At 72.4% G+C, this 57,255-nt stretch carries 52 protein-coding genes and 1 pseudogene (1 of these 53 only partly in view); 27 read left to right on the forward strand and 26 right to left on the reverse strand.

Annotated features, from left to right (window positions below; genetic code table 11):
- Positions 1-1,861: glycoside hydrolase family 127 protein (locus tag D8M35_RS03095; protein WP_126890512.1), on the reverse strand; the 1,861-nt coding region annotated here is incomplete at its 3' end.
- Positions 1,862-2,000: 139 nt separating this feature from the next.
- On the opposite strand from D8M35_RS03095, the gene D8M35_RS03100 reads away from it, so the two are divergent.
- The 8 genes and pseudogenes from D8M35_RS03100 to D8M35_RS03130 all read left to right on the forward strand — a co-directional run bounded on the left by D8M35_RS03100 (position 2,001) and on the right by D8M35_RS03130 (position 10,468).
- Positions 2,001-3,005 carry a LacI family DNA-binding transcriptional regulator gene (locus D8M35_RS03100; RefSeq protein ID WP_126890513.1) on the forward strand — a complete coding sequence of 335 codons (1,005 nt, stop codon included), beginning with the start codon at positions 2,001-2,003 and terminating at the stop codon, positions 3,003-3,005.
- Positions 3,006-3,275: 270 nt separating this feature from the next.
- Complete coding sequence (locus D8M35_RS03105; RefSeq protein ID WP_126890514.1) at positions 3,276-5,018, forward strand: xylulokinase; 1,743 nt, start codon at positions 3,276-3,278, stop codon at positions 5,016-5,018.
- The gene (locus tag D8M35_RS03110; RefSeq protein WP_126890515.1) at positions 5,015-5,725 is read left to right on the forward strand and encodes an L-ribulose-5-phosphate 4-epimerase; all 711 of its coding nucleotides are present in this window, start codon (positions 5,015-5,017) and stop codon (positions 5,723-5,725) included. The genes D8M35_RS03105 and D8M35_RS03110 overlap by 4 nt, the downstream gene beginning before the upstream one ends.
- Complete coding sequence (gene araA, locus D8M35_RS03115) at positions 5,722-7,248, forward strand: L-arabinose isomerase (RefSeq protein WP_126890516.1); 1,527 nt, start codon at positions 5,722-5,724, stop codon at positions 7,246-7,248. Before D8M35_RS03110 ends, araA begins: the two co-directional genes overlap by 4 nt.
- Before the next feature lie 10 nt (positions 7,249-7,258).
- A complete protein-coding gene (locus D8M35_RS03120) occupies positions 7,259-8,518 on the forward strand; it encodes a D-arabinono-1,4-lactone oxidase (RefSeq protein WP_126890517.1) in 1,260 nt (419 codons plus the stop codon).
- A gap of 506 nt (positions 8,519-9,024) precedes the next feature.
- A pseudogene (locus tag D8M35_RS16980) lies at positions 9,025-9,102 on the forward strand (DUF2510 domain-containing protein); the annotation flags it as partial.
- A 183-nt stretch (positions 9,103-9,285) separates the two neighbouring features.
- Positions 9,286-9,489: a hypothetical protein gene (locus tag D8M35_RS16985; RefSeq protein ID WP_238638074.1), complete on the forward strand. Its 204-nt coding sequence runs from the start codon at positions 9,286-9,288 to the stop codon at positions 9,487-9,489.
- A gap of 91 nt (positions 9,490-9,580) precedes the next feature.
- Complete coding sequence (locus D8M35_RS03130; RefSeq protein ID WP_126890519.1) at positions 9,581-10,468, forward strand: hypothetical protein; 888 nt, start codon at positions 9,581-9,583, stop codon at positions 10,466-10,468.
- Between the two features lie 18 nt (positions 10,469-10,486).
- On the opposite strand, the gene D8M35_RS03135 is transcribed toward D8M35_RS03130, so the two are convergent.
- Complete coding sequence (locus D8M35_RS03135; RefSeq protein WP_126890520.1) at positions 10,487-11,443, reverse strand: DUF5937 family protein; 957 nt, start codon at positions 11,441-11,443, stop codon at positions 10,487-10,489.
- A gap of 56 nt (positions 11,444-11,499) precedes the next feature.
- Between D8M35_RS03135 and D8M35_RS03140 the strand changes: the two genes are divergently transcribed.
- From D8M35_RS03140 to D8M35_RS03160, 5 genes are all read left to right on the forward strand, one after another.
- Positions 11,500-12,780 carry an MFS transporter gene (locus tag D8M35_RS03140; RefSeq protein ID WP_161972585.1) on the forward strand — a complete coding sequence of 427 codons (1,281 nt, stop codon included), beginning with the start codon at positions 11,500-11,502 and terminating at the stop codon, positions 12,778-12,780.
- A 357-nt stretch (positions 12,781-13,137) separates the two neighbouring features.
- Entirely contained in the window at positions 13,138-14,805 is a 1,668-nt protein-coding gene (locus D8M35_RS03145) for an ABC transporter substrate-binding protein (RefSeq protein ID WP_126890522.1), read from the forward strand.
- Positions 14,802-16,505, forward strand: a complete 1,704-nt coding sequence (locus tag D8M35_RS03150) for an ABC transporter ATP-binding protein (RefSeq protein WP_126890523.1) — start codon at positions 14,802-14,804, stop codon at positions 16,503-16,505. Before D8M35_RS03145 ends, D8M35_RS03150 begins: the two co-directional genes overlap by 4 nt.
- Entirely contained in the window at positions 16,502-17,440 is a 939-nt protein-coding gene (locus D8M35_RS03155) for an ABC transporter permease (protein ID WP_126890524.1), read from the forward strand. The genes D8M35_RS03150 and D8M35_RS03155 overlap by 4 nt, the downstream gene beginning before the upstream one ends.
- A complete protein-coding gene (locus tag D8M35_RS03160) occupies positions 17,437-18,435 on the forward strand; it encodes an ABC transporter permease (RefSeq protein WP_126890525.1) in 999 nt (332 codons plus the stop codon). The genes D8M35_RS03155 and D8M35_RS03160 overlap by 4 nt, the downstream gene beginning before the upstream one ends.
- Before the next feature lie 122 nt (positions 18,436-18,557).
- Here the strand turns inward: D8M35_RS03160 and D8M35_RS03165 are convergent, their stop codons facing one another.
- The 4 genes from D8M35_RS03165 to D8M35_RS03180 all read right to left on the reverse strand — a co-directional run bounded on the left by D8M35_RS03165 (position 18,558) and on the right by D8M35_RS03180 (position 23,923).
- Positions 18,558-19,022, reverse strand: a complete 465-nt coding sequence (locus D8M35_RS03165; RefSeq protein WP_126890526.1) for a DUF2087 domain-containing protein — start codon at positions 19,020-19,022, stop codon at positions 18,558-18,560.
- The gene (locus D8M35_RS03170; RefSeq protein ID WP_126890527.1) at positions 19,022-20,350 is read right to left on the reverse strand and encodes a GNAT family N-acetyltransferase; all 1,329 of its coding nucleotides are present in this window, start codon (positions 20,348-20,350) and stop codon (positions 19,022-19,024) included. Before D8M35_RS03170 ends, D8M35_RS03165 begins: the two co-directional genes overlap by 1 nt.
- Positions 20,351-20,561: 211 nt before the next feature.
- Positions 20,562-22,037, reverse strand: a complete 1,476-nt coding sequence (locus tag D8M35_RS03175; protein ID WP_126890528.1) for a cryptochrome/photolyase family protein — start codon at positions 22,035-22,037, stop codon at positions 20,562-20,564.
- Positions 22,038-22,153: 116 nt separating this feature from the next.
- Positions 22,154-23,923: a hypothetical protein gene (locus D8M35_RS03180; RefSeq protein WP_126890529.1), complete on the reverse strand. Its 1,770-nt coding sequence runs from the start codon at positions 23,921-23,923 to the stop codon at positions 22,154-22,156.
- A 191-nt stretch (positions 23,924-24,114) separates the two neighbouring features.
- On the opposite strand from D8M35_RS03180, the gene D8M35_RS03185 reads away from it, so the two are divergent.
- Entirely contained in the window at positions 24,115-24,990 is an 876-nt protein-coding gene (locus D8M35_RS03185; RefSeq protein WP_126890530.1) for an aminoglycoside phosphotransferase family protein, read from the forward strand.
- Between the two features lie 12 nt (positions 24,991-25,002).
- On the opposite strand, the gene D8M35_RS03190 is transcribed toward D8M35_RS03185, so the two are convergent.
- Both D8M35_RS03190 and D8M35_RS03195 read right to left on the reverse strand, forming a co-directional pair.
- Entirely contained in the window at positions 25,003-25,575 is a 573-nt protein-coding gene (locus tag D8M35_RS03190; RefSeq protein WP_126890531.1) for a TetR/AcrR family transcriptional regulator, read from the reverse strand.
- Between the two features lie 280 nt (positions 25,576-25,855).
- The gene (locus D8M35_RS03195; protein ID WP_126890532.1) at positions 25,856-26,410 is read right to left on the reverse strand and encodes a hypothetical protein; all 555 of its coding nucleotides are present in this window, start codon (positions 26,408-26,410) and stop codon (positions 25,856-25,858) included.
- A 120-nt stretch (positions 26,411-26,530) separates the two neighbouring features.
- On the opposite strand from D8M35_RS03195, the gene D8M35_RS03200 reads away from it, so the two are divergent.
- Complete coding sequence (locus tag D8M35_RS03200) at positions 26,531-27,028, forward strand: hypothetical protein (RefSeq protein ID WP_126890533.1); 498 nt, start codon at positions 26,531-26,533, stop codon at positions 27,026-27,028.
- Positions 27,029-27,067: 39 nt separating this feature from the next.
- Here the strand turns inward: D8M35_RS03200 and D8M35_RS03205 are convergent, their stop codons facing one another.
- Positions 27,068-27,370: a hypothetical protein gene (locus D8M35_RS03205; RefSeq protein ID WP_126890534.1), complete on the reverse strand. Its 303-nt coding sequence runs from the start codon at positions 27,368-27,370 to the stop codon at positions 27,068-27,070.
- Positions 27,371-27,498: 128 nt separating this feature from the next.
- On the opposite strand from D8M35_RS03205, the gene D8M35_RS03210 reads away from it, so the two are divergent.
- Together D8M35_RS03210 and D8M35_RS16325 are read left to right on the forward strand one after the other, a co-directional pair.
- Positions 27,499-28,029, forward strand: coding sequence for a hypothetical protein (locus D8M35_RS03210; RefSeq protein WP_126890535.1), 531 nt, complete (start codon positions 27,499-27,501; stop codon positions 28,027-28,029).
- Between the two features lie 596 nt (positions 28,030-28,625).
- Positions 28,626-28,787 carry a hypothetical protein gene (locus tag D8M35_RS16325; RefSeq protein WP_153257425.1) on the forward strand — a complete coding sequence of 54 codons (162 nt, stop codon included), beginning with the start codon at positions 28,626-28,628 and terminating at the stop codon, positions 28,785-28,787.
- Positions 28,788-28,877: 90 nt separating this feature from the next.
- Here the strand turns inward: D8M35_RS16325 and D8M35_RS03215 are convergent, their stop codons facing one another.
- Positions 28,878-29,744, reverse strand: a complete 867-nt coding sequence (locus D8M35_RS03215; RefSeq protein ID WP_126890536.1) for an NAD(P)H-binding protein — start codon at positions 29,742-29,744, stop codon at positions 28,878-28,880.
- Positions 29,745-29,829: 85 nt separating this feature from the next.
- Between D8M35_RS03215 and D8M35_RS03220 the strand changes: the two genes are divergently transcribed.
- A complete protein-coding gene (locus tag D8M35_RS03220; RefSeq protein ID WP_126890537.1) occupies positions 29,830-30,588 on the forward strand; it encodes a TetR/AcrR family transcriptional regulator in 759 nt (252 codons plus the stop codon).
- A 32-nt stretch (positions 30,589-30,620) separates the two neighbouring features.
- Here the strand turns inward: D8M35_RS03220 and D8M35_RS03225 are convergent, their stop codons facing one another.
- Positions 30,621-31,163, reverse strand: a complete 543-nt coding sequence (locus tag D8M35_RS03225) for a hypothetical protein (RefSeq protein ID WP_126890538.1) — start codon at positions 31,161-31,163, stop codon at positions 30,621-30,623.
- Positions 31,164-31,262: 99 nt separating this feature from the next.
- Between D8M35_RS03225 and pnuC the strand changes: the two genes are divergently transcribed.
- Both pnuC and D8M35_RS03235 read left to right on the forward strand, forming a co-directional pair.
- Positions 31,263-31,928, forward strand: a complete 666-nt coding sequence (pnuC, locus tag D8M35_RS03230; protein ID WP_126890539.1) for a nicotinamide riboside transporter PnuC — start codon at positions 31,263-31,265, stop codon at positions 31,926-31,928.
- Positions 31,929-32,010: 82 nt separating this feature from the next.
- Entirely contained in the window at positions 32,011-32,643 is a 633-nt protein-coding gene (locus D8M35_RS03235) for a TetR/AcrR family transcriptional regulator (protein WP_126890540.1), read from the forward strand.
- A gap of 63 nt (positions 32,644-32,706) precedes the next feature.
- Here D8M35_RS03235 and D8M35_RS03240 read toward each other — a convergent pair whose 3' ends face one another.
- The 6 genes from D8M35_RS03240 to D8M35_RS03270 form a co-directional block, all read right to left on the reverse strand.
- Positions 32,707-33,933, reverse strand: a complete 1,227-nt coding sequence (locus D8M35_RS03240) for an ABC transporter permease (protein WP_126890541.1) — start codon at positions 33,931-33,933, stop codon at positions 32,707-32,709.
- Positions 33,930-34,895: an ABC transporter ATP-binding protein gene (locus D8M35_RS03245; RefSeq protein WP_126890542.1), complete on the reverse strand. Its 966-nt coding sequence runs from the start codon at positions 34,893-34,895 to the stop codon at positions 33,930-33,932. Before D8M35_RS03245 ends, D8M35_RS03240 begins: the two co-directional genes overlap by 4 nt.
- A gap of 224 nt (positions 34,896-35,119) precedes the next feature.
- Positions 35,120-36,781, reverse strand: coding sequence for a glycoside hydrolase family 13 protein (locus D8M35_RS03250; RefSeq protein WP_126890543.1), 1,662 nt, complete (start codon positions 36,779-36,781; stop codon positions 35,120-35,122).
- A 77-nt stretch (positions 36,782-36,858) separates the two neighbouring features.
- The gene (locus tag D8M35_RS03260; RefSeq protein ID WP_174234680.1) at positions 36,859-37,764 is read right to left on the reverse strand and encodes a carbohydrate ABC transporter permease; all 906 of its coding nucleotides are present in this window, start codon (positions 37,762-37,764) and stop codon (positions 36,859-36,861) included.
- Positions 37,764-38,714: a carbohydrate ABC transporter permease gene (locus D8M35_RS03265; protein WP_238638070.1), complete on the reverse strand. Its 951-nt coding sequence runs from the start codon at positions 38,712-38,714 to the stop codon at positions 37,764-37,766. The genes D8M35_RS03260 and D8M35_RS03265 overlap by 1 nt, the downstream gene beginning before the upstream one ends.
- A 10-nt stretch (positions 38,715-38,724) precedes the next feature.
- Positions 38,725-40,023 carry an ABC transporter substrate-binding protein gene (locus D8M35_RS03270; RefSeq protein ID WP_126890544.1) on the reverse strand — a complete coding sequence of 433 codons (1,299 nt, stop codon included), beginning with the start codon at positions 40,021-40,023 and terminating at the stop codon, positions 38,725-38,727.
- 134 nt (positions 40,024-40,157) lie between these two features.
- Between D8M35_RS03270 and D8M35_RS03275 the strand changes: the two genes are divergently transcribed.
- Together D8M35_RS03275 and D8M35_RS03280 are read left to right on the forward strand one after the other, a co-directional pair.
- Positions 40,158-41,357 (forward strand): ROK family protein, encoded by a 1,200-nt coding sequence (locus tag D8M35_RS03275; RefSeq protein WP_126890545.1) that lies wholly within the window; start codon positions 40,158-40,160, stop codon positions 41,355-41,357.
- Between the two features lie 39 nt (positions 41,358-41,396).
- Positions 41,397-41,831 (forward strand): hypothetical protein, encoded by a 435-nt coding sequence (locus D8M35_RS03280; RefSeq protein ID WP_126890546.1) that lies wholly within the window; start codon positions 41,397-41,399, stop codon positions 41,829-41,831.
- A 24-nt stretch (positions 41,832-41,855) separates the two neighbouring features.
- Here the strand turns inward: D8M35_RS03280 and D8M35_RS03285 are convergent, their stop codons facing one another.
- On the reverse strand, positions 41,856-42,866 hold the full coding sequence (locus D8M35_RS03285; RefSeq protein WP_238638071.1) for a low specificity L-threonine aldolase: 1,011 nt from the start codon (positions 42,864-42,866) through the stop codon (positions 41,856-41,858).
- A gap of 59 nt (positions 42,867-42,925) precedes the next feature.
- On the opposite strand from D8M35_RS03285, the gene D8M35_RS03290 reads away from it, so the two are divergent.
- Both D8M35_RS03290 and D8M35_RS03295 read left to right on the forward strand, forming a co-directional pair.
- Positions 42,926-43,846, forward strand: coding sequence for a metallophosphoesterase (locus D8M35_RS03290; RefSeq protein WP_126890547.1), 921 nt, complete (start codon positions 42,926-42,928; stop codon positions 43,844-43,846).
- Between the two features lie 127 nt (positions 43,847-43,973).
- Positions 43,974-45,035: an NADP-dependent oxidoreductase gene (locus D8M35_RS03295; RefSeq protein ID WP_126890548.1), complete on the forward strand. Its 1,062-nt coding sequence runs from the start codon at positions 43,974-43,976 to the stop codon at positions 45,033-45,035.
- 119 nt (positions 45,036-45,154) lie between these two features.
- Here the strand turns inward: D8M35_RS03295 and D8M35_RS03300 are convergent, their stop codons facing one another.
- The 7 genes from D8M35_RS03300 to D8M35_RS03330 form a co-directional block, all read right to left on the reverse strand.
- Positions 45,155-45,997 carry an ABC transporter permease gene (locus tag D8M35_RS03300; RefSeq protein ID WP_126890549.1) on the reverse strand — a complete coding sequence of 281 codons (843 nt, stop codon included), beginning with the start codon at positions 45,995-45,997 and terminating at the stop codon, positions 45,155-45,157.
- Complete coding sequence (locus tag D8M35_RS03305) at positions 45,984-46,883, reverse strand: ABC transporter ATP-binding protein (protein ID WP_238638073.1); 900 nt, start codon at positions 46,881-46,883, stop codon at positions 45,984-45,986. The genes D8M35_RS03300 and D8M35_RS03305 overlap by 14 nt, the downstream gene beginning before the upstream one ends.
- Positions 46,884-46,990: 107 nt before the next feature.
- Positions 46,991-48,061, reverse strand: coding sequence for a sigma-E factor regulatory protein RseB domain-containing protein (locus tag D8M35_RS03310; protein WP_126890551.1), 1,071 nt, complete (start codon positions 48,059-48,061; stop codon positions 46,991-46,993).
- A gap of 107 nt (positions 48,062-48,168) precedes the next feature.
- On the reverse strand, positions 48,169-48,663 hold the full coding sequence (locus D8M35_RS03315; protein ID WP_126890552.1) for a ribose-5-phosphate isomerase: 495 nt from the start codon (positions 48,661-48,663) through the stop codon (positions 48,169-48,171).
- A complete protein-coding gene (locus tag D8M35_RS03320; RefSeq protein ID WP_126890553.1) occupies positions 48,660-50,402 on the reverse strand; it encodes a dihydroxyacetone kinase family protein in 1,743 nt (580 codons plus the stop codon). Before D8M35_RS03320 ends, D8M35_RS03315 begins: the two co-directional genes overlap by 4 nt.
- Before the next feature lie 65 nt (positions 50,403-50,467).
- Entirely contained in the window at positions 50,468-51,796 is a 1,329-nt protein-coding gene (locus tag D8M35_RS03325) for an MFS transporter (protein ID WP_238638072.1), read from the reverse strand.
- Between the two features lie 18 nt (positions 51,797-51,814).
- Positions 51,815-52,990, reverse strand: a complete 1,176-nt coding sequence (locus tag D8M35_RS03330) for a zinc-binding dehydrogenase (RefSeq protein WP_126890554.1) — start codon at positions 52,988-52,990, stop codon at positions 51,815-51,817.
- A 142-nt stretch (positions 52,991-53,132) separates the two neighbouring features.
- On the opposite strand from D8M35_RS03330, the gene D8M35_RS03335 reads away from it, so the two are divergent.
- Entirely contained in the window at positions 53,133-54,020 is an 888-nt protein-coding gene (locus D8M35_RS03335) for a GolD/DthD family dehydrogenase (protein ID WP_126890555.1), read from the forward strand.
- A gap of 53 nt (positions 54,021-54,073) precedes the next feature.
- Positions 54,074-55,039 carry a sugar-binding transcriptional regulator gene (locus tag D8M35_RS03340; protein ID WP_126890556.1) on the forward strand — a complete coding sequence of 322 codons (966 nt, stop codon included), beginning with the start codon at positions 54,074-54,076 and terminating at the stop codon, positions 55,037-55,039.
- Positions 55,040-55,102: 63 nt separating this feature from the next.
- Here D8M35_RS03340 and D8M35_RS03345 read toward each other — a convergent pair whose 3' ends face one another.
- The gene (locus tag D8M35_RS03345; RefSeq protein WP_126890557.1) at positions 55,103-55,639 is read right to left on the reverse strand and encodes a DinB family protein; all 537 of its coding nucleotides are present in this window, start codon (positions 55,637-55,639) and stop codon (positions 55,103-55,105) included.
- A gap of 189 nt (positions 55,640-55,828) precedes the next feature.
- Between D8M35_RS03345 and D8M35_RS03350 the strand changes: the two genes are divergently transcribed.
- A protein-coding gene (locus tag D8M35_RS03350; RefSeq protein ID WP_126890558.1) for an MFS transporter crosses the window boundary here: on the forward strand, positions 55,829-57,255 show its 5' portion. It continues 73 nt past the right edge of the window; the window shows 1,427 of its 1,500 coding nt (coding positions 1-1,427); it begins with the start codon at positions 55,829-55,831; its stop codon lies beyond the right edge, outside the window.

Below are 57,255 nucleotides of genomic sequence, written 5' to 3' on the forward strand. Positions count from 1 at the left end.
CCGCGTCGGCGGGGTGGGTCGCGCCTCCCGGCCGGTCGATCCGTCGGTACGGCCACGCCGCCTGCTCGTGCCGCCCCGGTGCGTACCCGGGCACGCGCAGCGTGACGACCCCGTCGAGCAGGTCGACGCGGCGCTCCTCGGTGATCGGCGCCGTGGCGTCGACCGTCAGGTCGTCGACCGTGAAGCCCTGCTGGCCGGCCTGCTCGACGGCGTACACGAGCGGGCCGCGCTCGATCGCGAGCTGACCGCGCGCCGCGTCGATGCGGGAGTCTGCGACGTACCGGTGCGGTGTCGTGTCGAAGGCGAGCTCGACGGTCTCGCCGACCGACCAGTCGCGCTCGACCACGTGCAGGGTGCCGGGCTCCGGCGAGGCGGTGCCGTCGGGGGTCGTCACGGTGGTGGTGTCCGACCACGCGGGGATGCGCAGCCCGAGTGCCAGGGGGCCGCCCTCGGTGACCGTCACCACCACGCGGCCGTCGTGCGGGTACCCGGTCGCGACCCGCACGGGACCGAGGTCGGCGTCCGCGTACTGGTGGACCTGCAGGCCCCCGTCGGTCGCGGTCGCCAGGTAGCCGTCGAGGCTCGCGAACGTGCGCATGATGTTCGGCGGGCAGCAGGCGCAGTCGAACCAGCCGCGGCGGCCGTGGGCGGGGGAGCGGTTCTCGTCCCGGTGGGCGCCGTCGCGGTGCTGCAGCGGGTTGACGTAGAAGTACTCCGTGCCCGCCAGGCTGACCCCGGGCAGGAACGCGTTGTAGAGCAGGCGCTCGATCGCGTCGGCGTAGACCGGCTTCCCGGTCGCGAGCAGCAGGCGCCACGCCCACTGGACGCCGCCGATCGCCGCGCAGGTCTCGGCGTAGCCGCGGTCCGTCGGGAGCTCGTACGGGTCGCCGAACGCCTCCCAGTCCCAGCGGGCGCCGAGGCCGCCGGTGATGAACGCCTTGGTCGCCTGCATGTCCGCGAACTGCCGCTCGCTCGCCGCCAGGAGCTCGGCGTCACCGGTCTCGATCGCGACGTCCACGGCACCCGCGGCCAGGTACACGGCGCGGACCGCGTGGCCCTCGACGGTGGTGGCCTCGCGGACCGGGACCCGGTCGGAGAAGTACGTCGGCTCGCCGCCGGCGCGCTCGATGATGCCGTGCCCCCGGGCGTCGACGAACCAGTGCGCCAGGTCGAGGTAGGCGCGGTCCCCGGTCTCGCGGTACAGCTCGACGAGGCCCGTCTCGACGACCGGGTGCCCGTCGACGTCCTGGGTGTGGTCGTCGCCGGGCCCGAACGTGGCGACGAGGTGGTCGGCGTTCTTCGTCGCGACGTCGAGCAGCGCGGTGTCGCCCGTCGCACGGTGCTGCGCGACGGCGGCCTGGTACAGGTGCCCGGCGCAGTAGAGCTCGTGGCTCCACTTCAGGTCGACGTAGCGCTCGCCGTTCCCGCGCACCTGCTGGACGGAGTCGACGTAGCCGTCCGCGGCCTGTGCCCGGGCGTACAGGGCCGTGACCTCGCGCTGCAGGTCGAGCAGGTCCTGGGCGGGGGCGCGGCCGTACTCCCACGCGACGGCCTCGAGCCACTTCGTCACGTCGGAGTCCATGAAGACCGGCCCGACGACCTCGCCCTGCTCGTCGCCGGCGGCGATCCGGAGGTTCCGGAAGTTCCCGGCGTCGCGGAGGCGCTCGTACCCGCTGCGGACGGCGTCGCGACCGTTGCGGTCCTGGCGCTGGGCCCAGAAGCCCCCGGTGATGCGGGCGGCTCCGGCCGGGAGCGGACGACACGACAGGTGCGCCGCCGCGGTCGGGAGGGCCGGGGTCGCGGTCCGCACGCGGCGCCCGGTCGCGGGGGTGTCGGTCCTGGTGCCGGTCGTGGTGGTCATGGCGCCTCCTTGCGTCTGACTGGCGGCCGTCCGTTCGGAAAGCGCTTTCCGTTCTTGACGCTACGGCACCGTCAGGGCATGCACAAGAGCCTTCCGCGCTAGCATCGGGCCAGCCCTCCGAGTCGGAAAGGACCTTGCCGTGGCCGTCGATCACCCGAACCGGTCCGTCCGCATCACCGACGTCGCAGCGCTCGCCGGGGTGTCGATCGGGACCGCCTCGAAGGCACTCAACGACACCGGGCAGCTGCGCGACGAGACCCGTCGTCGCGTGAAGGACGCCGCCGACAAGCTCGGCTTCGTCGGTGACGCACGGGCGCGGGCGCTGTCGTCCGGCCGCACGTTCATGGTGGGCATGATCACGACGGACTCGTTCGGACGGTTCACCATGCCGGTGCTGCTCGGCGCCGAGGACGCCCTGTCCGCCGGCGAGATGATGGTGCTCGTCTGCGACACCCGCGACGACCACGTCCGCGAGGCCCACTACCTCCGCTCGCTCGTCGCCCGGGGTGTCGACGGCATCGTCGTCACCGGTCGGTCCGCCGACGCCCGTCCGCCGATCGACGTCCCGGTGCCGGTCCCCGTCGTCTACGCGCTGACGCCCTCGACCGACCCGTCCGACGTGTCGGTCACCCTCGACGACGCCGCCGGTGCTGCTGCTGCGGCCGCGCACCTGCTCGGACTCGGGAAGCAGCGGGTCGCCGTCGTCACCGGGCCCGAGGACGCGCGGTCCGCGGTGGACCGGGCACGCGGCGCCGCTCCGGTGCTCGGGGAGCGCATGGTGGGTGCTCCGATGCACGGCGAGTGGTCCGAGCGCTGGGGGCGGCAGGCCGTGGACCTCCTCGACCGGAGCCCGGCCGCGGTGGACGCGGTGCTGTGCGGGAACGACCAGATCGCCCGGGGCGTGTGCGACCGGCTGCGTGAGACCGGTCGGACGGTGCCGGGCGACGTCGCGGTGACCGGGTACGACGACTGGGGCGTGGTGGCGCTGGCCTCGAGGCCGCCGTTGACCACCGTCGACCTGCGGCTCGACGAGCTCGGTCGCATCGCGGGGCGGGCGCTGCTCGACCTCGTGGCGGGTGGGCGTCCGGCGTCGACGGCCGTCACCCCGGCGCTCGTCGTCCGCGAGAGCACCCTCGGCGCGTAGCCCGGCGGGTGTCCGGGGCCGGCGGACCGGGGCGCCGAGTGGGCAGGACGTGCCGCGTGCGCGTCGCCGAGCGGGTGAGATGTGTCGGCGAGGGGTGCTGAGCGTGACAGATCGTGCCCGCTCGGGGCGACCCGAGCGGGGTACGGGCGGAGGGTGGCGGAGGGAGCGGCGAGCGGCGGGGACCGCGGCGCGCCGTCGCGTTGCACGCGTGAGCGCTCACGTGCCAGGATGTGAGCGCTCACGCAGGACGACGAGGTCTCGGGAGGACACATGAGCGACGACCGCCGGCAACAGGTCGAGGACGGCCGCACGACCCTCGGTGTCGAGCTCGGCTCCACCCGGATCAAGGCCGTGCTCGTCGACGAGCAGCTGCGACCGATCGCGAGCGGCTCCCACGAGTGGGAGAACGAGTACGTCGACGGCCGCTGGACCTACCCGCTGGTCGCCGTCGAGGCCGGGGTCCGCGCGGCCTACGCCGACCTGGTCGCCGACGTCGAGCGGCAGTTCGGCGTCCGTCCGACGGCCTTCCGCGCCGCGGGCGTCTCCGCGATGATGCACGGGTACCTGGCGTTCGACGAGGACGGCGAGCTCCTCGTCCCGTTCCGTACCTGGCGCAACACCTCGACCGGCCCCGCCGCCGAGCGCCTGAGCGCCGCGCTCGACTTCAACGTGCCGCAACGCTGGTCGGTCGCGCACCTGTACCAGGCCGTGCTCGACGAGGAACCGCACGTGGCGCAGCTCGCGGGCATCACGACTCTCGCCGGGTACGTGCACCGCATGCTCACGGGCCGCGACGTCCTCGGTGTCGGCGACGCCAGCGGCATGTTGCCGATCGAGTCCGGCCCGGTCGAGAGCGCCCCGGGGGAGCCCGGCCGCCGTGACTACGACGCCGCGATGCTCGCGACCACGCAGACCCTGCTCGGCGACCACGTCCCCGACCTCCGCGCCCTGCTGCCCGAGGTGCTCGTGGCGGGCGAGGACGCCGGCGTGCTCACCCCCGAGGGTGCCGCGTGGCTCGACCCGACCGGCACGCTGCAGCCCGGCATCCCGTTCTGCCCGCCCGAGGGCGACGCGGGCACGGGCATGGTCGCGACGAACGCCGTCGCCCCGCGCACCGGCAACGTCAGCGTCGGCACGAGCATCTTCGCGATGGTCGTGCTCGAACGGGCGCTCCGGACCCCGCACGAGGAACTCGACGTCGTCACGACCCCGGCCGGCGACGCCGTCGCGATGGTGCACTGCAACAACGGCGCGAGCGAGATCGCCGCCTGGGCACGCGTGTTCGGTCGCTTCGCCGACGCCACGAGCGAGCGGACCGGCAGCCCGTCGGTCGCGGTCGACGACGTCTACGCGACCCTGCTGGCCGAGGCCGCCGACGCCGACCCCGACGCCGGCGGGCTGCTCTCCTTCAACTACCTGGCGGGCGAACCCGTCACGGGCGTCGAGGACGGCCGTCCGCTGCTCCTCCGCACCCCCGACGCCCGGTTCACCCTGGGCAACCTGGTCCGCTCCGAGGTCCACGGCGCCTTCGCCACCCTCGCGATCGGCATGGAGGTCCTGCACGGCGAACACGTCGCCGTCGACCGGATGACCGCGCACGGCGGACTCTTCCGCACGCCGGGTGCCCCGCAGCGCCTGCTCGCCGCGGCGCTCCGCGTGCCGGTCGCCCTCGAGGAGACCGCGGGCGAGGGCGGCGCCTGGGGCATCGCCGTGCTCGCGGCGTACCTGGAGCACACCGACCGGCCGCTCGAGGACTTCCTCGCCGACACGGTGTTCCGCGGCGACGCGGTGCACGTCGCCGAGCCCGAGGAGCGCGACGCCCGGGGCTTCCAGGACTACCTGGCCCGGTACCGCGCGGCCCTCCCCGTGCAGGACGTGGCAGCCGCGGCGACCCGCACCAGCCCGACGACCGATCAGGGCGAGCCGGCGGGGCAGCCCGCACCGACCGACCAGGGCGAGCCGATCGACGTGGTCGAGGCGCGCCTCCAGACCGAACAGGAGCCGACCCGATGACCGAAGCGCCCACCGACGAGACGAGGCAGGCCGTCGCCGCCGCGCGCGAGCGCGTCGCCGCCCTGCACGGTGAGCTCGTCCGCTACGGCCTGGTGATCTGGACGGGCGGCAACGTGTCGCAGCGCGTCCCCGGCACCGACCTGTTCGTCATCAAGCCGAGCGGGGTCGCCAGCGACGACCTGACCCCCGAGAACCAGGTGGTCTGCACCCTCGACGGCGTCCTCGCCGACGGGTGGGGCAACGCGCACGGCCCGTCGTCCGACACCGCAGCGCACGCCTTCGTCTACCGGAACATGCCCGAGGTCGGCGGCGTCGTGCACACCCACTCGACGTACGCGACCGCGTGGGCGGCGCGCGCCGAGGAGATCCCGTGCGTGATCACGGCGATGGCCGACGAGTTCGGCGGACCGATCCCGGTCGGCCCGTTCGCGATCATCGGCGACGACTCGATCGGCCGCGGCATCGTCGACACCCTCGCGGGCCACCGGAGCCGCGCCGTGCTCATGCAGAACCACGGGGTCTTCACGATCGGCAAGGACGCGAAGGACGCCGTGAAGGCCGCGGTGATGTGCGAGGACGTCGCCCGCACCGTGCACATCGCGAAGCAGGGCGGCGAGCTCGTGCCCATCGCCCCCGACGACATCGATCGACTCTTCGATCGCTACCAGAACGTCTACGGACAGAACCCCGAAGGAGCCATGCGATGACGCAGGTGAACCCCCAGGCCACCCTCGACAGCTACGAGGTCTGGTTCCTCACCGGGTCGCAGGGCCTGTACGGCGAGGAGACCCTGCGCCAGGTCGAGGAGCAGAGCCGCGCCGTGCACGCCGAGCTGGCGCCGCACGTGCCGGTGAAGCTCGTGTGGAAGCCGGTCCTCAAGGACGCCGACGGCATCCGCCGCGCGCTGATCGAGGCCAGCGCCGACGACAAGGTCATCGGTGTGACGACCTGGATGCACACGTTCAGCCCGGCGAAGATGTGGATCGGCGGCCTGCAGGCGCTCACGAAGCCGCTGCTGCACCTGCACACGCAGGCGAACGTCGCGCTGCCGTGGGGCGACATCGACTTCGACTTCATGAACCTCAACCAGGCCGCGCACGGCGACCGCGAGTTCGGCTACGCCCTCGCCCGTCTCGGCGTCCGGCACGCGACAGCGGTCGGGCACGTGTCCGACCCGCGCGTGGTCTCGCGAGTGGAGAACTGGACGCGCGCGGCGGCCGGTGCCGCCGCCGTCCGTGAGCTCAAGCTCACGCGCTTCGGCGACAACATGCGCTACGTCGCCGTCACCGAGGGCGACAAGACCGAGGCCGAGATCGAGCTCGGCGTGCAGGTGAACACCTGGGCGGTCAACGAGCTGGCCGCAGCGGTGGCCGAGGCCGAAGCGGACACGGCAGCGGTCGACGAGCTCGTCGCCGTCTACGAGCGCGACTACGACGTCGACGCATCGCTGCGGCGTGACGGCGGTGACCGTCACCAGGCGCTCCGCGACGGCGCCGCGATCGAGCTCGGCCTCCGTGCACTCCTGGAGCAGAACGGCTCCGCGGCGTTCACCACGAACTTCGAGGACCTCGGCACGCTCAAGCAGCTGCCCGGCCTGGCGGTGCAGCGGCTCATGGCCGACGGCTACGGGTTCGGCGCCGAGGGCGACTGGAAGACCGCCGTGCTCGTCCGTGCGATGAACGTCGCGGGCGCGGGCCTCCCGGGTGGTGCCTCGCTGATGGAGGACTACACGTACGACCTCACCCCGGGTGCGGAGAAGATCCTCGGCGCCCACATGCTCGAGGTCTCGCCGACGCTCACCACGACGAAGCCGACGCTCGAGATCCACCCGCTCGGCATCGGCGGCAAGGACGACCCGGTCCGCCTGGTCTTCACCGCGGACGCCGGCGAGGCGGTCGTCGTCGCCCTGTCGGACACCCGTGACGGCTTCCGCCTCACCGCGAACGTCGTCGACGTGGTGCCCCCGACCGAGGCGCTGCCGAAGCTCCCCGTCGGCCGCGCCGTCTGGGAGCCGCGCCCGTCCTTCCCGGTCGCCGCGGAGGCCTGGCTCACCGCCGGCGCCGCGCACCACACCGTGATGACGACCGCCGTCGGCCTGCAGGTCGTCGAGGACCTCGCGACCATGGTCGGCACCGAGTTCCTCGTCATCGACGAGCACACCACGGCCCGCGCGTTCAAGGACGAGCTCCGCCTGCAGCAGGCGTGGCACCGTCTGGACCGCGGGTTCTAGGGCCGTGACCGTGGCCGCGACGACACGCACCAACTGGGCGGGGAACGTCACCTACCATGCCTCCGCGCTGGAACGCCCCACCTCGGTGGCGGCCCTGCAGCAGCTCGTCGCGGCCACGCCGCGCCTGACGGCGCTCGGCTCGACGCACTCGTTCAACGAGATCGCCGACACCGACGCCGTGCAGGTCACGCTCGCCGGCCTGCCTCCGGTGCTCGAGATCGACGCCGACCGGCGCGTGGTGCGGGTCGCGGCCGGCATGACGCACGCGCAGGTGGCGGCCGGCCTGGAGGCTCGTGGCTGGGCCCTCGCGAACCTCGCCTCCCTGCCGCACATCTCGGTCGCCGGCGCGGTCGCCACCGGCACGCACGGCTCCGGCGTCCGTAACCCGTCGCTCGCGCAGGCGGTCGTCGGTCTCGAGGTCGTCCGGGCCTCCGGCGACGTCGTCGGGGTCGACGCGTCGTCGCCGGACGGCGCCCTCGACGCGCACCGGGTGGCACTCGGCGCGCTCGGCGTCGTCACCGCGGTCGAGCTCGCGATCGAGCCGACGTTCCAGGTGGCCACGACCGTGCACCTCGACTTGCCGTGGGACGCCGTGACGGCACACTTCGACGCGGTGATGTCGGACGCGTACTCGGTGTCGATGTTCACGTCGTTCGACGACCGCGGCGCCCGCCAGGTGTGGACGAAGCACCGCGTGGACGAACCCGCACCGTCGGTCGACCTCGTCGCAGTCGGTGCACGCCGAGCCGACGGTCCGGTGCACCCGGGGGAGAACGACGCCGCGAGCGTGACCGAGCAGGGCGGTGTCCCCGGGCCGTGGGCCGAACGGTTGCCGCACTTCCGGTCGACCTTCGAGCCGTCCACCGGCGCCGAGATCCAGGCGGAGTACCTGATCCCCGCCGAGCACGCCGTCGCCGCGCTCGAGGCCCTGCGTCCGCTCGAACCGCTCTTCGCGCCGCTGCTCATCGCGGCCGAGGTCCGCACGGTCGCTGCCGACACGGCCTGGCTGGCGCCCTCGTCGGGACGGCAGTCGGTCGGCCTGCACTTCACGTTCCGACGGGATGCCGCCGCCGTCGCGGAGACGGTCGAGCGGATCGAGGAGCTCCTCGCGCCGTTCGACCCCCGGCCGCACTGGGGCAAGGTCTCGGCCGCGAGCGTCGAGCGCCTGCACGAGGCGTACCCGCGGCTGGACGACTTCTCGGCGCTGGCGCGGGACCTCGACCCGACCGGGCGGTTCCGCAACGCGTTCCTGGCGCGCCTGCTGTCCTGACGCGCCTGCTGTCCTGACCGACGGGGTGCCCCTCGCCGCTGGTGGCGGCGAGGGGCACCCGCATCCTCAGCCCTTGCGGAGCAGGTCGACCAGCAGCCTGGTGGTGTTCACGAGCAAGCTCGCGATCCCCAGCCAGAGCGCGTGACGCCTGTTCCGGCCGTCGTCGTCTCGCGACATCGAGGACCTCCTGGTGTCGTCGCCGGCGGACACGAAGAGCTTCGAGCCAGGGATGCGAAGCCGAGCGGGCTCGGCTACCATCGGTCCGAGCGCTGAGCTCGGGGATGGGTTTGCATCCCTGGCTTTCCACTCGGAAGGCGAACTGAGGCCCGGATCTGTTCCAGCAGATCCGGGCCTCGCACGTTCACCTGGCCGCGCTCCGGCGGGTGCGCGGGCGAGGACACCCTACCGAACCGTCCGGTGATGTACTAGTGATCGGTCCCGAACAGGGGCTGCCCCGAGCGTGACCGATCTGGTTACGCTCCGAGCATGCCTCAGAGAGATGACCTGTGACTCTCCCCCTTGCGGGCTGGTACCCGGACCCGCAAGACCAGGCCCGGCTTCGTTGGTGGGACGGCCAACGGTGGGGCGATCCCGCTCCACAGCCAGTGGTGCCCTCGTTCGGGAGGTTCGTGGAGGCCTCGCCGCGCCCACCCGCTCCATCCGAGTACCGAGGGATCGCAATGCCCGGGCGTGCGACCGGACGCGGGGCGAGGATCGCCCGTGATCGTGCCACGCGGGCAGCGAATCCCTACGGGTACGCCGGTCTCGTGCTGTCCCTGATCGCCTTCATCGTGAACCTGTTGGCGATCCCCAGCCTGCTCGGGATCGTCTTCGGCGCGATCGGCCTCGTGCGAGCTGGGCAGTTGGTCGGGGAGCGGGTCACTGGCTTCGGCGTCTCGCTCGCCGCCGTCATCCTCGGCCTCGTCAGTGGTGCGCTCTTCTTCGTCCGGCTGGCAGAGGTGTTCGGCTGAACAAGCGTTCACAGCGCTCTCGGACCTGATCGGCGGGTGGCGCACTGCTCCGTCGCTGAGTGCTCACATGTGTGATCACAAAGGTTGGGGCATGGCGAACCTCAACCGGATCCTCGGCATGGCCTCGAAGGTCATCGACAAGCAGATGCAGAAGCAGCGCGCGCAGGGGAACGCCGCCGCCGGCGACCAGCAGAACGCGCGCGGCACCGGGGGTGGGGCCGACTGGCGCGACATCGTCCGCGGCGCGGCGGACAAGCTGACGGGCGACGACCGCTCACGGCAGCAGCAGCCGGGCCAGCAGCAGTACGGACAGCCGCAGCAGTACCGCCAGCCGCAGCGACACCAGGGACAGGCAGACCCCGACAAGGTCGCCCTCGCGAAGTACGACTACCTGCTCCGCACGGCGAACCCCGACCAGATCGAGCAGGTGCACCACGACGCCTTCGCCCGGCTCACCCCGGCGCAGCGCCAGCAGGTGCGGGACCGGCTCAACTCCGAGCTGCCGCCGCACGAGCACCTGCGCGACGACTCGTCCGGCGGCATGGCCCGTGCGATGACCCGTGGTGAGATGTCGCGGCCCGGGCTCATCCGTCGGGTGCTCGGTGGTTCGGGTCGTCCGGGCGGCGGCAGTGGGCGCGGCGGCGCGTTCGCCGGCGGCGCGGCCGTCGGTGCCGGTGCGATGGCCCTGGGCGGTCTCGCGGTGGCCGTCGCCGGTGGAGCGGTGGTCAGCGCAGCAGCCGCGCCGGTCCTGGCCGGCGCGGCCGACCTCGGCGTCGACTTCGAGGGCATCGCCTCCGGCATGGGTGACCTCGGACTCGCGGACCTGGGCGGCGGGGTCGAGGGCTTCGCCGCCGAGGGCGAGCAGTTCCTGGGCGGACTGGGCGAGCAGGCCTCCGGGCTCGGCGAGCAGGCCTCCGGGCTGGGCGAGCAGGCGTCGAACCTGGGCAACGACTTCCTCGGCGGACTCTTCGACCGCTGACACGCCACGGCGGCGCGCTCACTCCCGGCGGACGAGCGCGTCGCCGACCGCGCTGCGGTAGTACAGGACCGCTCGGCCGTACCGGGTGCGGTTCAGCAGTCCTCCGCGCTCCATCACCCGCAGGTGCTGGTTCACGGCAGAGGTCGAGACGCCGAACCGCATGGCGAGGTCGGTCGACGACGCCGGCTCGCCGAGCGCGTCGAGGAGCGCCGCCCGGGTGGCACCGAGCAGGTCCCGGACGGCCCCGACGTCGGGGTGCGACGCGGTCGACCACATCGCTCCCTGGCCCCGGGCCGGGTACATCACGGTCGGAGGCAGGTCGTCGTCGATCGGCGTCGACGCACGGACGACGAAGACTGACGGGACGAGCGTCAAGCCCTCGCCCTGCACCGGACGGTCGCGGGCGATCGGGCTGTTCAGACGGACGTCGACGTGCCGACCGTCGAACCGCACCGACTCGGACAGGCCGCCGAGCGCCGCGCCGACACCCTCGTGCGCGGCGATCCGTCCGCGGTGCGTGACGTCGGCCTGCAGCACGCGGCGCATCCGTGGCCAGTACGGTGCGAAGCAGAGCTCCCACGTCGTCGCGAGCGCGCGCACGAGCCGGTCGACGACGTCCTCGTGCCGTCCGACGAACACGTCCGGCACGGAGCCGTGCACCCGCTCGAGGTCGGTGCGGAGCCGTGCGGGGGAGATCCGGCCGAGGGCTCGGAGCTCGTCGTCGATCGACCCGAGGGGCGAGTCCGGTCGGGGGTTGACGAAGTCCGCGACCCACCGGCGCTCGTCGACCAGACCGGCGAGGACGGGGCGGTCGAGGACGGGGAGCACGCCGGCGATGCGCTCGAGCCACGGGCGCTGCAGCGGGTACCGCTCCGGCGCTCGGAAGGCACGCAGCCCGAGGCCCAGCTCCGACAGCGGCGAGATGCCGAACCGCACCGCCGAGACGTCCGACGGGTCGAGGCGGTACCGGATCATGAAGCCCGACGCTACATCTGTTCGGCGGAGCACCGCGACGGTGCGAGAACTGGAGCGTGAGCACCACGGCGCAACCGGTCCCGATCCGCACCCTCGTCCGGCAGGACCCGACCCTCCGACGCCTGCTCACGGTCACGCTGGTGGACACCCTCGGTCGCGGCGCCTTCTTCACGCTCACGTCGCTGTACCTCATCACGATCGTCGGGATCCCGGCGGTCGCGGTCGGTCTCGGGCTCACCGTCGCCGGAGCGGTCGGTGTGGCCTCGTCGCTGGTCTTCGGGCACCTCGCGGACCGCTTCAGCGCGCGACGGATGCTCGTCTGGCTGCACCTCGTGCAGGGTCTCGCGCTCGTCAGCTACGTGCTCGTCCACGACCTGCCGACCCTGATCGCGACGGCGTCCGTCGTGACGCTCGCGCAGCAGGGCGGCGGCTCCGTCCGGGGTGCCGCGGTCGGACGGGCGTTCCCCGGTGCCGAGCGCGTCCGCGTCCGGGCGACCATGCGCACGGTCACGAACGTCGGCATCGGCGTGGGCACCGCACTGGCCGCGGTCCCGCTCGCGATCGGCACCGGCGAGGCCTACCGCGTGACGATGGTCCTCTCGGGCGCCCTGTTCCTGGCGTCGGCGGTCCTCGTCGCCGGTCTCCCCGCGGTGCGGGTCGACGCGGCACCGGCCGACCGGACCGACACCGGCACGATCGTTCGGCAGGAGCCCGCCGGCCGCAGCCCCTACCGTGACGTCCGGTTCCTCGCGGTCACCGCCCTGACCGGACTGTTCGGCATGCAGTTCGGCCTGTTCGAGGTCGGCGTGCCGATCTGGGTCGTGCAGCACACCGTCGCGCCGGACGTGCTCGTCTCCCCCCTGCTGCTCGTGAACACCGTGATCGTCGTGCTGCTGCAGGTCCGGCTGAGCCGCGGGACCGACACCGTCGCGGGTGCGGCGCGGGTCATGCGGCACGCGGGGTGGGTCATGGCGGTGGCGTGCGGGCTGTGGGCGGCTGCCGGATGGGTACGCGGGGACGACTGGGTGCCGGCGGCGATCGCGACCGCCGTGCTCGTCCTCGCGGCGGTCGCCCACTCGCTCGCGGAGATCACGTCGAGCGCCGCCGGGTGGGCGCTGAGCTTCGAGCTCGCACCGGCGGACCGCGTCGGCGCCTACCAGGGCATCTACGGCACCGGGTACGCGGTGGCGGCGATGATCGCCCCGACCGTGGTGACCCTGACCGCCGTCGACCTCGGGACGGTCGGGTGGGGGATCCTCGCCGTCGTGTTCCTCGGCGCGGCGCTCGGCGTCGGTGCGATCGCCGGGCGGGCCGCGCGCACGACGGTCGCGGCGTGACGGGGCAGCGGTCGTCCGGACGGGCCGCGCGCACGATGATTGCGGCCTGACGGGGCCGCACCGTGCCTCCCGGCCGGTCCGACCTGGCCCGGCGCCGGGCGCGATCCGGACGACCCGCGCGCCCCGGGAATACGCTCGGGGCGCAGACGTTGGGACGTTGCGTCATGCAATGTTGCGTTGCATGTCGTCCGGACCCCGCGGGCGTTCGGATCCGCGCACCGACCGGTGCGACCATGGACCGCCCGGCCACCCGAACCGGGCCGGACGCCCCGTCCACCACGACGACGAGGGCCGCAGCCGACCGGGCCACCCGGTCGTCCGCGCCCGACACCCCCACCCCACGAGGAGCAGCACACCATGCACCGCCCCAAGCGCTTGACGATCACCGCGGCCGTCGCCGCCGCCGCAGCCCTCGTGCTGACCGGCTGCTCGGGTGGCGGCGCGTCGGACGACGCGTCCACCGGCACGAGCAAGGGCGGCACGCTCGACATCCTGACGGCGCAGACCGCGCTGCACTGGGACCCGGCGACGAGCCAGAGCCTCGGCATCACCTCGATGGGCCTGGTCGCCCGCCGCCTGACCACGTGGGACGTCCAGCCCGGCAAGACCGCGAAGGTGGTGCCGGACCTCGCGACCACCACGGGTGAGTCGAGCGACGGCGGCAAGACTTGGACGTACACGCTGAAGGGCGGCCTGAAGTTCCAGGACGGCACGCCGATCACCACGAAGGACGTCAAGTGGGGCATCGAGCGGTCGTTCGCCCCGAACCTCACCGGTGGCCTGAGCTACCACAAGTCCCTGCTGGTCGGCGGCTCGGACTACCAGGGCCCCTTCGAGGGGAAGACGCTCGACAGCATCGAGACCCCGGACGACAAGACCATCGTCTTCAAGCTCGACGCCCCGTACGGCGACTGGCCGTGGCTCGCCTCGATGCCGGCGTTCGCACCCGTGCCCGAGGGCGCGGGCAAGGACACCGGCGCCTACGACGCGAAGCCCGTGTCGAGCGGTCCGTACCAGATCGAGTCGAACACGCAGGGCTCGCAGGTCACGCTCGTCCGCAACAAGGAGTGGAGCGCGAAGACCGACGCGATCCGCACCGCCGGTCCGTCGAAGATCGTGTTCAAGGAGAGCCAGGACGCCTCGACCACGACGCAGAGCCTGATCGCCGACAACGGTGACGCGAAGAACGCCTTCGGCGCGCAGTTCCTCGGTGCCGCCGAGCTCAACCAGGTGCGCGCCAACCCCGCTGCACAGGACCGCCTCGCGACGAGCAAGGCCGGCCCCATCACCTACATGGCGATCAACACCCAGCGTGGGGCGCTGAAGGACCTCAAGGTCCGCCAGGCGCTGCAGTACGCGGTCGACCGCAAGTCCTTCCGCATCGCGGCCGGTGGTGCGCTCGCCGGCGAGTACGCGACGACCCTCGTGACGCCGGGCATCGCCGGACGCCAGGACTACGACCTGTACGAGACCGGCGCGACGGGCGACGTCGACAAGGCGAAGGCGCTCCTGGAGGAGGCCGGGGCCGAGGACCTGTCGCTCACCCTCGTGACGCAGAACGACCCGACGTACCTCGCGCAGGCGCAGGCGCTGCAGGCCGGTCTGAAGCGCGCCGGCATCGCCGTGACGCTCAAGCCGCTCGACTACGACTCCTTCACGCAGGCCACCACGAACGGCACCGACTTCGACCTGTCGCTGTCGAGCTGGCAGCCGGACTTCCCGAGCGCGAACGCCAACATCCAGCCGCTCTACGACTCGTCGCAGATCGGTGGGGGCGGCTACAACGTCTCGAAGTACAGCAACCCCGAGGTCGACGCCCTCATCGCGAAGGCGACCGGCACCGTCGACCAGTCCGATGCGCAGGAGCTGTGGGCGCAGGCGGACCGCCGCATCATGGAGGACGCCCCCGTCGTCCCGCTGATCTACGCGAAGCAGTCCTTCCTGGCCGGGTCGAACGTCGAGAACTTCCGCATCGCGGACTTCCCGGCCTACCCGAACTACCTCAAGGTCTCGCTCGCCCAGTGAGTGCACCGCTGCTCGAGGTCGAGGGGCTCCGCGTCGCGTTCGGCGACGCGGAGCCCGTCGTCCGTGACGTCTCCTTCACCCTGACGCCCGGTCGGGTGCTCGCACTCGTCGGCGAGTCCGGTTCCGGCAAGTCGGTCAGTGCCATGAGCGTGCTCGGACTCCTGCCGGCCGCCGCCCGGGTGTCGGGCAGCGCCCGCTTCCGCGGGACCGAGCTGATCGGCGCCTCCGCGGAGGCGCTGCGTGCCGTGCGGGGTGCGGGCATCGGGGTCGTGTTCCAGGAACCGATGAACTCGTTCACCCCGGTGCTGTCGATCGGCACGCAGATCGCCGAGGCCGTGCGGGCACACCCGACCGACCTCGACCGCGCGGGCGTCTCGGCCCGCGTGGACGAGCTGCTCCGCGCCGCCGGGCTCCCGGACCCCACCCGGATCCGGAAGGCGTACCCGCACGAGCTGTCCGGCGGGCAGCTCCAGCGGGCGATGATCGCGATGGCGCTCGCGGGCGACCCCGTCGCGCTGTTCGCCGACGAGCCGACGACCGCGCTGGACGTCACCGTGCAGGCCGGGATCCTCGACCTGCTGCGTCGGCTCGGTCGCGAGCGCGACCTCGCCGTCCTGCTCATCACCCACGACATGGGTGTGGTGGCCGACGTCGCCGACGAGGTCCTGGTGATGCGCCGCGGCGACCCCGTCGAGCACGGCACGGTCGCCGACGTCTTCGCGCACCCGACGGCCGACTACACGCGCGAGTTGCTCGCCGCGGTCCCCGCCCTGGAGGCACGACCCGCGTCCGGCGACGAGGTCGAGTCTCGGGCCCAGCGACCGTCCTCGGGCTCCGCGGCGCGAGGAACGTCGCCCAGCGCGAGTCTCGCGTCGGCAGCCGAGCACGTGGTCGCGCGCCTGCGTGACGTCGCCGTGCGTTACGCACGCCGCGGTGAACCCACCGTGCGCGGGATCGACCTCGAGCTCACGGCCGGGTGGACGCTCGGCCTGGTGGGGGAGTCGGGGTCCGGCAAGTCGACCATCGGCCGTGCGCTCGCCGGACTCGTCCCCGTCGTGGACGGCTCGGTCGAGGTCGACGGGAACGACCTGCGCACCGCACGCGGGAAGCGCCTGCGCGAGCTCCGCAGCCGCGTGGGCATCGTCTTCCAGGACCCGGCGTCGTCGCTGAACCCGCGACAGACCATCGGCTGGAGCATCGCCGAACCGCTGCTCGTGCACGGCGAGGGCACACCGGCATCGCGCGCCGACCGCGCCCGCGACCTCCTGTCCGCGGTGCAGCTCGATCCGTCGTGGACCGAACGGTTCCCGCACCAGCTGTCCGGCGGCCAGCGGCAGCGCGTCGCCGTCGCCCGGGCACTGGCGCTCCGACCGGCCCTGGTGATCGCCGACGAGCCGACCAGCGCCCTCGACGTCACCGTGCAGGCCGCCGTGCTCGACCTGCTCGCGGACCTGCAGGACGAGTTCGGCTTCGGCATGCTGCTCATCAGCCACGACCTGGCGGTGGTGCGCCAGCTCGCCGACGACGTCGTCGTGCTGCACGACGGCCGCATCGTCGAGCGCGGCGCGACCTCCGCCGTGCTCGACCACCCGCAGCAGGACTACACGCGCATGCTGCTCGCGGCGGCCCCGGTCGCCGACCCCGAGCGCCAGGCCGCCCGCCGCGAGGCCTGGCGGGCCTGGGAAGGAGTGGTCTCGTGACCGCGAACGTCGTCGACCGGCCCGTCTCCGCGTCGGCCGGTCGGACCACCGGGTTCCGGGCCGTCGTGCGCCGGGTCCGTCAGGACCGCTGGGCCGTGGCCGCCGCGGTCGTCATCGCGGTGTTCGTCGTCGTGGCGATCGCCGCACCGCTCATCGCAGCCGTGACGGGGCAGAACCCGTACAGCTACAACGTCGACGCGCTGAACGACTTCGGGGCGCCCCGCGGCGCTGCCGGCGGTGTGAGCGGCGAGCACTGGTTCGGCGTCGAGCCGCTGACCGGGCGGGACCTCTTCGCCATCGTGACGTACGGCGCGCGGACCTCGCTGGGCATCGGGCTCGCCGCGACCGCGATGTCGATCGTGATCGGGGTGCTCGTCGGTGTCACCACGGGGTTCCTCGGCGGCTGGTACGACCGGGTGCTGTCGCGCGTGGTCGACGTGATCTTCGGCTTCCCGTCCCTGGTCTTCATGATCGCGCTCACCGCGGTCGTACCGACCTCGTTCCCGAAGCCGCTGCTCGTCGTGCTCGTCATCGGGTTCTTCGGCTGGCCTTCCGTCGCCCGCGTCGTGCGCGGGCAGACGCTCTCGCTCGTGAGCCGGAACTACGTCGTCGCGTCGACCGCGATGGGTGCGGGGCGCTGGCACGTCATCCGCAAGCAGCTCCTGCCGAACCTCGCCGCGACGATCACCGTCTACGCGACCATCTCGATCCCGTCGATGATCGGCGCCGAGGCCGCGCTGTCCTTCCTGGCCGTCGGCGTCAACCCGCCGACGCCGTCGTGGGGCCGCAGCATCGGCGACGCGATCGGCTGGGTGCAGACCGACCCGATGTACCTCGTCTTCCCCGGAGCCGCACTGTTCCTCATCACCCTGGCCTTCAACGTGCTCGGTGACGCCCTGCGCGACGCCCTCGACCCGCGAGGGGGCGACCGATGAACACCTTCCGCTTCCTGGCCGTCCGGATCCTCGGTGCGGTCGTCGTGCTGTTCGTCGTCGCGGCGATCACCTACGCGCTGTTCATGCTGCTGCCGACGAACCCGGCCCGGGCGATCTGCGACAAGCCGTGCACGCCCGAGCGGCTCGCTGACGTGCAGGCGTTCCTCGGCACCGACAAGCCGTGGTTCGCGCAGTTCGGGGCGTACCTCGCCGGCATCTTCGCGGGTCGCACGTTCGGTTCCGGCGCGTCCACGATCACGTGCGCGGCGCCGTGCTTCGGGTACTCGTTCCAGCTGCACGACAGCGTCACGAACCTCATCGCGTCGCGCCTGCCCGTGACCGCGTCGATCGCCGTCGGGGCCGCCGTGCTGTGGCTCGTCGCCGGTGTCGCAGGCGGCACGGTGTCCGCGCTCAAGCGGGGGACGATCGCCGACCGCGCGGTCATGACGGTCGCCGTCGCCGGGGTGTCCTCGCCCGCGTACCTGATCGGGCTGCTCGCGATCCTGCTGTTCGGGTTCACCCTCGGGTGGCTGCCCACGAGCGGCTACGTGCCGTTCGTCGAGGACCCGGTCGGCTGGGTGACGCACCTGGTGCTGCCGTGGTGCGTGCTCGCGTTCATCAGCGCCGCCATCTACGCCCGGCTGACCCGCGGCGAGATGCTCGAGTCGATGTCGCAGGACTTCGTCCGGACCGCCCGCGCGAAGGGCCTGCGGGAGCGCCAGGTCGTCGTGCGGCACGGACTCCGGACGGCGATCCTGCCCGTGGTGACGCTGTTCGGGCTCGACCTCGGGTCGCTGCTCGGCGGTGCGGTCATCACCGAGAAGGTGTTCTCGATGCAGGGCCTCGGAGCGTTGCTCATCGACGCGGTGCACACCCTCGACCTGCAGGTGGTCGTCGGCTTCACGGTGTTCTCGGCGCTGCTCATCGTCACCGCGAACGTGATCGTGGACGTCGTCTACGCGTTCGTCGACCCACGGGTGCGCCGCCGCGCCTAGGGCGAGGCCCGCTCAGCCGGCAGTCCGGGACCGCAACGCGCAACGTCGGCGACCGCTCGCAGCGGTACAGCGCTGCGAGGAGTCGCCGACGTCGCGTTCTGCGGAAGGGGCCCCGCCGGTCGTCAGCGGGTGAAGCGGTAGGCCGCGCCGTCGTCCGTCCGCTCGAGCACACCGAGGTCGACCGCGTCGCGCCGGACGATCGCGACGTCGGCGCAGAACATCGCGATCGCCGCGTTGAGCTCGCGCTCCGACACCGGCCGCGCTCGACCGAGGCGATCCCCGACGATGCCGATGATGCGCACCGAGACCGGGTGCCGCTGGTCCTCCGGCACGGGCATGCGCTCGATCCGCCCGAACTCGAGCAGCGCAGCCGGGCCCTGCAACCGCTGCAGGTCCTTCGTCGTCCGTCCGAGGACGGCGCTGTCCGGTCCGCCGTCGCCCAGCCAGTCGAACGCCGCCACGGACGCCGCGGTCCGGTCGTCGAGCGTCCCGCCACCGACCACCGCGGCGCGGAGCGTCGGGGAGGCCAGCACGGCCACGGCCTGCCGCGCACGTCCGATCGACGTGGTGAGCTCGCCGTCCGGCATCAGAAGTACGTGATCCCGTGCGGCGTGCGGGTCGGCGTGAGCATCGCCCGGAGCAGCGCCGGTGCCGCCGGGTCCGCCGCCCGCACGAGTCCGGCCGCGGCGAGGGTGACCGGGGACACCGAACCGATGAGCACCGCGCCGAGGTCCGCCACGTCGAGCCGCAGGTCGGCCTCGCCGTCGTCGCCGTCGGACAGGCGCGTCACCGTGCCCTGCCCGTCGACGACGTCGAGCCGGTAGGTGCCCGCCGCGAAGCCCATCGCGTCCGCGACCGCGAGCGTCACCGACCCGTCGACGGCGTACGGGCGGCTGGTGAGCACCGCCGGCACGTCGAGCACCCGGAGCCACACGTGGTCCTCCTCGTGCTCGACGTCGTACGCACGGTTGTCGCCGAGCGCCGCGACGATCGGGTCGTCGAGCCGCGAGCGGTTGTACTTCACCACGTCGTTCAGGTCGATCGACAGCAGGAACTCCCACAGCGACAGGTACGCGGCATCGGTCGCGTAGACCAGGTCGACGACCTCGAGCACGGTGTCGCCCGTGCCCTCCTTCACGCGCCAGGTCACGTAGCCGTCGATCTCGGCCGGGTCGGACCCTGCGCCCTCCGGGCGGTGCACCGCGGCGCGGACGTCCTTCGCCGGGGAGCCGTCGCCGTTCCGCTGCCCGAGGACGATCGGCCACGTGCCGGCGTTCCGGACCATCGAGCCGGGGGTGCGCGCGTCGAACCGGTCGAACACGGCGCGGCCGGTGCCCTCGGCGAGCCACTCCGGCGTCACGACCGTCACGGTGCCGGTCGTCGGTGCGAGCAGCGGCAGGGCACGCTCGCGGCGGACGGTGACCGCTCGCTCGCGGATGGCGCAGCCGAAGCCGAAGCGTCGGTAGATCGTGCCCTCGGACGCGGTGAGCGACGCGACGGCGTAGCCCTCGGCGACACCGCCCTCGAGCGCGTGCGTCATCATCCGTCGGAGGATCCCTCGACGGCGCTCGGTCGGCCGGACCGTGACGGCGGAGATCGCCTGGGTGTCGATCGCGGCGCCCTCGTCCCAGGTCAGGCGCTTGCGGAACCACGTGAAGGTCCCCGCCGGCCAGGTCTCGTCGACCGATCCGGGGAGCGGCTCGCGCACGTACACACCGAGGAACGTCTCCTGGTCCTCGAGGAAGTGCGACGCCATCCGCGCGGCGCCCTCGGCATCGGGGTGCGGCTCGTGGAAGCCGAGCCCCACGGCGTGCATCCACGCCTCCGTCTCCGGTGTCGGAGCGCCCTGGTCGTCGGTCGTCGGCGCGAACTCGCGCAGGTCGTAGCGGTCGTCGAATGCGTCGTTGCTGGCCACGAGCCGACCCTACCGGGGCGCTCCTCACGGGCGCCTCCCTCGCTCGGTGGAGCAGGAACCGTCGGGTGGACTGGGGCGACCCGACGTCTGCTGCTCCATGAACGCACGCCGGTTGCGTGCGCGGTGGTGACGGACGTCGGACGGGAGGCTCGTGGCGGCGTCGCACCGAGCCTCCCGTCCGCCCCGTGGCCACCCGGCCTGCCGCGGCCGGTCAGGGCGTGCCGCGTCGCGCCTCCTGCGCCACCACCTCGTCGAGGTCCGCCAGCTTCCGCATCTGCTGCAGCGGCCGCGCCATCCGGTTGTTGTCCCGCAGGGCGGGCTCGGTGCGCGACAGGAACGCCCAGTACCCCGCCGTGAAGGGGCAGGCGTCCTCGCCGAGCCGCTTCGTCGGGTCGTAGCGGCACCCGCCGCAGTGGTCGGACATCCGGTCGATGTACCGCCCGCCGGACGCGTACGGCTTCGTCGCCACCATGCCGCCGTCGGCGTGCTGCGACATCCCGATGATGTTCGCCGGCATCACCCAGTCGGTGCCGTCGACGAACACGTCGGTGAACCACTCGGTCAGGTGCACCGGGTCGTACCCGCGCTGCAGCGCCCAGTTGCCGAGCACCATGAGTCGCTGGATGTGGTGCAGCCAGCCGTGGTCGTGCAGCCCCTCGATCGCGGTGGACAGGCAGACCGCGTCGATCTCCGACGCGTCGAGCTCCTGCCACCAGCGGGGCAGCCGCTCGTGGGCGCCGAGGGCGTTCTCGTCGGCGCCGTAGTCGTCGCCGAACCACCAGTAGAGGTGCCAGACGTAGTCGCGCCAGCCGGCGACCTGGCGGACGAAGCCCTCGACGCTCGCGAGCGGGGCGTCGTGGTCGCGGTGCGCGGTGAGGGCCGCCTCGACGACCTCGAACGGGTCGAGCACGCCGAGGTTCATCGGCACGCTGAGCAGCGAGTGCGCCATCGTCCAGTCGTTCGTCAGCGTGGCGTCCTCGAACGGCCCGAAGTCCCCGAGCCGGACCTGCACGAAGTCGTCGAGGGCCTGTCGGGCCTCGTCGGCGGTGACCGCGAAGCGGCGGGTGTCGTCCCTGCCGACGAACCGGACGTCGCCGTCGCGTTCCCAGCGGTCGAGGTCGTGGCGGACCTCGTCGTCGATGCCGTCCTCGGTCGGCCACCAGGGGTCCGGCAGCCCGAGCGTCGTCGCACCCCTGGGCGGGGGTTCGCGGTTCTGGTCGTCGAGGCTGAACTTCCCGCCGACGGGCTGGTCCGAGTACATCAGCCAGCCCTCGCGGCGGCGGACCCGCTCGTAGTGGGTCTCCATCCGGAAGCGCCCCGTGCGCTCGGCGGCCCACTCGGCGAACTCGGCTTCGTCGGTGATGAACCCGCGGCTCGGCAGGACCTCGGTGCGGCGGCCCCAGTGCCGGACCTGCGCGCGGAGGGTGCGGGACGGCGGGTCGACCACGTCGAGGTCGTCGCGTCCGACCAGGGCGTCCTTCAAGGTCTCGACCTGCACGTGCTCGGCCCGGTCGCCGAGCTCGCGCACGCGGTGCCGGAGGGCGCTCAGCCAGAGGTGCGCCTTCGCGCGGTGCACCGGTCGGGCGGTGAAGAACTCGCGGGCCTCGACCACGAGCGCGGGGCCGCCGTCGTCGAACAGCGGTCCGTACTGTCCGGGGAGGACGAGCCTGGTGCGGTCGGGTGCCATGCCCGGACGGTACCGACGGCGTGTGACGACGGGCTGACGGGACTTGTGCCCCGGTCGTGGTCGGGGCCGCCGACGAGCAGTGTCGTCGACGGCCCCGGTGCCGCTGGACAGCCGCGTCAGTTGTACGACGCGAGCCGGTTCGGCGCCGTGTTGCCCGCCGGCGTCGGCACCGCCCCGCCGACCCCGTTGATGACGCTCGAGATCGTGCCCGTGTCCCCGAGCGACACCGTCACGAGCCCGTGCGCCCTGATGCCCGAGCCGGTCGGGGTCTCGAACGCCCGGTCGGCGTGGACGGCCGGGTTCGTGTTGAAGAAGCAGTACACGCCACCGCCCCAGATCTCGTGGTTCGTCACCCCCGACGCGACCTTGTACGCCGCGTAGCCGGCCCCGGTCGGGCTCTGCCACGAGGCGTTGTCCGGCACGTCGTACGGCATCTCGTTCTGGAAGAAGATCGTCCGACCCCGGTTGCCGTTCCACAGCACCTCGTACTGCTGGTAGTGCTCGACGAACAGCCCCGTGGCGAGCACGTCGTCCCCGTTCACCTCGACGCCCCGGGCGCCGGTGTTGACGTTCCACCCCGTCGCTGCTCCGCCGTGGTCGGCCCGCCACGCCCAGATGTGGTCGACCAGCGTGTCGTCCGCGTTGACCTGCAGCGTCGTCGACGCCTTGCCCTGGATGCTCGACCCGACGCGGAAGAACACGTCCTGGATGCTCTGCGGGTCGGCCGCGTGGTCGGCGTGCGAGCCGCTGGTGCCGAGTCGGACGAGCTGCGCGCTGTTCTGCGTCCCCGCGTCCACCACGAGGTTCGACACGTTCACCCCGGAGACGTCGGCGGTGGTGAGCACGGCGTTGCCGGCGGTCGGCACGAGCGTCGGGAAGCCGATGCCCGTGACGACGGTGTCCGGACGCGTGACGTTCAGCGCGGCGTCCAGCTGGTAGGTGCCCGGAGTGAAGAACAGGTTCAGCCCCTGCGCGAGTGCGCTGTTGATCGTCGCCGCGCTGTCACCGGGGTGCGCGACGTAGAAGTTGCGCATCGGGATGTCCGTCCCCGGCGTGTTCGGCCACGTCACCCCTGCGGAGTTCGTCCGCAGCGACGGCACGAACACGTGGTACCGGTTCGACGAGTCGACGTACAAGTACGGCTTCTCCCGCGTCACCGGGGTGGTCGACAGCGTCGTGAAGCTCTTCGAGAAGTCGTTCGCCGGCGCGCCCTGCACGCCCGAGAACACCATGTTCCAGTTGCCGCCTTGCCAGCTGCCGAGCGTCGAGTTCCGCGTGTACCACTGCTGCTGCGACCCGCTCGTGACCGTGCCGTCGACCTTCGAGTCGGCGATGTAGCCGCCGGACGAGTACCCCTGCCCGCCGTCCTGGTTCGACGGCCCCATGGTCAGGTTCCCCTTGACGTGGACCCGCCGCATCGGTGCGGCCTGCGACACCGCCCACCGGTCGGTCCCGCCCTCGGGCACCACCGACAGGTTCTCCGCCGACCGCCAGAAGTTCTGCGTCGCGTTCTTCTCGTCGCCGGCGTTCCAGCCGGAGTCGACGTTGAGCGCGCCGGAGATCGTCACGTCGTCGGGGTTCTTCCCGAGACCGGCCACCGAGGTGTAGAAGCCGAGGTTCGCCCAGACCCGACCGTAGCTGCCCGGCTTGAACAGGAAGGCGTACCGCTGCGAGCCGAACTGCGCGCTGGTGCTGCGGAGCTGCGAGTTGAACGCTGCGTCGACGTCGGCCTGGATCGTCGACGTCGGGGTGGACGGGTCGTAGACCTTGACGTTGCTCCCGAAGTCCGGGGTGTCGCTGGTCGGGACGGCTGCCTGTGCCTGCAGGGCAGGGGTCAGGGCGCCGACCAGGCCGACCGCCGTCATCGTCGCGAGGAGCGTGCTCATCCGTCGTTGCATGATGCTCGATTCGTCGTCGGGCGGCCCCGTTGCCGCCCGCAACAGACGGTAGACCCACCCGGGTGCCGCGGCAGTCGGTGCTGCGGCGGACAAGTGCGTACCCCGTTCGGGGGCCGGTCGGGAGGCCCGGACCGCGCCCGCCCCGCAGCTCCCGGTCCGGCGGTCGGTACGCTGCGCGCATGTGGCCGACCGAGCAGGACTGGCGTGCGTCCGTCCCGCGTCTGCTCGCCCGCGCGGTCGAGCGCTGGGACCTGCGCCCCGGCGAGCCGTACGCCGGCGGCAGCGTCTCGCACGTCGTGCCCGTGCGGCTGCCCGACGGTGGCGATGCCGTCCTCAAGCTGTCCCTCCCGCACCGTGAGGCCGAGCACGAGGCCGCAGCGCTCGCGTGGTGGGACGGCACCGGTGCGGTCCGCCTGCTCGCCGTCGACCCCTTCGTGCTCCTGCTCGAGCACTGCGACCCCGGCACCCGACTCGTGGAGCGCGACGACCTGCCGGCCGCGGACCGCCTCCGCACCGCGGCCGGCCTCCTCACCCGGCTCTGGGCGACCGGGGTCCCGGACGACCACCCGTTCGAGTGCGTCGCCGACGTCGCCGCGGAGTGGGCGGCGCTCGCGGATGCCCGGATGCGCGAGCTCGCGCCACCGTTCGACCCCGGGCTCGTGCGCCGCGGCACCGACCTGCTCCGCACCCTTCCCCGCAGTGCCGCACGGTCGGTGGTCGTGCACGGCGACGCGAACCCGGGCAACGTCCTCGCGGCCCGGCGGGAGCCGTGGCTCGTCATCGACCCGAAGCCGATGGTCGGCGATCCTGCCTACGACCTGTGCCCGTTGCTCGTGCAGGTCGACGACCCCTTCCGCGCGGACGACCCCCTGCGTGCTGTCCGACACCGGGTCGCCGTGCTCGCGGACGCGACCGGTGAGCCCGAGGACCGGATCGCCGCCTGGTGCACGGCGCGGCTGGTCGAGTCGGCGCTGTGGTCGGTCAGCCGTGGGGCGCTCGATGACGGCCTGGACGCGATGCGGCGCGCAGCGGTGACGGACCGACTCGCGACCTGACCGTCGTGGGGATCAGCGTCGCTCGAGTCCGACGACGTAGGCCGTGAGCACCGCGGTGGAGTCGACCGTGGCGACCGTGGCGACCGTGGCGACCGTGCCGACGCGGTAGAGCAGCAGGGCGTCGACGACCCCCACGAGGTCCGGTGCAGTCGCATCCGGATCGACGACGCCGATGCCGTCGAGGAGGGATCGAGCTGCACGGACGAGCTCGTCGCGCACCGGGTCGGCTCCGGTCAGGGGAGCGCGGAGCTCGGTGTCGTCCCGCAGCTCGACGAGGAGTGCCAGCCGCGCGGCCTGTGCGTCGCTGCGGGCGGCCAATGCGTCGAGGAACCCCGTCGCCACGGCCACGACCGCGGCGTCGTCCGGGTCCTCCGGCAGTCGGAGCCCGGCGACGTCCGCCGCCAGCTGCTCGGTGATCCGTGCCGCGACCAGTGCGAGCAGGGCGCGGCGTGTGGACGCGTAGTACGTCGTCGACCCGGGTGGGACGCCTGCCTCGGTGTCGACACCACGGTGCGTGAGCGACCGCGCGCCCCCGCGCGCCACGAGGCGGACCGCTGCGTCGGCGAGGTCCTCGCGTCGTCCCATGGTGCACGGTCCGCGCGGCGAGAGCACCGAACAGGTTCGGGTTCTGCAGCGGCTCGATGATGTTGCGTTCGATCGTCTGCAGCGTCCTGCCGATGATGGCCAGCAGGCCGATGTCGCGGGCGGCGGGGACGGCGAACAGGAACGCGAAAAGAGAAGCGATCATCTTCCCGCCGGACACGGCGCCAACCCAGAGGGCCAGCTTCCGGGTCGTGGAAGCGGTGATCGATCAGACCTGCTTCGGGAAGAGCGCCGGGGCGGAAACGCCACCTCCTCGGAGAGTTCAGAGCGGGATGTGCATCGGGCTCCGCTTGCCGGCCTCCTTGGTCGTGACCCATCGCCCGTTCGCCTTGCGGGGCCAGTGGCGCCACCGGAAGATGCGCCACCGCTCGTACTCGGCCTCGGCGTCCAGCGTCGTGCGTGCGCCGGCTGCGTAGGGCCCGAAGCGTCGAGGCACGACCCAGAGCACGCCGACGTGTACCTCCGCGAGATCCACATCGTGGGGGAAGTAGAGCGTGATGCTGGCAGGATCAGAGCGGACGTCGAGGACCGGTGCGATCTCAGGAGTTGTGACGGCGTCATAGCCCCACACACGCCACTCCGGTTCGTAAAGCACGTGAGCGCCCATCGGCCGAGCAGTGACGGTCACAGTCACGTACGGATGCCGCTCGTCCCGCACATGCTCACCGTCGCGCTTCAGCCCGAACGCCATGGCGATCGGCGGTTCGTGATTGATGCGGATGAGGAAGTCGGCGACGGCGATCGTGATCGCGAGGACCCCGATCACGGAGCAAACGCCCTGCACGCCAGCCCACCAGGGCTCTGTCCACCAGGTCATGTGGCGACGGTACACAGCGCGGCAGACACGTCGTGCGGTGCACCGACCTGGCAGCGATACGAAGCGCTCCGGGACCGGGCGTCCGTGGCATCACTGCCCGAGATCGGGGAGGATGCGGGGATGGACTGGTTCGCTCCCGTGCTTACAGCGATCAGCGCCGTGGTCGTCGCGCTGATCGCTGCCCTCATCGCCGACCGGACGACGTTGCGCCGACTTGAGCGAGTCGACGGCCTGCTTCGTGAGTCAGGACTCACCGGTGAGCACCGGAAGGTACTCGAGGACGTCCGCGCTCGGCTGGTCGAGCGCATCGCGTACCGCGAGCTTCGTCCTGTGTTGCGCCGGTTCAGCTCCCTTGCCTGGCTACTGACCGTCTCCGGCCCAGTGCTGGTGGCGAGCTGGGGGATCGACCTGGCGCGTGCGACCGACGGTAAAGAGCCGGAGTTCCCGGGGTTCCTGTCGGGCCTCGTCCTCGCCATGGGTGTCGGGATGATCGTGGGTGCCTTCTACCTGTTCGTGTCCCTCAGCGCCGAGCGACAGGTGTGGGCGATGCAGACACTCCCATCGCGGCGGGACGAGCTCGCCGAGTTAGATCTTGAGTCGACGGACGAGGGCGCATAGTAGGAGTCCGCGGCGGCCTTGAACCCGGCGGCGAGCGTGTCAAGCAGCGAGCTGGTCGAGGGTTTCTTCGTTGAACGTGTTCTCCTCCCCGCCGAACGAGTACACGAGGTTTGGCTTCCGGGCGCGATCGAGCTGCCCGCCGGCGATGGCCGCGATCTTCTCGGCGAGGCGAGTGTGCATTTCCGCGAGCCTTGTCAACCGGGCGTGGACCGCGACCGCGTCCTGCGCCCGGGAGAAGTCCAACACAAGCGCCTTCGTGATCCGAGCGACCGTCGAGTTCCCGAGGCCGAGCTCCGCGGCGATCGCGTTCCGACCCCTGCCCTCAGCGTGCAGCGCAGCCACACGCGCACGCACGGCGGGGTCCTGGACCGGACCAGGCGTGGTCATGTCGTCGATCATGGTTCTCGGCTCCGTGCTCGCCTGGGTGCTCATCGAAGGTGTGCGTGCGTTGGTGTCAGTAGGCTCAGCGCGTGAGCGCGTTGGGTCTGATTCTGAGTGCTGTCGCAGTCCTAGTGGCGATCATCAGCGCGAGTATCGCGTACAGGGCGTACAAGCTGACGCAGCACTACAGAGATCCGATTTGGGTGCTGCGTGTTGACCGGCAGGTTCCCCCGGGGTGGGACATCACTAAGGAATGGGAAAACGCACAGCCTGGGATGCAGCTGCGGCTTGAGAACCACGGCACCGACACGGTGAAGCAGGTAACAGTGCGAGCAATTTTCGACCCGACTGACATCAAGGGTTTTGCCGCCAAGTGGCCCTTGATTGAGGCTGGTGAGTTCCGGCGCTGGCAGGTCACCGGTCTGCCCTTGTCGAAGGATTACCAGTACGAGCGTCAGGCCGTTGACAGCTTCACCCAGGCAGAGGGGCGTCGAGTGCTACGCGTCGAGTGGAAGGGGCCGCAGCGACGTCGCCGTCGGGAAGACATCCCGATCCCGACTCTAGAGGACACGATTGACCGGCTGCGGTGGCAGGCCGATCCGGACGAGCCGACGCGATGAGTTCAGGAGGCGTTCCCTCACAGAGGAACGTCAACAAATCAGGTCGGAGGTTGCTCCTCGTGCGGTACGCGGTGAGGGCGGGGTCGTCCGCGCGCCCTGGTTCACGAACGCGATCGACAGGGTCGACGCGTCGACAGCGTTCTGGTCCCATCCCGCGAGGGCATCGAGGGCGTCGAGGGCGTCGAGGGACGAGGGTGGCGTTGAAGTCGGCGCTGAGGTTGATGCCGCCGATCGGGGCTACCGCTCGGGGCAGTCGTTCGCCTGGTGGAAGGCGACCGCGGGTGCCGGGTCGGCGGTGGGCTCGGAGGTCCAGTCGCAGCGGGGCATGTGGCGACGGTGTCGTGCACGTGTGTCTCCTCGAGGTCAGGGTGTCAGGGGTGAGCGCAGGTCGCCTCGGCCGGGAGAATCAGCGGCCGTACTGCGGCGGGCCTTCGCGTGCATGATGGGGCACGCGTTGACGCCCACCCTTTGAGGGGTTCCCGTGCTCGCGCCGCCTGCGTGGAGTCGCTGGGCGGCCGGCGTTCCACCCGAGGGCGGTGCCGGCGGCCGATGCGGTAGCGGTGGTCGCCGGTCCGGAGCGCACGACACTCCTCGAGATGACCAGGGCGTTGCCCGGTCCCGGGGTCCGCGCGCTGTCGCTCCGCCTCCCCGGGCGTCTCGGGCGCGCGTTCCGGGACGGTGCGCTCCTGCCGGGTGCGGGCACGGAGGTGGTCGGGCCGTCGTTCGACGAGTGGGTCGCCGCTCCGTCACGACGCTGATACCGGCCGGCCGGCCGGCCGCGAGCTCGTGCTCGTCGGCCGACCGGTTCGGCGTGGACCACGCGCTCGGGTCCACGCAGCGGCGTGCGTTCAGCGAGCGGCGGCAGCCACGATGTCGCCGAGCGCGTCGTCCGCCGACCGCGGCTCGCGTCCGAGCAGCGTCCGGAGCGTCGGGTCCGTGCCGGCGAACCACCCTGCGCCCGCGGCCTGGTACATCCCGAGCAGGAACCGGACCATGCGCTCGTCCTGCCCGGCACCGACCGCCCCCTCGACCCAGCGATCCGGGTCGACGAGCGTGAAGCGGACGTCGCGTCCGACCCGCTCGGCCAGCCGGTCCGTCAGCTCGGCGAAGGTCGGCGCGGCGGGCGCTGTGACGGTCACCGGCCCCTCGGGAGGGGTGTCCTGCAGCAGCAGGGCGGCGGCGGCCTCGGCGGCGTCCTCGCGAGCGGTCCACGAGACCGGGCCGTCCGCCGGCAGGGCGACCGTCCCCGTCTCCGCCCACGGCCCGAGCAGCCACTGCAGGCTGTGCGCGTAGAACCCGTTCCGGAGCGCGGTCCACCGGAGGCCTGCGTCGGCGAGCAGGTCCTCGGTGGCCGCGTGGTGCTGTGCGGGGACGAAGGGCGATCCGGCCCCTGCGCCCTGGTGGCTCGTGTAGAACACGTGTCCGACGCCGGCAGCGGTCGCCGCCTGCACGGCGTTCCGGTGCTGCCGGACGGTGTCCCCGGTGGGGTCGTTCGATGAGACGAGCAACAGGCGGTCGGTGTCGGCGAAGGCGGCGGTGAGAGCAGCCCGGTCGTCGTAGTCACCCTGCCGGACCGTCACGCCGCGCTCGGCGAACCGCGCTGCGCGGGCGGGGTCCCGGGTCACGACGACGAGCTCGGAGGCCGGTACCTGTCGGAGGAGGTGGTCGGCGGTGGCGCCGTTGAGGGCGCCGGTCGCCCCGGTGATCGTGATCATGGTGCGCTCATTCCTGTTATCGGTGGAAACACCAGAACGGTAGCGCTGGTTTCCGCTGGAAGCAAGCACCTGTTAGCGTTGCTCCGTGAGCAGCACCACGCCGGAGACCGACGCCCGCCGAGACGTCCGCGACCGCATCGTGCTCGCCGCTGCCGACCTGCTGCACGACGACGGCGTCGACGCGGTGACGACCCGAGCAGTTGCTGCGCGGGCAGGTGTGCAGGCGCCCACCATCTATCGGCTCTTCGGCGACAAGGACGGGCTGCTCGACGCGGTCGCCGAGCACACCATGACGGTGTTCAGCGCCGAGAAGGCAGCGGTGGCCGACGCCGCTGGTGGGGACGGGGCCGACCCGGTCGAGGCGCTCCGGGCGGGGTGGGACGCGACCGTCGCCTTCGGCCTCGCGAACCCCGACCTGTTCGTCATCATGAGCGACCCGCGCCGCGGGCGGGGCTCACCTGCGGTGGCCGCCGGGCTGCGTGTGCTCGAAGAACGACTGCGACGGGTCGCTGCGGCCGGACGCCTGCTCGTCCGCGAGTCGGAGGCGGTCCGGCTGGTGCACGCCGCCGGCACCGGGGCCGTGCTCGCGATCCTGGCGGAACCGGAGGGTGCGCGTGACCCGGCCCTGGCGGACGCGATGTGGGCCGCACTCGAGACACAGGTCGTGGTCCCGGAGCGCGACGTCGTCCCCGGTGCCGCCCGGCCGCTCCGCACGGCGGCGTTGACCCTGCGGGCCGGCGTCGACGAACTCGACCGACTGTCGGCGGGCGAGCGTGCCGTCCTCGCGGAGTGGCTCGACCGCGTGGTGGCGGAACGCGAGGGATCCGGGTCCGACGCCGTCTGACCCCCTGCCCGTCGTCGCACCGGGCCCGCGGCTCAGTCGGTCGCGCCCCTCGGCGGGTCCACGAGCAGGGCGACCCGGTCGCGCAGGTAGTCCTCGAGCGGCACGGCGGTCCCGGCGGTGGGGGACCAGCGGACGACCGGTTCGCCGTCGACCACGGCGAGCACGCCGTCGGCGCCGACGAGCGAGTCGTCGAGCGGGACGGGTACCGCGCCGTGGTTGACCGTGTCGCCCGCGGCGAATTGCCCCTTCGCCGCGGCGGCCCGGTACGCGCGACGCACCTCGGCGGAGACCGAGACGAACTGCTGACGACCCGGATCGGTCACCCGGGTGATCCGGCCGGTCGCCCAGACCCGACCCGCCGTCTCGGGGGAGGACCCGAGCAGCAGCGCACCGACGCGCCACACCCGGCCGAGGGAGCGGATCGTCGGCTCCCGCCGGATGCCGAGGACGGCGCGCGGCTCGACGTACTCGCCGAGGGCCTCGTCGCGGACGCCGGCTCCCCGGAGGCGGGCCGCGGCCTCGTCGAGGGCAGCGCGGGTGCGCTGCACCGCGTCCTGCACGACCCCGTCCGTCACGGTGCCCGAGCCTAGCCCGGCGCGTCACGCGGGGTCTCGTGGCCGGTGGAATGCGTCTGCTGCCCGTACGGTTGCACGGTCTCGGAACGAGGAGGGCCCATGGGCATCGTGCGGTGGTTGTTCGACGCGCAGCTCGTCATCGGTGACCAGACGGTGCTCTGGCGCGAGGTGATCGGCAACGTGTTCGGGTTGCTCAGCGCGCTCGGCGGGATGCGCCGCAAGGTCTGGGCCTGGCCGGTGGGGATCCTCGGCAACGCCCTGCTCTTCACGGTCTTCATGGGTGCGCTCTTCGACACCCCGAACCCGGTGAACCTGCTCGGCCAGGCCGGCCGACAGGTCATGTTCATCGCGGTCAGCGTCTACGGGTGGTACCGGTGGACGCACCGCGCGGACGAGGCGACGACCGTCGTGGAGCCGCGGTGGGCCTCCTGGTCGACCCGCGGTCTGCTGGTGCTGGCGCTGGTGGGCGGCACCGCCGTCCTGACCCCGGTGTTCCGCGCCCTCGGTTCGTACGAGCCGGTGTGGAGCGACGCCTGGATCTTCGTCGGGTCCGTGCTGGCGACCTACGGCATGGCGAAGGGGTGGGTCGAGTTCTGGCTCGTCTGGGTCGCGGTCGACCTGGTCGGTGTGCCGCTGCTCTTCTCGGCCGGGTACTACGCGTCCGGCCTCATGTACGTGTTCTACGGGGTGTTCACCCTGACCGGGTTCTTCGTCTGGATGCAGCAGGGGCGGAAGCCCTCGGCCGCGCCGGTGACGGTGGGCTGACGCACTCGACCGGTGCGACACCTGTCGACTGGCCCCCGCACTGGGTGGGGACACCGCGGCACCGGTGCGATGGAATGTCGGGATGGCAGACATGCACGGCGGGCGCGTCGAGGACGACGCGTCATCGGCCGAGCGGATCGTGCGCGGCGCGATCCGGGCCTTCCGGCTGCACCCGTTCCACGAGGTCGACGCCGGCACGGTCGCCGAGACGTGCGGCGTGGACCGCGCGGTCGTCGATCGGCTCTTCCCGACCTGGGACGGACTGCTCCTGGTCGCCTACGACCGCTGGCTCCAGCTCCGCGGCTCCCGACGCTCGTCCGTGCCGCGGTGCACGATCGACCACGTGCGGATGACCCTCGCCGAGGACGTCGCCGACCCGGGACTCGTCCGGCTGCTCGCCGGCGTGCTGCCCCTCGCCGCCTCGGAGCGTGACTTCGCCGGCTTCTTCCGCAAGCGGTTCGAGGAGTACGTCGAGGAGCTGACCGTCGGGCTGCAGCGTGACATCGCCACCGGGGTCGAGACCATCGGCATCCCGGCGCACCAGGCAGCCACCCAGCTGCTCGCCGTCCACGAGGGGCTGCAGGTGCAGATGCTCGTCCGGCCGTACCTCGACGTGCTGGTCGAGTACGACCGCGCCGTGCACACGCTCCGGTACGGGTGGCGCCAGCCCGAACCCGTGGCCTGGGACCTCGACGCGGCGCTCGTCCGCGGCTGAGCCCGCGGCTGAGCCCGGGGCGCTCGTCCGTGGCTGAGCCTGCTTCAGCGGGTCGCGCCCGCTTCAGCGGGTCCGGGGCCGGCCCTTCCGCCACCCGGCGATCTGCTTGAGGCTGACCTTCGACCCGTACTGCGCGACCGAGTGGCGGAACAGGTACTCGGCGAACCAGAGCAGCAGTGCGGCGACGGCGAACACCTCGACGATGCAGACGACCGACTCGGCGACGGACAGCGACCCGACCGCGTTCCGGACCATCGCCGTGATCGGCGTGAAGGTCGGGAACCACGTGAAGAACGCCGCCACCGGTGACGAGGGCGTCGTCATCACGAAGAACGCCGCGTAGAGGGGGATGATCAGGGCGAAGATCGCGGCGGACTGCAGCGTCGAGGCGTCCTTGATCGAGGGCACGGCGGCACCCACGGCGACGAAGAGGCCGCAGGCGAGCAGCACCCCGCCGACGAGCAGCAGGGCTCCGACGACCATCCGCCACGGGTCCACCGTCAGACCGCCGAGCCGCGAGGCGACCAGGGGCAGTGCGGCCAGTGCCACCGCGAGCCCCGGCAGGACGACGACCCCGACCTGCACGAGCCCGACGAGCAGCATGGCGAGGACCTTGCCCCGGATCAGGTCACCGGCCGTCACCGTGGTCAGGATCATCTCGGAGATGCGGTTCTCCTTCTCCTCGACCACCACCGTCACCATCCGGGTCGCGAGCAGGATCACGATCCCGAAGAACGCGAGCGGGAACAGCAGGGGCGGCACGATCGACAACCAGCCCGGCGCCACCCGGCCGTCCGCGTATGTGGTCAGGTCGGTGGACGGCGGTGCTCGGAGGAGCGCGACGGCTTCGTCGTCGCCCACCGAGTCCGCGACGCTCCGCTCGAGCACGCGTTCGGCGAGCGTCGAGTAGCCGCCGTTCTCGAACAGTCCGCGGTCGGCGGCGTCCAGCCGGATCGACTGCGACGAGGGCTTCTCGGGGTACTCGACGAACAGGTCGAGCGTGCCCGCCCGGACTGCCGCCCGGTCGGCTGCCGGGTCGTCGGAGGGCGAGCCGCCCCACTCCGCGGCGATCCTGGCCGACACCAGACCGGAGTGGTCGACGTACCGGAACGGTGTCTTCGCCGCCGACGTGCTCGCCGAGATCGAGTCGGAGCCGGCCGCCTGTCCGATGCCGACGAGCACCGAGACCAGGACGACCACGATCGGCAGCGCGAGCGTGCCGATCCAGAACGCGGGCTTCTTGATCGTGCGCACGAACTCGAAGCGGACGACCGTCCCGAGCCGGCTCACGCGGCTGCCCCGCGCGCGGTGCCCGTGGTCGTCGTCGGGCCGTCCGCGGACCGGTCCTCACCGGCGTCGTGGCCGTAGACCTGGACGAAGATCTCGTCGAGCGGGATCCGTCGCATCTCGAACCCGGTGACGTGCACCCCGGCCGCGACGAGCGAGGCGAGGACGTCCGACCCGTCGACCGCCGCGTCCGCCGTGGGCACGAGGTGCGCGACGTGCCCCTCGTGCCGGGCCAGCTCGTACAGCGGGGAGCGGGGGACCGAGCCGGTGAGCTGCACCCGGGCGACGGCACCACCGAAGGCGTCCTGCACGTCGGGGATGCTGCCGTACGCGGCCGCCCGACCGTCCTTGAGCAGCAGGATCCGGTCGCAGAGCCGCTCGACCTCGTCCATGTGGTGCGTCACGAGGACCACGGTCGCGCCGTCCGCCTTCCGTTCGTCCACCAGGTCGAGCAGCAGCCGACGGTTGACCGGGTCGAGGCCCTTCGTCGGTTCGTCGAGGATGAGCAGGCGCGGGCGGTCCATGATCGTGATCCCGAGCTGCACCTTCTGCTGCTGCCCGCCGGACAGCTTGTCGACCCGGAGCTTCGCGCGGTCCGCGAGCCCGACGCGCGCCAGGTACTCGGTGCTCCACGCGGCGGCCTCCGGACGGCGCAACCCCCGCAGCGTGCCGAAGTAGGTCATGACGTCGAGCACGGACTCCTTGCGGTAGAGCCCGCGTTCCTCGGGCAGGTAGCCGATCCCTCCGGTCGCCGGACGGTACGGCGCTCCGTCGATGTGCAGCGTGCCGGAGGTCGGCGTCGTGATGCCGAGGAGCGCCCGGATCGTGGTCGTCTTGCCGGAGCCGTTGCTGCCGAGCAGCCCGAACGTCTCGCCGGGGGCGACGTCGAACGACAGCCCGTCGACGACGTCCCGGTCGCCGAAGCGCATGACGAAGTCCCGCACGCTGATGGCCGCACCGCTCATGGTGCCGACCCTACCGACCGACACCGCGAGTTCAGCGCGCCCGTTCCTTCCCATAACGCCTGCGATGGGAAGCGAGAACGGGCGTACCTGGTCGAACGGTTCGACCAGGTACGCCCGTTCCGGCCAGGTACGCCCGTTTCCGCCAGGCACGCGGAACGGCCCCCTGACGGACTGGAGGCGCGGTGCCTGCCCGCACCGCGCCTCCAGTCCGCCACCGGGCTGCGTCAGGAACGCAACCAGGCGGTCCCCACACCCGACAGTGCGCCGTCTGCCACCGGCGCGGAGGCGAGCAGCAGCTCGCCGGCGGGGAGTACGTAGGGCTCGTCGCCGAACACCGTGACGCTCGTCCAGCCGTTCGGCCGGCGGAACGCGAGCACGTCGTCGCGGCCGGTCTCGAGCCACTCGAGGTGCTCCTCGGACTGCAGCTGGCCGCGCAGGCCCAGGGCCTTCCGGTACAGGTTCAGCGTCGAGTCGGGGTCGGCGTCCTCCGCCTCGACCGACGACTCGGCGAACCACGCCGGCTGCGGCAGGTGCGAGCCGCCCTCGCCGAAGCCGAACGACGACCCCTGCCGCGTCCACGGGATCGGGACGCGGCAGCCGTCACGGCCGACGTCGACGCCCGGGTTCCGGAAGAACGCCGGGTCCTGGCGGTCGGCGTCCGGGATGTCGCCCACCTCGTGCAGCCCGAGCTCCTCGCCCTGGTACAGGTAGGCCGAGCCGGGCAGCGCGAGCTCGAGGAGCGTCGCCGCCTGGGCGCGTCGGAGGCCGAGCGAACGGTCGAGCGCCGCCTGGTCGCCGCCGGCGAGCAGCCACGCGGACCCCTGCTTCTGCTCGTCGCCGTCGCGGGCGGGGAGTGCGTAGCGGGTGGCGTGCCGGACGACGTCGTGGTTCGAGAACACCCACGTGGTCGACGAACCGGACTGCTCGGCGAGGCCGAGGTTGAACTCGATGATCGTGCGGAACTGCTGGGCGTCGAAGTCGGCCTCGAGCAGGTCGAAGTTGAACGCCTGCCCGAGCCCCTCGGCACTCGCGTACCGGGCACGGCGGTCGGCGGCGACCCACGCCTCGGCGACCGCGGTGCGGGCCGGGGTGTACTCGTCGAAGACCTTCCGCCACTCGGCGTAGATCTCGTGCACGTCGTCGCGGTCCCAGAGGATGTGCGACCCGTCCTTCGGCGCCGCCAGGACCTCGGCCCAGGTGGGCAGCTCGCCCGCGGGCAGGTCCTTCGCCAGGCCGTGCGCGACGTCGATGCGGAAGCCGTCGACCCCGCGGTCCGACCAGAAGCGAAGCGTGTGCAGGAAGTCGTCGCGCACCTCGCGGTTCGCCCAGTTCAGGTCGGGCTGCTCCTTCGCGAAGTTGTGCAGGTACCACTGGCCGTCGCCCACCGCGGTCCACGCCGGGCCGCCGAAGATCGACACCCAGTCGGCCGGCGCCTCGGATCCGTCGGGGCCGGTGCCGTCACGGAAGACGTAGCGGTCGCGTGCCGGGCTGCCCTTCGGCGATGCCAGGGCCTCGCGGAACCACTCGTGCCGGTCGCTCGTGTGGTTCGGCACGATGTCGACGATCACGCGGATGCCGGCGCCGTGCAGGGCCTCGACCATGTCGTCGAAGTCGGCGAGGGTGCCGAGGCGCGGGTCGACGTCGCGGTAGTCGTCGACGTCGTAGCCGCCGTCGGCCAGTGCGGACGGGTAGAACGGGCTGAGCCAGACGGCCTCGATCCCGAGCGAGGCGAGGTACGGCACGCGCGAGGTCACACCGCGCAGGTCACCGATCCCGTCGCCGTCGGCGTCGGCGAACGAGCGCGGGTAGACCTGGTAGACGCTCGCCTGGCGCCACCAGGTCTCGGCGTCGGTGGATGCTGCGGGCTGGACGAGCGTGTCGGTCACGTCGGGCCTTTCGTTGGTCGTGCGGGTGGTGGTGGTCGTGTCGGTGGCGGAGGCAGTGCCGGTCGTGGCCGCGTGGGTCACTTGATCGCGCCCTGGGTCACACCGGCCATCACCCATCGCTGGGTGACCAGGTAGACGAGGATCGCCGGTGCCATGGCCATCAGGTACGAGGCGAACGACACGTTGTAGTTGTTGCTGAACTGCGTCTGGAACATCTGCTGCAGCACCGGCAGGGTCTGCAGCGCCGGGTCGGAGGTGATCAGCGACGGCATCACGAAGTCGTTCCAGGACGCGAGGAACGCGAAGATGCCGACGGTGGCGCTCATCGGTGCGAGGAGCGGGAACACCAGACGCCAGAACACCTGCCCCGTGCTCGCGCCGTCGATGCGTGCACTCTCCTCCAGCTCCGCCGGGATCGAGCGCAGGAACGCGGTGAAGAGCAGCACGCTGAAGGACAGTTGGAACATGACGTGCAGGATCGCGACGCCGAACGGGTTGTCCAGTCCGGCGAGACCGGTGAGCTTCACCTGCGACAGCGCGAGCACCGGGAACGGCAGGAACATCGCGGCGAGCAGGTAGAAGAACGACCAGCGGAAGAACCGGCGCTCCCAGTTCCGGGCGATGGCGTACGCGGTGAAGGACGCGAGCAGGATCGTGCCGACGACGGTGATCGCCGCGATGAGCACGGAGACACCGAACGCCCGCGGGAAGTCGGTCAGCTCCCAGGCCTGCACGAAGCCGTCGACGCTGAACGGCGCGGGCAGCGAGAACGCGTTGCCGTCCACGGCCTGCGACGTCGTCTTGAACGCCATCGTCACGGTGACGTACAGCGGGACGAGGACCGACAGCGTGCACAGCGCGAGGACGATCGTGACCGGCCAGTTGAAGCGCTCGCCGCGACGTCCGGCAGTGCGGTCGGCGTCGACGGACCGGATGCTGCCGGTGGCCGTCGTGCCCGGGCGGAGGGGTGCTTGCATGGTCATCAGAGCGCTGCCTTCCCGCGGGTCGCCCGCAGCTGGATCACGGCGATGACCACGGCGATCACGAAGAAGATCGTCGCGTTCGCCATCTGGTACGCGTAGTCGCCGCCGCTGAAGCCCTTGAAGATCGACATCGCGACCGACGTGGTCGAGGTGCCCGGGCCACCGTCGGTCAGGCCGACGATGATGTCGTACGAGTTCAGGAAGTTCTTGAACCCGATCACCAGGTTGATGAGGATGTAGCCCGCCGTCAGCGGTGCCGTGATCGAGACCAGCTGCCGCCACGCGCTGGCGCCGTCGAGCGCCGCCGCCTCGTAGACCTCGCCGGGGATCGACAGGACGCCGGCGATGTAGATGAGGAGCGTCGACGGGATCGCCTGCCACGCGGTCACGAGGACGATCGCGACCCACGCCAGGTCCGGGTTCGCCAGGATGCTCTGCTCGAGCGGGGCGAAGCCGAGCGCGGACGCGAGCGCCGGCAGGCTGTTCGCGAAGAGGAACGAGAACACGTAGGCGATGACGATGCCGGAGATCACCATCGGCAGCACGAAGACCGCACGCAGCGCGATCTTGCCGCGGATCTTCGACGTCAGCGCGATCGCGAGCAGGAACGCGACCGCGTTCACCAGGAGCACGGTGACGAGCGAGAAGCCGATGGTGAACAGGTACGCCTGCAGGATCGCGGGGTCGGAGAACACCGCGACGTAGTTCGTCAGGCCGGTGAACCGGAACTCGCCGAAGCCGACGGAGTTCGTGAAGCTCAGCACGATGCCCATCACCGCGGGGAGCGTGATGGCGAGCGTGAAGAGCACGAGCGTGGGGACGAGGAACACGAGGAAGAGCGGGTCGACGCGCTTCCCGCGTCCGCGGCTGCCGGCCTGGAGGCGCGGTGCGGCTCCGCCCCGGCGGCGGCGGTCCGCCGTCGTGATCGATTCGGTGGTCGTGGTGGCCAAGGTCGTCTCCTTACGCGGCCGACCGGAGCGCGAGCCGCGCCCAGTCGCCGTCGAGGGTGCGGAGTTGCGGTTCGGGCGCACCGCCGAAGGCGATGGACTGCAGGTAGTTCGCCACCGGGATCTCGGCGGGGATGAGCTGCGAGGCGCCCAGGTAGAACGCGGCGCGGTCGTACGAGTCCTGCATGCCGCTGAGCGCGGGGTTCGACACCGGCGGGGAGTCCTTGCGGACGCCGAAGCCGTTGTTGTCGGCGTTGTACTGGTCGCTGATCGCCGGGCTCATCAGGAAGGACAGGAACTCGCGGGCGGCCTCCTGCTTCCGGGACGCCTCCGGGATCCACAGCCCGAGGTCGACGTTGACGCGCACCTTGTTGTCGGCGGGGTCGTCGGTCGCGGGGAACGGGAACGTGCCGAGGTCCATGTCGGGGTTCGTCTTCGCGATCTCGCCGAGCGCCCACGGGCCCTGCAGGTACATCGCGGCCTTCCCCTGCGCGAACGCCAGGTTGCCGTCGCCGTAGCCCCGACTGGCCGCACCCTCCTGGTGCCACTGCAGCAGGTCCACCATGCGTCCGACCGGAGCGGCGAAGTCCTTCTCGAACGACACCTTCGACCCCCTGCCGACCGACGTGCCCTCGCTGTCGAGTGCCGCGAAGGTCGCCGGCACGTCGAGCATGCCGCCGACCGAGTAGTCGAACATGCCCTGGGCGATGGTCCAGTTGTCCTTGTAGGTGCCGTACATCGGGGTGATCCCGGCCGTGACGAGTCGCTTGCACACGTCGGTGAACGCGCTCCAGGTCGTCGGCACCTCGAGGCCCTGCTGGGCGAACAGCTGCTTGTCGTAGATGACGGACGCGGCGGTGACCGAGTACGGCAGGACGCTCGTCCGACCCGGGTAGTCCGCGGTCTGCTGCATCAGCGGCCACAGGTCGGGGTTGATCGTGTCCTTCTCGGGCAGGTCGGACAGGTCGGTCAGGGCCCCGTGCTCGACGAACGACACCATCGCGTAGTTGTAGTTCAGGCACCCGAGGTCCGGCGGCCGGTTCCGGACGAAGTTCGCGGACATGTTCGACGTCGAGTCGCGGACCACGCGGATCTTCGACTGGCTGTCGTGGAACTTCGCGATGACGTCGTCGAAGTACCCGATGACCTCGGGCTTCGACACGTAGAAGGTGATGGTCTCGGGTCGGCTGCTCGATCCTCCGAGCGGGGCGCACCCGGCGAGTGCCAGGCCCGCGCCGATACCGCCCGCACCGAGCAGGAACCCGCGGCGGGTGACCCCGGCCGCGCTCCTGGTGGTGGCGTGTGCTTGCACGTCGTCTCCGTCCGTCCGGACCCGGCGTCCCTGCCGTTCCGGCTCGCGTGCCGGCGTCGGTGTCGGCTCGCGAGAGTAAATCTACTCAGAAAATCTAATCGCGCAAGCAACTCTTCGGGCGGTAGGGTCGGCGCATGCCGCAACGCCGTGTGACCCCCCGCGCCACCAGCGCCGAGACGGTCCTGGCGTACGCCCTCGACCCGCTGTCCGGGGCCTTCACGGCGACCGAGGCGATCGAGGCGACGGGGCTGACCCGGTCGACCGTGCTCGCCGCGTGTGCGGAACTCGTCCGGCTCGGCTGGCTCCGCGACCTCGACGATGCCCGCGCGGCGGGGGAGTACCGGAAGGGCCGACCCGCGCGACGCTACGAGCTCGACACCGACGCCGGCGTCGTCGTCGGTGTCGACGCGGGACAGCACCGCGTCACGGCGCTCGTCGCGGACCTCCGCGGCACGGTGCTCGCCCGGACCGAGGGCGCGCTCGGGGAGTCGGGACTCGACGTGCCCGTCCGACTCCGGGTGACGACCGAGACGATCACGGCAGCGCTCGCCGTGGCCGACGTCGACCCGGCTCGCGTGCTCGTGACGGTCGTGGGCATCCCGGCCCCCGTGGACTCGCTCGGCGCGTCACCCCGCGACGGCGGGTTCTGGGACAGCATGAACCCGGGCTTCGCCGACGTGGTGTCCCACGGTGTCGTGGTCGTGGAGAACGACGCGAACGCAGCGGCGCTGGCCGAGCGACCCTCCTCCGGTGACGCGTCCTTCGCCGCGCTGCTCTCCGGGGAACGCTTCGGCGCCGGCCTGGTCGTCGACGGCGCACTGCTCCGCGGTGCCCGGGGCGGTGCGGGTGAGCTCCGGGTGCTCGACCTGGTCGAGGGGGTGTCCTCGTCGAACGGCATCGGTCGCACCGCCCGCGAGCTCGTCCGCGAGGCCCGCGCCGAGGGGCTCGTCGGGCCGGCGTCCCTGCTCGGCGGGGCCGAGGAGCCCGGGGCCGAGGCGGTGTTCGCCGCCGCAGCGCTGCTCGACCCGGTCGCGCTCGAGGTCGTCGACCGGCTCGGCGACCGGCTCGCCCGGGTGTGCGTCCTGCTCGCGAGCCTGCTCGACATCGACCGCGTGGTCGTCGCCGGGGCGATCGCCGATGCAGCAGCGCCGGTGATCGAGCGTGCACGCGAGCGCCTGGCGACCGGGGAGTACGACCCGACGCCCGAGGTCGTGGCCTCCCGCCTCGGCGGCGACGTCGTCGTGCTCGGAGCCGTCGCGCGTGCGCTCGACCTCGTGCACGCCGACCCACTGGCGTTCCCGCTGCCGGCGGAGACCTCCGCCCTCGCGACCTGACCGCTGACGCCGCGGCGTGTTCCGCGCCAGAATGGGCACGTGACGAACCGGGCCGTCCTCGTCCCCGTGGTCCTCGGCGTGCTCGCGGTGGTGCTCACCGGATGCGTCGCCGTCGGCCCGCAGGAGGGCGTCCTCACGCTGACGGGCAGCGACGCGGTCCCGCTCCCGGCGTGCGACCACGCAGCGCCCGTGCCGGTCGCCGCGCTCGCGTCCGACGACCTGCCGGCGTGCGAGCCCGTCGGTCAGGTGCTCGTCTTCCCCGACGGCGGTCAGCTGCAGTTGCCGGAGGAGTCGATCGGCGTCGGTTCGCAGGCGGGCTCGTCGGACGTCCGGTACTCGTACAGCGGTGTCGGGCGGTTCGGCGTCGTCGCAGCGCAGGCCGGTCCGGGTTGCGTCGACGTGCACGAGTGGGGCACTCCGGAGGCGCTGCGCCGGGTCCACGACGCGTTCGGCTCGCGCTGGATGTGCGACTGAGCGGCTCGAGGACGCGGCCCGTCCTCAGCGGGGGAGTGACGCCAGGACATCGGCGGCACGAGCGGCCTGCTCGCTGCTGACGTCGAGGTGCGTCACGAGCCGGACGCTCCTCGGGCCGAGCTGCATCACCCGGACGCCCTGGTCCGCGGCCGCGGCCACGAACGCCGCCGGGTCGGACACCTCGGCGAAGACGATGTTCGTGTCGACCGTCGTCGGGTCGACGTCGAGCGCCGCCGCGAGCACCCGCGCGTTCGCGTGGTCCTCCGCGAGCCGGTCGACGTGGTGCCGGAGCGCGTACCGACCGGCAGCGGCCAGGAACCCGGTCTGCCGCATGCCCCCGCCGTAGCGCTTCCGCCAGATCCGGGCCGCGTCGACGTGCTCCCGGGAGCCGACGAGCACCGAGCCGACCGGTGCTCCGAGGCCCTTCGACAGGCAGACCGACACGGTGTCGAAGCCGGCGGCGAGCTCGCGGAGCCGGACCCCGGACGCGACGTGCGCGTTCCACAGCCGGGCGCCGTCGAGGTGCACCGCGATGCCGTGCTCCCGCGCGAAGGCCTGCACGGCGCGGACCTCGTCGACGGGCTGCACGGTCCCGCCGCCGAAGTTGTGCGTGTTCTCGATCGCGATCGCCGTCGTCGACACGCTGTACGCGCCGGCGTTCGGCTCCGCCACCTCGGCGACCGCCGCCGCGACGAGTCGCCCGCGCTCCGAGGGCCACGTGCGCGTCGTGATGCCGGAGAACACGGCCGCGGCGCCGAGCTCGGCGCGGACGACGTGTGCCCGGACGTCCGCCAGGAGCTCCTCGCCCGGTGCGACGTGCAGCCGCAGGCCGAGCTGGTTCGCCATCGAGCCGGTCGGGGTGAACAGCCCGGCCTCGTGCCCGAGCAGGTCCGCGACCTCGCGCTCCAGGGCGTTCGTCTCCGGGTCCTCACCGAAGACGTCGTCACCGACCTCGGCCTCGGCCATCGCCCGGCGCATCGCGGGCGTGGGCCGGGTCACGGTGTCGGAGCGCAGGTCGATCGGAGCGTCGGTCACCAGGCAACGCTAACCCGCCGTCCAGACCCCGGACCACCACCGCGGCTACCGTGAGCCGCATGCAGCCGCCAGCAGCCGGGAGCCTCCGGATCCTCCACCTGTCCGACACCCACCTGACCGGCGACGGAGCCCTGCACCAGGGGTCGGTCGACACGACGGCGGCCCTGGACGCGGTGCTCGCCCACGTCGACGGCGTCCCCGGTGTCGGCCTGGTCGTGGTCTCGGGGGACGTCTCCGAGGACGGCAGCCCCGAGTCGTACCGCACCGCTCGCGAGCGCATCGGCGCGTGGGCCGAGCGTCACGGGGCAGCGCTCGTGCTGGTGCCCGGGAACCACGACCTCCGCGAGGGGTTCCGCCAGGTCCTCGCGAACGGCCACGTCCTGGGCGAGGCTGGCACCCCGCTCGCGCACACGATGGAGTACACGCCGCCGTCCGTGCCGGTCTCCGGTCAGTCCGTCGTCGCGGGCTTCCGCGTGGTGACGGTCGACACGAGCGTCCGCGGGGCGGGCTACGGCGCGCTCAGCGACACCGCGCTCGAGCGACTCCGGACGGCGCTGGCCGGCGAGCCCGTGCCGCACGGCACGGTCGTCGTGCTCCACCACCCGCCGGTCCCCTCGCCGACGCTCCTGCACGAGGCCCTCCGCCTGCAGGACCCCGAGGACCTCGCGGAGGTCCTCGACGGCTCGGACGTCCGGGTGGTCCTCGGCGGGCACCAGCACCACCACGCCGTCGGCTCGCTCGCCGGCGTCCCGGTGCTCGTCGCGCCCGGCGTCGCCAACGACACGGACGTCGTCGGCCCGTACGACGAGGAGTCCGCCCACGTCGCCCACGGCGCACTGATCGTCGACGTCGGTGCCGACGGCTCCGTCTGGTCGACGCCGGTGCGCGTCCCGGACCCGGACCGCGACGTGCTCGCCTTCGCGCTCGACGCCGAGACCGTCACGCGGATCGCGGAGCAGGCGGGACCCGCCGCGCGCTGACCGCCGGACGGGAGGCGCGCTGCCGGCCCGCCCCGCGCCTCCCGTCCGCAGGCCGGTACCCCTCGCTCACGGACACCGTCCCGTCGGCGCGAGTACACCGGAGCCATGACCACGGAAGGAGTCAGCCATGCGCATCGGTAGTGCCGTGCAGTACGACCGGTACGGCGGGTTCGACGTCGTCGACCTCGTCCCGCAGGAACGTCCCGAACCCGGACCCGGCGAGATCGTCGTCGAGGTCGTCGCCGCAGGTCTCAACCACGTCGAGCGGTTCCTCCGCGAGGGGAAGCTGCGCGACCACATCGACCTCGAGTTCCCGGCGCACCAGGGCGTCGACTTCGCGGGCATCGTCCGCGCTCGTGGCGCCGAGGTCCGCGACCTCAAGGTCGGCGACGAGGTCATGGGACACGCCCCCGAGGGCGGCGCCCACGCGACCTGGGTCCGCGTGGCCCGCGGAGCCGTCGTGAAGAAGCCCGAGCACGTCGGGTGGGAGGTCGCGGGTGGGCTGTACCTGGCCGGCGCGACCGCTGCGACGATCGTGCGGAACCTGCGCCTCGGCCCCGAGGACACCGTGGTGATCTCGGCCGCAGCGGGCGGGGTCGGACACATCCAGTGCCAGCTGGCGCACGACGCCGGCGCCACCGTGATCGCCCTCGGGAGTCCGCGGAACCACGACTACCTGCGGCAGATCGGCACCCTGCCCGTCGCCTACGGTGACGGCGAGGAGGACCGCATCCGCGAGATCGCGGGCGGTCGCCCGATCACGGCGTTCATCGACAACCACGGCGGTGGCGGTGCGGCGGACCTGGCCTCGCGACTCGGTGTGCCCGCCGAGCGGCTGGTGACCTCCGAGCACCGGCGCGACGTCGAGATCCGGTTCCTGCGGGCCCCGGCCGACGACGAGGAGGCCCGCGACCTGCTGACCCTGCTGGCGAAGGCGGTGCAAGACCGCCGCGTGCAGGTGCTCATCTCGGGCTTCTACCCGTTCGAGTACATCGTCGACGCGTACGAGGACCTGGCCGAGATGCGCTCCCGCGGCAAGGTCGTGATCGGCATGCAGACCGTCGAGACCGGCGCTCGGCTCGACTGGTACCGCTCCGAGAAGGCCCGCGACCTGCGTGACCGGTACGCCGACGAGCGCGGGGCGGACACGGAGACAATGGCCGGCGGATCGGCGAGCCCCACGGCGTGAGCCGACCCCGGCACGATCGGGCCCGGTCTCCTGCGGGAGGCCGGGCCCGATCCGTGTTCCGGGCCGTCGGGCGACCGACACGGGCCTCGCAGCCGTCGCGGCCGTCGGTCGGCCGTCGGTCAGCTCAGCACGTCCTTCGTCGCGAAGCGGCCGTACGCCAGCGCACCGAACACGGCGACGTAGCCGAGCTGCAGCAGCGCGTTCGACCCGAACGAGTCGAAGGAGATCGGGTCGCGGAGGAGGTCTCCGAACCCGAGCCAGAGGTGCGAGAACAGGAACGGGTGCAGCCAGTCGAGCTGCGGGAGCTGGTCGAGCACCTGCGAGACCCCGGCGAGCACGACCGTCGCGGCCATCGCCCCGACCGGCACCGTCGTCAGCGTCGAGGCGAACAGCCCGATCGCGGCCAGTCCGAGCATCGAGAGCGTGACGTACAGCGCCAGGAGCACGGCCCGGCCGGCGTAGGACCAGCCGCCGACCTGCGTCCCCGACAGCAGGGTGACCGGTCCGATCGGGAAGAGCAGCGCGCCGACCGCTGCTCCGACGAGCACCACGAGGAGCGTCGCCGCGAGACAGAACGCCACCGCGCCCGCGTACTTGACGAGGACGAACCGCAGCCGCCCGGTCGGCGCCACCAGCAGGTAGCGGATCGTGCCCTGGGACGCCTCGCCCGCGACGGTGTCGCCGGACACGACGCCGACGGTGAGCGGCAGGAACAGCGGGATCGAGACGGTGAGCGCGGTGAAGGCGACGAACAGGCCGTTGTTCGTGATGTCGCCGAGGAAGGCCGGGCCGCCCGAGCTGCGGTCGGTCGTCAGGCGGACGGCGATCGCGATGAGCACCGGCACCAGGGCGAGCGCACCGAGCATCGCCCAGGTCCGTCGACGGCGGAACACCAGCGCGAGTTCGGACCCGAGGAGGGCGAACGGCCGCGTCGGGCGGCGCACGGTGTCAGGCTGCGACATCGAAGCCCTCCCCGGTGAGTGCGACGAACAGGTCCTCGAGCGTGCCACCACCGACGGCGATGCCCCGCACGCGGACGTCGGCGCGGACGAGCGCCGCGGTGACGGTCTCGGGCTCGACGTCGGCGGGAAGGTCGGCGACCACGGCGTCCGGACCGGCGTCCCGGCGGGGGACGAGCCCGATCCGGACGAGGACCGCGGAGGCCTCCCCGACGTCCGGCGTCCGCACGGTGACGGTCCGTCCGCCGGTGGACCGGAGCTCGTCGAGGGACCCCTGCGCCACGAGCCGTCCGCTCCGCATCACCGCGGCGTGCGTGCAGACCTGCTCGATCTCCGCGAGCAGGTGGCTCGACACGAACACCGTCGTGCCGTCGTCGGCGAGGGAACGGATGAGGTTCCGGACCTCGCGCGTGCCCTGCGGGTCGAGGCCGTTCGTCGGCTCGTCGAGCACCAGCAGGTCGCGCGGTGCGAGCAGGGCGTTCGCCAGCCCCAGGCGCTGCTTCATGCCGAGCGAGTACGCGTGCGCCTTCTTGTCCGCGGCGTGGGTGAGCCCCACGCGCTCGAGGGCGGCGGCGACGCGGTCCCGACGGGTGCGCGGGTCCGAGCTGGGGTCGGCGGCGTCGAACCGCTGCAGGTTGGCCCGGCCGGACAGGTACGGGTACGCGGCCGGACCCTCGACGAGCGCCCCGACGCGGGGGAGGACCTCCTGCAGCGCACCGGGCACCGGTCGGCCGAGCACCTCGATCGTGCCGCTCGTGGCGGACGACAGTCCGAGCAGCATGCGGATGGTGGTGGTCTTGCCGGAGCCGTTCGGCCCGAGGAAACCGAAGACCGATCCGCGGGGCACGGCCAGGTCGATCCCGTCGACCGCGCGCTGCTTCCGGAACACCTTGACGAGCGCCTCGGTCCGGACCGCGTACTGCGGCGCCGCGTCGCCCGGCTGCCGCGCTGCGTCACCGGACGGCCGTGCTGCGCCGTCCGGCTGCGGTGCTGCCGTCACTTCGCGGCGGCGACCAGCGCGGACACCGGCACAGCACCGGCGAGCACCCGACCGTCGTCCGTCAGGTAGACCGACACGAGCGAGGTCTGCAGCGCCCGTCCGCCGTCGACCGGCTTCGTCAGCTGGTCGAGGAGCGCCGTGGCGTCCGTGTCCCGGGTCGTCCGAGCGGAGTCGCCGGCGGGCAGCTCGACCACGGTGTCCCAGCCGGATCCGGTCACGGTCGGCTCGACACCGCCCCGCTCGCCACCGTGTGCCCGACCGTCCTGCCCGGACTGCTGGGCGTCCGCGAGGTCTTTCGTCGTGACCTCGGCGCCGGCCGGCGGCGTGAAGTCGAACAGTCGTGCGTCGGGTGCGCCGTAGTCGAGGCTCGTGAACCCGACCTGGAACGCCGGGTCCTGCTGCCCGGCCGCCGTCACCGTGACCCGCAGCGGCAGGCCGGTCTGCTGGTCGACCGCGAGCCGCACGGTGCCGACCAGGGTGTCGTCGGACCTCGGCGTCAGGGTGACCTGCCACGCCTCGTGTCCGGCGACGCGGACCGTCGTCGGGGCGGACACCCGGGTGCTCGGAGTGATCGCCGCGACCGCGCGCTCGGCCGCCTGCGCCGGCGTGGTCGCGCCGGCCGTGGGGGCGTCGGAGCCGGCGGGGAGCGTCAGGTGCACGGCCTTCCGCGCCTTCGAGTCCCACGTCCACACGTCGGATCCGTGCCGCACGACGTCCTGTTCCGCCAGCTGCTGCGTGAGCTGGAAGCGCTGCTCGTCCTCGCCGCCGACGTACAGCCGCGCGGTGTGCGACGCGGTGAGCAATCCGAGGACGTCGGACGCGTCGTCCTCGAGCGAGGACCCGCCGCTGCCGGAGGGGAGCTCGGGCAACCCGAGGTCGCTCGTCTGCGAGAGCGTGCCGGAGTACTGCGCGGTGCGCGAGGCCGTGATGCTCGCGAGCACGTCCGCCGCGGTCGGGTCCGAGCCGGCGACCGGTTCGGCGGCGGCGTTCGCGATGACGGGCGCGGCGATCGCTCCGGCGACGACGACCGGCGCGATCGCGGCGGGCAGCCAGGCTGACTTCTTCATCGGGTCCCCTTCGGTGGAGCGGTGGGTGCACGAGCGGCGTCACCGTGGAGCGTCGGGTGCGCGAGCACCGTACGTCGCGCACCCGACAGCGCGCTGGGGATCGACGGTCAGCGGCCGGTCGCCCCCGCGGTGTCGGCCCCCACCGGCTCCGATCCGTCGTAGCCGCAGATCGCCGCGACCTTCTCCGCAGAGGCACTGGACGGGTCGAACGTGTACCCGAGCCACTCCGTCGCCAGACGACGTGCGAGCTCGAGTCCGATCACGCGCTGCCCCATGCAGAGCACCTGGGCGTCGTTCGACAGCACGGAGCGCTCGACACTGAACGAGTCGTGCGCGGTGACCGCCCGGATGCCCGGCACCTTGTTCGCGCTGATCGCGACGCCGAGTCCGGTCCCGCAGACCAGGATCGCCCGGTCCGCGTCGCCGTCGGCGACCATCCGCGCGGCGTCGACCGCGACGTGTGGGTACGCCGTGTGCCCGTCCGCGTCCACGCCCACGTCGACCACGCTCACCACGCGGTCGTCCGCCTCGAGGTCACGCTTGATGACCTCCTTGTAGTCGAAGCCCGCGTCGTCCGAGCCCACCACCAACCGGAACGTCATGCGTCCACTCCTTCGCGTCGTCGTGCACGGTCGGCGAGCACCTCGCCGATCCGCGTGAGGACCATCCCCATCGAGGTCGCGCCCGCGTCGGGCGTCCCCACGCTCTTCTCGGCCAGGGGCCGGGCTCGCCCGACCTTCGGTCGGAGGTCCGCGGTGGCCGCCGCCTGCTCGACCGCGACCCCGGCCGCCACCTGCCACGCCTCCGACAGGTCGGCGCCGTCGTCGATCCGGGACCGCAGCGCGTCGACGAACGGCAGCAGGGCGTCGAGCAGCGTCTTGTCGCCGCGGGACGCACCGCCCAGGTGCACGATCGAGTCCGCGAACGCCTGCGCCGCCGTGACGACCTCGGCCGCGCCGACCTCGTCGGCGTCGTCGCCGAGCGCGCGACCGAAGGCCTCGAGCGCCGCACCCCACAGCACACCGGACGTGCCACCGGCCGACGCGGCCCACGCCTCACCGGCACGGCCGAGGACGAAGGCGACCCCGGCCTCCCGGTCGGTCTGCTCGACTGCGCGACGGGCCGCACCGATCCCCTTCACCATGCCGCGACCGTGGTCGCCGTCACCGGCGACCGCGTCGATGCGGCCGAGCGTCTCCTCCTGCTCGCGGAGCAGGACGTCCATCGCCTCGACGGCGACGCGTGCGGTGTCGGCGGCCCGCCGGGAGGCACCGGTCGCCTCCGGTACGACCGTCGCCTCCGCCGCGGCCTCGGCGACCGCGGTGGCCGGCACGAGCGCGGCGACCGGCGCGGCGACCTTGCGGTACGCCGGCGTGTAGGCGTCGGCGCGCCAGTACCGTTCGAGCTCGTCGTCGAGGAACTGCAGCGTCAGCGAGCACCCGCCCATGTCGAGGCTGGTGACGAGCTCCCCGACCTCGGGCTCGACGACCTCGAGGCCCGCGTCCTGCAGGAGGGGCAGCACTCGGCCCCACAGCAGGAAGAGCTCCTCGTACTTGGTGTCGCCCAGGCCGTTGAGGATCGGTGCGACCCGCGGCCCGGCGCCCTCTGGGCGTTCGGCCAGCAGCCGGTCGACGAGCAGTGCGGCGAGCTCCCGGGCGGGCAGTACCGGGACGTCCCGGATGCCCGGTTCGCCGTGGATGCCGAGGCCGAGCCCGAGGTGGCGGTCCGGGACGGAGAAGAGCGGTTCGGTGGCACCGGGCATGGTGCAGCCGGAGAACGCGACGCCGATCGTGCGGGTGGCGGCGTTCGCGGCGGTGCCGACCCGCTCGACCTCGTCCAGGTCCGAACCGGCGGCGGCAGCGGCACCCATCGCCTTGAAGACCGAGAAGTCCCCGGCGATGCCCCGACGCGCGGCGACCTCGTCCGCGCTGGCCACGTCGTCGGTGACCACGACGATGCGGGTGTCGATGCCCTCGGCGCGGAGTCGTTCGGCGGCGAGCCCGAAGTTCATCGTGTCGCCCGCGTAGTTGCCGAAGGACAGCACGACGCCGCGGCCCTGGTCGGCGGCCTTGGCGACCGAGTACACCTGCGCCGCCGAGGGTGACGTGAACACGTTGCCGACGACGGCACCGGTGGCGAAGCCGGGGCCGACGACACCGCAGAACGCGGGGTAGTGACCGGACCCGCCGCCGACGACGACGGCGACCTGCGGATCGGCGCCCTCGCTCGGGAGGGCGACCACCCCGCCGTGTACACCGCGGACCCGGTCGGCGTACAGGGCCAGCCAGCCGGCGAGCTGGTCCTCGGCGAAGTCCTCGGGGTCGTCGTGGATCGTGGTCATGGGAGTGCGTTCCTGTCGTGCGGTGGACCGGGGTCCGGGGTGGGTTGAGGGAGAGGCGACGTGTCTCAGCGGGTGCCGCGGTGCGGGCGCCCCTGGGGCACGTCGAGGAAGTGGATCATCACGAACGCGCAGGCGTAGAGGCCGACGAAGGTCCACGTGACCGCCTGGCCGCCGCCGCCGAGCGCGAAGACCGCCGCGACGACACCGGTGCCGAGGAAGGCCGCGCCACCGGCGGCGGTCGTGTACATCGCCATCGCGGCGCCCTTGTGCTCCGGGGCGAGCGCCGGCATGATCGCGCCCATCGGGACGAAGCCCGCGAGCAGGCAGCCGAAGACGCAGCCGGCGACGACCGAGAGCACGTAGCCCCAGTCGGACCCGGCGGGCACGAGCTGCGGGACGTACCACCAGGCGACGAGCCCGGTCGCGGAGCCGACGATGCCGAACCACTTCACGGTGCGCTGCCAGCCGATGCGGTCGCCGACCCAGCCGAACAGGGCGTTGACCAGGATGTTCGTCGCGTACACGCAGACCGTCATGAGCAGCCACCGGCTCTGGCCCCAGCCGCGGTCGTTCGCGATGATCGCGGGAAGCACGACGAACATGCCGAACTCGGGTGCGGTGTTGATCAGGCGGACGAGGAAGCCCATCAGGACCTTCGGTCGGGTCGCCGTGAGCCGGATGCCGCTCGTCAGGACCCGCCAGGCGCTCTCGCCGGCCGGCGCGATCCGCGAGAACCCGTTGGGCAGGCGGACGCCGAACAGCATGATCAGGAACCCGGCGACCACCAGGCCGATCGACGCGGTCATCGCGCCCGTCTCACCCACCGTGCCGCCGCCGAACACCGGGATCGCCCCGATGGCGAAGAGCGACCCGAGGGTCGGGAGACCGCCCGTGAACGCGACGTAGAACCAGCCGACCGCCGCACCGTTGCGCTCGACCGGCGTGGTGATGTTCACCCACACCAGGAAGGCGAACGCGAAGAGCGGGTAGCCGAAGCCGCGCAGCGCGTAGGCGACGGCGGCGAAGGGAACGCTCTCGACGTTCAGCGCCAGCAGGAACAGCACCTCGAAGACCACCCAGACGGCGAACCCGAGGATCATCACCCGGCGCGGCCCGACCAGGTCGGAGAGGGCGCCGGAGACGTAGCTGCCGATGAGCGCGGCGAGGCTGTAGGACGTGACGATCGTGGCGACGGTGGCCTCGGGGCTGCCGAGGACTGCGACCATGTGCGGCGTGATGAAGTTCGACTCGACGCCGTTGCCGGTCATGAAGACCAGCACGGCGACGAAGCCGAGGGCGAGCGGACGGGGGATGCCCATCCGGTCGAGCCGACCTTCGGGGCGGGCGGCGGTGGTCGTGGGCGCAGTGGTGGTGCGCGCGGTCGTCGTCGACATCGCGGGACTCCTCGGCGCTCAGGCCCGCGCGGCGGACGTGGTCGGGACGGACGTGGTGGGCGCCGACAGCGACGGGACGATCGACACCTTGACGGACGCGCCCGCCGAGTCGCCGACCAGGTCGAGCGCCTGCTGGAAGTCCTCGAGCGGGAACTGGTGCGTGCAGATGTCGTCCATCGGCAGCGTGCCCGACTCGAGCAGCTTGATCGCGGCCGGCCAGGTGTGCGGCCCGAGGTGGGCACCGCGGACGTCGAGCTCCTTGTCGTCGGAGATGATCGACCAGTCGACCGAGACGGCGTCCTTGAACACCGAGTACTCGACGAAGGTGCCGAGCTTGCGGAGCAGGTTCAGCCCCTGCGGCACGGCGGAGGGGTGGCCGGTCGCCTCGATGTAGACGTCGGCGCCGTAGCCGTCGGTGAGCTCCTTCACCCGAGCGACGGCGTCCTCGTGCGCGATGTTGATCGTGAGGTCGGCACCGACCCTGCGGGCGAGCGCGAGCTTGTCGTCGACGACGTCGAGGGCGATGATCCGCAGCGGGTTCTTCTGGCGGGCACCGGCGATGGCGGACAGGCCGATCGGGCCGGCGCCGGCGATCACCACGGTGTCGCCGAACCGGATGTCGCCGCGCTCGACGGCGTGGAAGGCGCAGGACAGCGGCTCGGCGAACGCGGCGACCTGGCCGGGCAGCGAGCGGTCGACCGGGTGCGTCAGGGCCTTCGACGGCACGAGCACGTACTCGGCCATGGCGCCGTCGAAGCCCTTGAAGCCGAACATGTCGTGGACGTTGCACATCCAGTAGGCACCCTCGAGGCAGTACCGGCACTCCCAGCAGGGCACGATCTGCTCGCAGGCGATCCGGTCGCCGAGGGACACCCCGCGCTTCGCGAGCGCGACGTCGTCACCCGCGACGATCGTCCCGACGAACTCGTGACCGGGGATGCGGTCCCGCTCGGCCCACGCGGGGCGGTTCTCGTCGCCCCAGAACTTCGCGGCGCCGTGGTAGCACTTCAGGTCGCTCGCGCAGATGCCGACGGCGTCCGTGCGGAGCAGGAGCTCGCCCGGTCCGGGCTGGGGGACCGGGCGTTCCTCGAGTCGGTAGTCGCCCGGTCCGTGGACCACGACGGCGCGCATCGTGGTCGGGATCTCGCGGTGCGCGTCGCCCTGCGCCGGGGTCTCGGTCGTCGTCGTCGACATGTGCTGGTCCTCCGTTGGTCAGCCGGGCGGTGCGCCCGTTCCGATGGTTCGGCGACGACTGTACACGGTCGGGAACAGATGTCCAGAACACAATTTCTGGTACGGTTCCCTCTCGACCACCGCGCATCGCAAGGGAGCGACCATGACCACCGCCGACACCGACCGCACCGCCGACACCGCCGACACCGACCGCACCGACCGCACCGCCGACACCGACCTCGCCGCGGAAACCGACCTCGCCGCCGCGCTCCGACCGGGCCCCGGTGCCGTCGACCTGACCAACGACCTGACGGGCCGGACCGCCGTCGTCACGGGCGGCGCGTCCGGCATCGGCAACGCGATCGCGCACGCCTTCGCCGCGCGCGGTGCCCGGGTCGCCATCGTCGACGTCAGGGCCGACCCCTCCGCCGAGGCTGCCGCCGAGCTGCCCGCCGTCACCGCCGGCGCGCACCTCGGGCTCGCGTGCGACGTCACCGACGACGGCTCCGTCGCCGCTGCGGTCCAGCAGGTCGTCGAAGCCGCGGGCTCGATCGAGGTGCTCGTCAACTGCGCCGGCATCGTCGCGCTCGACGCCGCCGAGGACCTCGACGCCGGGGCCTGGGCGCGCACGCTCGACGTCAACCTGACCGGGACGTTCCGGCTGGCGCAGGCCGTCGGGCGGCACATGCTCGCCGCGGGCGGCGGCCGGATCGTGAACATCGCGTCGCAGGCCGCCCACGTCGGCCTCGACCGGCACGCTGCCTACTGCGCGTCGAAGGCCGGCGTCCTCGGGCTGACCCGGGTGCTCGCGCTCGAGTGGGGCGGACGCGGGGTCACGGTCAACACGGTCTCGCCGACCGTCGTGCTCACCGACCTCGGTCGGGCGGCCTGGGGGAACGAGGCTGGCCTCCGGCACCAGGACGAGATCCCGACCGGGCGGTTCGCGACCCCCGCCGAGATCGCCGCCGCGGTGCTGTTCCTTGCGAGCGACGGTGCCGCGATGGTGAACGGCGCGGACCTCCGCGTGGACGGCGGGTTCACGATCCGGTGACCCTCGGTCGGACTACGATCCGAGTGTCCGACCGATCCGAAGGGTCCCGCAGCATGTCCTCCGAGAGCACCACCGGCGCCGAGGGGTCGCGGGCCCGCTTCCCGCTCGACACCGTCTACCAGGCGGCGCGGATGTACTACCTCGAGGACGCCACCCAGGTCGAGATCGCCTCACGCCTCGGGGTCTCCCGCCCCACGGTGAGCCGCCTCGTCGCCGAGGCCCGTCGTGCCGGCCTCGTCCGCATCGACGTCGTGGACCCCTTCCAGGACGAGACCGTCGCGCTCGCCGAACGGCTGCAGGTCGTGCTCGGCCTCGGCGCCGTGCACCTCGCCGCCGTGACGCACCAGACGACGCTCGGCGCCGACCTCGCCGCCCCCATCGCGACCGCGGTCGAGGGGATGGGACTCACCCCTGGTGACGCGGTCCTGGTGTCCTCGGGGCGGACGGTCTACGACGTCGCGCAGACGGGGATGCCGCCGCTCGCGGGCGTGCAGCTCGTCCCCACCGTCGGTGGGCAGGCGGACCCGATGCCGTGGTTCCAGACGAACGAGATCACCCGCACCGCAGCGGAGCACTCCGGTGCGATCCCGGCGTTCCTGTTCGCGCAGGCCCTGCCGTCGGCCGCGATGCGGGCGTCGCTCGACGAGGACCCCGCCTTCCAGCACGTCGTCGGGCTCTGGGGGCGCGCGAAGGGGGCGATCCTCGGTGTCGGTGCGCCGACCGCGACGCGCGACGCACTCGCGCGGGGGATCCCGGTCGAGGACGCCGTCTTCGACCAGGCCGCCGGTGACGTCTGCCTGAACTTCTTCGCCGCCGACGGGTCGCCGATCGAGTTCCCCGGCAGCGAGCGCATGGTCCGGACCTCGCGTGCGGTCCTCGCGGGCGTCCCGCACGCGGTCGGCGTCGCCGTCGGGGCGGCGAAGGTACCGAGCATCATCGGCGCCGTCCGCGCGGGCATGATCAACGAGCTCGTGACGGACGCCGCGACCGCGCGCGCCCTGCTCGACGCGCTCGCCTGAGCCGCGACGCGACCACGGACGGACGGGAGGCGCGGTGCGGGCCGGCACCGCGCCTCCCGTCCGTCACTCCGTGCGGTCGGCGGTCCGGCGCACGTCCCACAGGTGGTGCACCGGGTCGTGCGCGGAGTAGGTCGCGAGGGTCGCGACCGTGAAGACGCTGCCGTCCGACCGGCGACCGGTCCGCCCGAGGGCGTCGTCGGGGACCGCTGCGAAGGCGGCCGCGGCGGCGCGCGCCGCGTCGGTGAGCTCCCGGGAGACGACCGCCGGGTCCTGCTCGTCGTAGCGGTCCTCGACGGCGGTGGCGTCCTGGTCCCAGTTCGGGAAGGCCGGGTCGTCCTCGGCGAGGACGAGCTGGAGGCGCTCCGTCATCTTCCGGTGGACGTCGCGGACGTGCGCGCCGTACTCGAGCGGCGACCACGTGTGGTCGTCGGGGCGCTGCCGCACGTCGTCGCGGGCGAGCTGCTCCGGCCAGGCGGCGGCGTTGTCGGTGAGCACCGCCGGGACGTCACGGAACGCCAGGGCCGCGCCGTCGAATCCGCAGTCGGGGCAGGCGCTGCCGATCACCCAGGTCCAGTCCTTCGTGTCCGCTTCGATCGCCACGGGGCCGACGTTACCGCCTCGTGACCTCGCGGCACATCGGCACCGGCGAGCGGAAGCGCGGTGACCCCCGTCCGGGTGACACGCCGGTACCTGTGAATCCCCGACCAGTGACATGTCGGTCGGTCGGTACCGTAGCTGGCTGTTCCGGGCCGGTACCGATCGGCCCGCCCCACCACGAGGAGATCGCGTATGGGTTCCGACCCCAGCAGTACCACCACCCGACCGCCCCGACGTCTGCGGGTCAGCGACGTCACGGTGGTCGACAAGAGCATGATGCGCCGGGCCGTCAGCGGCATGGTCGTCGGCAACACGATGGAGTGGTACGACGTCGGGGTCTACGGCTACCTGGCGGTGACGATGGGCAAGGTGTTCCTGCCCACGGCCGAGCCGTCGGTGCAGATCCTCTTCAGCCTCGGGGTGTTCGCGGCCACCTACGTCGCGCGGCCCCTCGGCGGGATCGTGTTCGGGCGGCTGGGGGACCGGCTGGGTCGGCAGAAGGTGCTCGCCACGACGCTGGTCCTGATGGCGTCGTCGACCTTCCTCATCGGGGTGCTGCCGGCGTGGTCGACCATCGGTGCGGTCGCTCCGGTCGTGCTCGTCGTGCTGAAGCTCGCACAGGGCTTCTCGACCGGTGGTGAGTACGCCGGCGCCACCACGTTCGTCACCGAGTACGCACCCGACCGCCGACGCGGCTTCTTCGCGAGCATCCTCGACTTCGGCAGCTACATGGGCTTCGCGCTCGGCGCCACCGTGGTGACCGTGCTGCAGGTGACGCTGGGCGACGAGAGGATGACCGCCTGGGGCTGGCGCCTGCCGTTCCTGCTCGCCGGTGTGATCGGCGTCGTCGCGATCTGGTTCCGCCTGCGCATCGAGGAGTCCCCGGTCTTCCAGGCGACCCAGGCCGCGCAGGAGGCCGCTGCGTCGGACCGCGAGGCAGCCGAGGGCGGTCGCCCCGCCAACGTGCTCGTCATGGTGCGGGACCACTGGCGCCCGATCGTCATCGCGATCATGCTCGTCGGCGCCTCGAACACGGTCGGCTACGCGCTGACCTCGTACATGCCGACGTACCTCACCGACTCGCTCGGCTACTCCGCGATCGACGGCACGCTCCTCACCATCCCCGTCCTCGTGCTCCTCGCCGTGATGCTGCCCGTCGCCGGACGGCTGTCGGACCGCATCGGGCGTCGCACCGTGATGTGGATCGGCGCCGGCACCACGGTCGTGCTCGCCGTCCCCGCGTTCCTGCTCATCGGTCACGGTGCGCAGTGGTCGACCCTCGCCGGTCTCGGGCTGCTGGCGCTGATGACCGCGCTGTGGGTGTCGAACCAGGCGGCGTCGCTGCCCGCGCTCTTCCCGACGTCGACCCGCTACGGCGGCATGGGTTTCGCGTACAACATCGCCATCGCGGTGTTCGGCGGGACGACGCCGCTGATCGTGCAGGCACTCCTGACCGCCACCGGGGACCAGCTCGCGCCCGCGTACTTCCTCGTGGCGATGAGCATCGTCGGGGCGATCGGCGTGTTCTGCATGCGGGAGTCGTCGCAGCGGCCGCTCCCGGGGTCGATGCCCGCGGTGGAGTCCGAGGACGAGGCGCGCGAGCTCGTGCTCACGCAGGA

It is taken from the genome of Curtobacterium sp. HSID17257, from assembly GCF_003989515.1.
Taxonomy (GTDB): domain Bacteria; phylum Actinomycetota; class Actinomycetes; order Actinomycetales; family Microbacteriaceae; genus Curtobacterium.

Coding starts and splice junctions, on each gene's coding strand:
- D8M35_RS03105 (WP_126890514.1), top strand. CDS start 3,276: ATGAGCGACGACCGCCGGCAACAGGTCGAGGACGGCCGCACGACCCTC.
- D8M35_RS03110 (WP_126890515.1), top strand. CDS start 5,015: ATGACCGAAGCGCCCACCGACGAGACGAGGCAGGCCGTCGCCGCCGCG.
- araA (WP_126890516.1), top strand. CDS start 5,722: ATGACGCAGGTGAACCCCCAGGCCACCCTCGACAGCTACGAGGTCTGG.
- D8M35_RS03130 (WP_126890519.1), top strand. CDS start 9,581: ATGGCGAACCTCAACCGGATCCTCGGCATGGCCTCGAAGGTCATCGAC.
- D8M35_RS03135 (WP_126890520.1), bottom strand. CDS start 11,443: ATGATCCGGTACCGCCTCGACCCGTCGGACGTCTCGGCGGTGCGGTTC.
- D8M35_RS03145 (WP_126890522.1), top strand. CDS start 13,138: ATGCACCGCCCCAAGCGCTTGACGATCACCGCGGCCGTCGCCGCCGCC.
- D8M35_RS03160 (WP_126890525.1), top strand. CDS start 17,437: ATGAACACCTTCCGCTTCCTGGCCGTCCGGATCCTCGGTGCGGTCGTC.
- D8M35_RS03165 (WP_126890526.1), bottom strand. CDS start 19,022: ATGCCGGACGGCGAGCTCACCACGTCGATCGGACGTGCGCGGCAGGCC.
- D8M35_RS03175 (WP_126890528.1), bottom strand. CDS start 22,037: ATGGCACCCGACCGCACCAGGCTCGTCCTCCCCGGACAGTACGGACCG.
- D8M35_RS03180 (WP_126890529.1), bottom strand. CDS start 23,923: ATGAGCACGCTCCTCGCGACGATGACGGCGGTCGGCCTGGTCGGCGCC.
- D8M35_RS03185 (WP_126890530.1), top strand. CDS start 24,115: ATGTGGCCGACCGAGCAGGACTGGCGTGCGTCCGTCCCGCGTCTGCTC.
- D8M35_RS03190 (WP_126890531.1), bottom strand. CDS start 25,575: ATGGGACGACGCGAGGACCTCGCCGACGCAGCGGTCCGCCTCGTGGCG.
- D8M35_RS03195 (WP_126890532.1), bottom strand. CDS start 26,410: ATGACCTGGTGGACAGAGCCCTGGTGGGCTGGCGTGCAGGGCGTTTGC.
- D8M35_RS03200 (WP_126890533.1), top strand. CDS start 26,531: ATGGACTGGTTCGCTCCCGTGCTTACAGCGATCAGCGCCGTGGTCGTC.
- D8M35_RS16325 (WP_153257425.1), top strand. CDS start 28,626: ATGACCAGGGCGTTGCCCGGTCCCGGGGTCCGCGCGCTGTCGCTCCGC.
- D8M35_RS03215 (WP_126890536.1), bottom strand. CDS start 29,744: ATGATCACGATCACCGGGGCGACCGGCGCCCTCAACGGCGCCACCGCC.
- pnuC (WP_126890539.1), top strand. CDS start 31,263: ATGGGCATCGTGCGGTGGTTGTTCGACGCGCAGCTCGTCATCGGTGAC.
- D8M35_RS03235 (WP_126890540.1), top strand. CDS start 32,011: ATGGCAGACATGCACGGCGGGCGCGTCGAGGACGACGCGTCATCGGCC.
- D8M35_RS03245 (WP_126890542.1), bottom strand. CDS start 34,895: ATGAGCGGTGCGGCCATCAGCGTGCGGGACTTCGTCATGCGCTTCGGC.
- D8M35_RS03260 (WP_174234680.1), bottom strand. CDS start 37,764: ATGACCATGCAAGCACCCCTCCGCCCGGGCACGACGGCCACCGGCAGC.
- D8M35_RS03275 (WP_126890545.1), top strand. CDS start 40,158: ATGCCGCAACGCCGTGTGACCCCCCGCGCCACCAGCGCCGAGACGGTC.
- D8M35_RS03290 (WP_126890547.1), top strand. CDS start 42,926: ATGCAGCCGCCAGCAGCCGGGAGCCTCCGGATCCTCCACCTGTCCGAC.
- D8M35_RS03295 (WP_126890548.1), top strand. CDS start 43,974: ATGCGCATCGGTAGTGCCGTGCAGTACGACCGGTACGGCGGGTTCGAC.
- D8M35_RS03300 (WP_126890549.1), bottom strand. CDS start 45,997: ATGTCGCAGCCTGACACCGTGCGCCGCCCGACGCGGCCGTTCGCCCTC.
- D8M35_RS03310 (WP_126890551.1), bottom strand. CDS start 48,061: ATGAAGAAGTCAGCCTGGCTGCCCGCCGCGATCGCGCCGGTCGTCGTC.
- D8M35_RS03315 (WP_126890552.1), bottom strand. CDS start 48,663: ATGACGTTCCGGTTGGTGGTGGGCTCGGACGACGCGGGCTTCGACTAC.
- D8M35_RS03320 (WP_126890553.1), bottom strand. CDS start 50,402: ATGACCACGATCCACGACGACCCCGAGGACTTCGCCGAGGACCAGCTC.
- D8M35_RS03325 (WP_238638072.1), bottom strand. CDS start 51,796: ATGTCGACGACGACCGCGCGCACCACCACTGCGCCCACGACCACCGCC.
- D8M35_RS03330 (WP_126890554.1), bottom strand. CDS start 52,990: ATGTCGACGACGACGACCGAGACCCCGGCGCAGGGCGACGCGCACCGC.
- D8M35_RS03335 (WP_126890555.1), top strand. CDS start 53,133: ATGACCACCGCCGACACCGACCGCACCGCCGACACCGCCGACACCGAC.
- D8M35_RS03340 (WP_126890556.1), top strand. CDS start 54,074: ATGTCCTCCGAGAGCACCACCGGCGCCGAGGGGTCGCGGGCCCGCTTC.